This window comes from Paucihalobacter sp., assembly GCF_036825875.1.
In the GTDB taxonomy this organism is placed as follows: Bacteria; Bacteroidota; Bacteroidia; order Flavobacteriales; family Flavobacteriaceae; genus Paucihalobacter.
This window is the reverse complement of the sequence record NZ_DAISXK010000004.1, coordinates 1-57671: the sequence shown is the minus strand read 5'-3', so window position 1 is coordinate 57671 and position 57671 is coordinate 1. Positions and strand designations below refer to the sequence as shown.

45 protein-coding genes and 1 riboswitch (1 of these 46 running past the window's edge) are annotated in these 57671 nt (G+C 36.6%); of the genes, 31 read left to right on the top strand and 14 right to left on the bottom strand.

Translation table 11 applies throughout. The features are described from left to right. The 5 genes from V7Z48_RS02210 to V7Z48_RS02190 all read right to left on the bottom strand — a co-directional run. Positions 1 to 1250, bottom strand: the 5' end (the start) of a protein-coding gene (locus V7Z48_RS02210) for a S9 family peptidase (protein WP_334111757.1). The gene continues 1276 nt to the left of window position 1, outside the view; only the first 1250 of its 2526 coding nucleotides appear in the window; the start codon lies at positions 1248 to 1250; the stop codon falls past the left edge of the window. 205 nt (positions 1251 to 1455) lie between these two features. Further along, positions 1456 to 2070, bottom strand: a complete 615-nt coding sequence (locus tag V7Z48_RS02205) for a deoxynucleoside kinase (protein WP_334111756.1) — start codon at positions 2068 to 2070, stop codon at positions 1456 to 1458. Positions 2071 to 2074: 4 nt separating this feature from the next. Next, positions 2075 to 2857, bottom strand: coding sequence for a hypothetical protein (locus V7Z48_RS02200; RefSeq protein ID WP_334111755.1), 783 nt, complete (start codon positions 2855 to 2857; stop codon positions 2075 to 2077). A gap of 32 nt (positions 2858 to 2889) precedes the next feature. Beyond that, positions 2890 to 3573 (bottom strand): response regulator transcription factor, encoded by a 684-nt coding sequence (locus tag V7Z48_RS02195; RefSeq protein ID WP_334111754.1) that lies wholly within the window; start codon positions 3571 to 3573, stop codon positions 2890 to 2892. After that, positions 3563 to 5095 carry a sensor histidine kinase gene (locus tag V7Z48_RS02190; protein ID WP_334111753.1) on the bottom strand — a complete coding sequence of 511 codons (1533 nt, stop codon included), beginning with the start codon at positions 5093 to 5095 and terminating at the stop codon, positions 3563 to 3565. The genes V7Z48_RS02195 and V7Z48_RS02190 overlap by 11 nt, the downstream gene beginning before the upstream one ends. A gap of 120 nt (positions 5096 to 5215) precedes the next feature. Between V7Z48_RS02190 and V7Z48_RS02185 the strand changes: the two genes are divergently transcribed. The 4 genes from V7Z48_RS02185 to V7Z48_RS02170 all read left to right on the top strand — a co-directional run bounded on the left by V7Z48_RS02185 (position 5216) and on the right by V7Z48_RS02170 (position 10241). Beyond that, on the top strand, positions 5216 to 5584 hold the full coding sequence (locus V7Z48_RS02185) for a hypothetical protein (RefSeq protein WP_334111752.1): 369 nt from the start codon (positions 5216 to 5218) through the stop codon (positions 5582 to 5584). A gap of 3 nt (positions 5585 to 5587) precedes the next feature. Beyond that, positions 5588 to 6439, top strand: a complete 852-nt coding sequence (locus V7Z48_RS02180; RefSeq protein ID WP_334111751.1) for a GLPGLI family protein — start codon at positions 5588 to 5590, stop codon at positions 6437 to 6439. 102 nt (positions 6440 to 6541) lie between these two features. Then, on the top strand, positions 6542 to 7426 hold the full coding sequence (locus V7Z48_RS02175; RefSeq protein WP_334111750.1) for a GLPGLI family protein: 885 nt from the start codon (positions 6542 to 6544) through the stop codon (positions 7424 to 7426). Positions 7427 to 7535: 109 nt separating this feature from the next. Continuing rightward, positions 7536 to 10241, top strand: a complete 2706-nt coding sequence (locus tag V7Z48_RS02170) for a TonB-dependent receptor (protein ID WP_334111749.1) — start codon at positions 7536 to 7538, stop codon at positions 10239 to 10241. A gap of 50 nt (positions 10242 to 10291) precedes the next feature. On the opposite strand, the gene metK is transcribed toward V7Z48_RS02170, so the two are convergent. The 4 genes from metK to V7Z48_RS02150 form a co-directional block, all read right to left on the bottom strand. Continuing rightward, positions 10292 to 11545: a methionine adenosyltransferase gene (gene metK / locus V7Z48_RS02165; RefSeq protein ID WP_334111748.1), complete on the bottom strand. Its 1254-nt coding sequence runs from the start codon at positions 11543 to 11545 to the stop codon at positions 10292 to 10294. A 250-nt stretch (positions 11546 to 11795) separates the two neighbouring features. Then, positions 11796 to 13028: an ammonium transporter gene (locus V7Z48_RS02160; RefSeq protein ID WP_334111747.1), complete on the bottom strand. Its 1233-nt coding sequence runs from the start codon at positions 13026 to 13028 to the stop codon at positions 11796 to 11798. Positions 13029 to 13047: 19 nt separating this feature from the next. Then, on the bottom strand, positions 13048 to 13386 hold the full coding sequence (locus V7Z48_RS02155) for a P-II family nitrogen regulator (RefSeq protein ID WP_334111746.1): 339 nt from the start codon (positions 13384 to 13386) through the stop codon (positions 13048 to 13050). 228 nt (positions 13387 to 13614) lie between these two features. After that, positions 13615 to 14319, bottom strand: coding sequence for a DUF6733 family protein (locus V7Z48_RS02150; RefSeq protein WP_334111745.1), 705 nt, complete (start codon positions 14317 to 14319; stop codon positions 13615 to 13617). 439 nt (positions 14320 to 14758) lie between these two features. Here V7Z48_RS02150 and gltB point away from each other — a divergent pair, with 439 nt between their 5' ends. From gltB to argH, 17 genes are all read left to right on the top strand, one after another. Further along, positions 14759 to 19264, top strand: a complete 4506-nt coding sequence (gene gltB, locus V7Z48_RS02145) for a glutamate synthase large subunit (protein ID WP_334111744.1) — start codon at positions 14759 to 14761, stop codon at positions 19262 to 19264. Between the two features lie 4 nt (positions 19265 to 19268). Next, entirely contained in the window at positions 19269 to 20735 is a 1467-nt protein-coding gene (locus V7Z48_RS02140) for a glutamate synthase subunit beta (RefSeq protein WP_334111743.1), read from the top strand. Positions 20736 to 20985: 250 nt separating this feature from the next. After that, positions 20986 to 22662: a dihydroxy-acid dehydratase gene (gene ilvD / locus V7Z48_RS02135; protein ID WP_334111742.1), complete on the top strand. Its 1677-nt coding sequence runs from the start codon at positions 20986 to 20988 to the stop codon at positions 22660 to 22662. A 72-nt stretch (positions 22663 to 22734) separates the two neighbouring features. After that, positions 22735 to 24471, top strand: a complete 1737-nt coding sequence (gene ilvB / locus V7Z48_RS02130; RefSeq protein WP_334111741.1) for a biosynthetic-type acetolactate synthase large subunit — start codon at positions 22735 to 22737, stop codon at positions 24469 to 24471. A 1-nt stretch (position 24472) separates the two neighbouring features. Then, the gene (ilvN, locus tag V7Z48_RS02125; RefSeq protein ID WP_334111740.1) at positions 24473 to 25000 is read left to right on the top strand and encodes an acetolactate synthase small subunit; all 528 of its coding nucleotides are present in this window, start codon (positions 24473 to 24475) and stop codon (positions 24998 to 25000) included. 12 nt (positions 25001 to 25012) lie between these two features. Continuing rightward, positions 25013 to 26515: a ketol-acid reductoisomerase gene (ilvC, locus tag V7Z48_RS02120; RefSeq protein ID WP_334111739.1), complete on the top strand. Its 1503-nt coding sequence runs from the start codon at positions 25013 to 25015 to the stop codon at positions 26513 to 26515. After that, positions 26515 to 27780, top strand: a complete 1266-nt coding sequence (gene ilvA, locus V7Z48_RS02115) for a threonine ammonia-lyase (protein ID WP_334111738.1) — start codon at positions 26515 to 26517, stop codon at positions 27778 to 27780. Before ilvC ends, ilvA begins: the two co-directional genes overlap by 1 nt. 74 nt (positions 27781 to 27854) lie before the next feature. Then, entirely contained in the window at positions 27855 to 29447 is a 1593-nt protein-coding gene (locus tag V7Z48_RS02110; protein ID WP_334111737.1) for an NADP-dependent glyceraldehyde-3-phosphate dehydrogenase, read from the top strand. Positions 29448 to 29799: 352 nt separating this feature from the next. After that, positions 29800 to 30423 carry a GNAT family N-acetyltransferase gene (locus V7Z48_RS02105; protein ID WP_334111736.1) on the top strand — a complete coding sequence of 208 codons (624 nt, stop codon included), beginning with the start codon at positions 29800 to 29802 and terminating at the stop codon, positions 30421 to 30423. Next, positions 30420 to 31604 carry an argininosuccinate synthase gene (locus tag V7Z48_RS02100; RefSeq protein WP_334111735.1) on the top strand — a complete coding sequence of 395 codons (1185 nt, stop codon included), beginning with the start codon at positions 30420 to 30422 and terminating at the stop codon, positions 31602 to 31604. Before V7Z48_RS02105 ends, V7Z48_RS02100 begins: the two co-directional genes overlap by 4 nt. Continuing rightward, positions 31601 to 32578, top strand: a complete 978-nt coding sequence (argC, locus tag V7Z48_RS02095) for an N-acetyl-gamma-glutamyl-phosphate reductase (RefSeq protein WP_334111734.1) — start codon at positions 31601 to 31603, stop codon at positions 32576 to 32578. The genes V7Z48_RS02100 and argC overlap by 4 nt, the downstream gene beginning before the upstream one ends. A gap of 111 nt (positions 32579 to 32689) precedes the next feature. Beyond that, the gene (gene proC, locus V7Z48_RS02090) at positions 32690 to 33490 is read left to right on the top strand and encodes a pyrroline-5-carboxylate reductase (RefSeq protein WP_334111733.1); all 801 of its coding nucleotides are present in this window, start codon (positions 32690 to 32692) and stop codon (positions 33488 to 33490) included. After that, positions 33487 to 34623 (top strand): aspartate aminotransferase family protein, encoded by a 1137-nt coding sequence (locus V7Z48_RS02085; RefSeq protein ID WP_334111732.1) that lies wholly within the window; start codon positions 33487 to 33489, stop codon positions 34621 to 34623. Before proC ends, V7Z48_RS02085 begins: the two co-directional genes overlap by 4 nt. Before the next feature lie 27 nt (positions 34624 to 34650). Continuing rightward, a complete protein-coding gene (locus V7Z48_RS02080; protein WP_334111731.1) occupies positions 34651 to 35586 on the top strand; it encodes an acetylornithine carbamoyltransferase in 936 nt (311 codons plus the stop codon). Between the two features lies 1 nt (position 35587). Next, a complete protein-coding gene (argB, locus tag V7Z48_RS02075; protein ID WP_334111730.1) occupies positions 35588 to 36364 on the top strand; it encodes an acetylglutamate kinase in 777 nt (258 codons plus the stop codon). Then, complete coding sequence (locus V7Z48_RS02070; protein WP_334111729.1) at positions 36361 to 37422, top strand: M20 family metallo-hydrolase; 1062 nt, start codon at positions 36361 to 36363, stop codon at positions 37420 to 37422. The genes argB and V7Z48_RS02070 overlap by 4 nt, the downstream gene beginning before the upstream one ends. Before the next feature lie 139 nt (positions 37423 to 37561). Beyond that, positions 37562 to 38836 (top strand): argininosuccinate lyase, encoded by a 1275-nt coding sequence (gene argH / locus V7Z48_RS02065; RefSeq protein WP_334111728.1) that lies wholly within the window; start codon positions 37562 to 37564, stop codon positions 38834 to 38836. Positions 38837 to 39284: 448 nt separating this feature from the next. On the opposite strand, the gene leuB is transcribed toward argH, so the two are convergent. The 4 genes from leuB to V7Z48_RS02045 all read right to left on the bottom strand — a co-directional run bounded on the left by leuB (position 39285) and on the right by V7Z48_RS02045 (position 43800). Beyond that, complete coding sequence (leuB, locus tag V7Z48_RS02060) at positions 39285 to 40403, bottom strand: 3-isopropylmalate dehydrogenase (protein WP_334111727.1); 1119 nt, start codon at positions 40401 to 40403, stop codon at positions 39285 to 39287. A 238-nt stretch (positions 40404 to 40641) separates the two neighbouring features. Beyond that, entirely contained in the window at positions 40642 to 41232 is a 591-nt protein-coding gene (gene leuD, locus V7Z48_RS02055; RefSeq protein ID WP_334111726.1) for a 3-isopropylmalate dehydratase small subunit, read from the bottom strand. After that, the gene (gene leuC, locus V7Z48_RS02050; RefSeq protein WP_334111725.1) at positions 41233 to 42615 is read right to left on the bottom strand and encodes a 3-isopropylmalate dehydratase large subunit; all 1383 of its coding nucleotides are present in this window, start codon (positions 42613 to 42615) and stop codon (positions 41233 to 41235) included. Between the two features lie 9 nt (positions 42616 to 42624). After that, entirely contained in the window at positions 42625 to 43800 is a 1176-nt protein-coding gene (locus V7Z48_RS02045; protein WP_334111724.1) for a 2-isopropylmalate synthase, read from the bottom strand. Positions 43801 to 43947: 147 nt separating this feature from the next. On the opposite strand from V7Z48_RS02045, the gene V7Z48_RS02040 reads away from it, so the two are divergent. The 9 genes from V7Z48_RS02040 (at position 43948) to V7Z48_RS02000 (ending at position 56199) form a co-directional block, all read left to right on the top strand. After that, positions 43948 to 45516: a hypothetical protein gene (locus tag V7Z48_RS02040; protein ID WP_334111723.1), complete on the top strand. Its 1569-nt coding sequence runs from the start codon at positions 43948 to 43950 to the stop codon at positions 45514 to 45516. Positions 45517 to 45577: 61 nt separating this feature from the next. Next, positions 45578 to 45702, top strand: a riboswitch (SAM riboswitch). Positions 45703 to 45826: 124 nt separating this feature from the next. Next, positions 45827 to 47119, top strand: a complete 1293-nt coding sequence (locus tag V7Z48_RS02035; protein ID WP_334111722.1) for an O-acetylhomoserine aminocarboxypropyltransferase/cysteine synthase family protein — start codon at positions 45827 to 45829, stop codon at positions 47117 to 47119. Positions 47120 to 47156: 37 nt separating this feature from the next. After that, positions 47157 to 48173 (top strand): alpha/beta fold hydrolase, encoded by a 1017-nt coding sequence (locus V7Z48_RS02030; protein WP_334111721.1) that lies wholly within the window; start codon positions 47157 to 47159, stop codon positions 48171 to 48173. Between the two features lie 44 nt (positions 48174 to 48217). Next, positions 48218 to 49381: a trans-sulfuration enzyme family protein gene (locus V7Z48_RS02025; RefSeq protein WP_334111720.1), complete on the top strand. Its 1164-nt coding sequence runs from the start codon at positions 48218 to 48220 to the stop codon at positions 49379 to 49381. Positions 49382 to 49418: 37 nt separating this feature from the next. Beyond that, the gene (locus tag V7Z48_RS02020) at positions 49419 to 50435 is read left to right on the top strand and encodes a homocysteine S-methyltransferase family protein (RefSeq protein WP_334111719.1); all 1017 of its coding nucleotides are present in this window, start codon (positions 49419 to 49421) and stop codon (positions 50433 to 50435) included. A gap of 11 nt (positions 50436 to 50446) precedes the next feature. Further along, positions 50447 to 53140, top strand: a complete 2694-nt coding sequence (gene metH, locus V7Z48_RS02015; RefSeq protein ID WP_334111718.1) for a methionine synthase — start codon at positions 50447 to 50449, stop codon at positions 53138 to 53140. A gap of 224 nt (positions 53141 to 53364) precedes the next feature. Then, positions 53365 to 54321, top strand: coding sequence for a methylenetetrahydrofolate reductase [NAD(P)H] (metF, locus tag V7Z48_RS02010; RefSeq protein ID WP_334111717.1), 957 nt, complete (start codon positions 53365 to 53367; stop codon positions 54319 to 54321). 34 nt (positions 54322 to 54355) lie between these two features. Then, a complete protein-coding gene (locus tag V7Z48_RS02005) occupies positions 54356 to 55450 on the top strand; it encodes an acyloxyacyl hydrolase (RefSeq protein ID WP_334111716.1) in 1095 nt (364 codons plus the stop codon). A gap of 2 nt (positions 55451 to 55452) precedes the next feature. After that, the gene (locus V7Z48_RS02000; RefSeq protein ID WP_334111715.1) at positions 55453 to 56199 is read left to right on the top strand and encodes a head GIN domain-containing protein; all 747 of its coding nucleotides are present in this window, start codon (positions 55453 to 55455) and stop codon (positions 56197 to 56199) included. On the opposite strand, the gene gldA is transcribed toward V7Z48_RS02000, so the two are convergent. Beyond that, entirely contained in the window at positions 56192 to 57088 is an 897-nt protein-coding gene (gene gldA / locus V7Z48_RS01995) for a gliding motility-associated ABC transporter ATP-binding subunit GldA (RefSeq protein ID WP_334111714.1), read from the bottom strand. The genes V7Z48_RS02000 and gldA overlap by 8 nt on opposite strands. 251 nt (positions 57089 to 57339) lie before the next feature. Here gldA and V7Z48_RS01990 point away from each other — a divergent pair. Beyond that, a partial coding sequence (locus tag V7Z48_RS01990; protein WP_334111713.1) for a prephenate dehydratase domain-containing protein occupies positions 57340 to 57671 on the top strand: 332 nt, incomplete at its 3' end.

The following is a 57671-nucleotide window of genomic DNA, read 5'->3' as shown; positions in this document are numbered from 1 at the left end:
GGACGTGATTCTATATAAGTATTAAATCGTTCTTCTATTAATATTTTTACGTCGCCCGTGTTGATATCGGCCACACAAACGTCAAATTTTTTACGATCTCTACTTATGGTGTTGAAATAGATTTTTCCTTTTTTAGACAGTAGTAAGGACGGCGTAAAATCATCGCTATAAGTCGCTTTTTTTCTCGGTTCTCGATACACCTGAATGCTTTGTTGCTTTGTGGTATCTAGTTGCACCTTTTTCATATCTTTTGATGCAATATCAAACACAATCATTTCATATTTATAAAACTCATCCTCTCCAGGCATGTGATACTTGTAGGTTTCTAAGGTTGGTCGCTTCTCCTCAGTAGTGTTGATGACCCATAAATCTTTGATGTGTCTGGAATCGGTTTTTTGAAATACAAACTTTTTTGAATCGTGCGACCAAATACCGTAAATGCTTTTTCGCTTATCCTTATCTTTTATTTTGCTTTCGTTGGTTTCTCCGCGACCGCTGCCGCCACCGTAAGAAAAATATTCTTCACCATCGGTGGTCCATTGGTTTTCAACAATGGTAGTGTCTTTCTCATTTTTCACTGCTTTCAAGAAATTTTCCTTGTCCATCCAGTACATATTGTGATGCTTTGAAAACAGAACAATTGAGCTGTCGGGTGCAATATTGGCCCATTTTTTCCAATCTTCTTTTTCTTTCTTTTTATGATCTAAAAGGGTGAGTGAATTACTGCCTAATCGGTACTCAAAATGAAACACTTTATTTTCCATTTTTGGTTTTTTAGGCTTCTTTTTGGTCTTGGTTGAATCGTTTTCAACCTCAGTTTTTTCATCGTCCTCGTCTTCGGCTGCTTCTACCTTTTCGGTTGAAGTCATTCTAAATTGAATGGCGGTATCATTCTTTACAAATTTAAAATCGAATCGAGGTAAATGTTGCGCATCGTATGGATCTTTAGTGATTTCGGTGAGCCACTTTGCCATTTTTTCGTTGTCGAATAATTCAGTTTTGCTTCGTTTATCGGCATCAACTAAATAATACTTAGAACCTTCGGTAGTTTTGTATTGGTACCAGAACCGATTACCAGTTTTTAGCCAATTAGGATTAACCGAGGTAGAATGCACCAATTTCCCCAAGTTAGTTGGTGAAAATTTTGCCGCAGCTCTGTAATTTGGTACGGGTGTTTTTTTGGTCTCGTCCTGAGCATTACCAATGAAAAAAGATAGTCCTAAAAGGAGCGAAAGAAAGTGTTTGTTCATGCGAATTTAATTGGTGAATTGAATTGTTGAAGCTACTAAAATAAGAAAACTTAAAGTTGAAATGCCGAATAAGCTAGCAACCCCTATGTTTTTAAAGAAATATTAACGTTCGTGAAAATGCCATCGGACTCAGAACAGCACGGTTATTTAAAACAAAAAACCTCATTACGAGATGAGGTTTTGTATATAAAGGTGAATGTAGGCGTTAAAACAACCCATTAATCTCTGCATCTATTTTATTGATAACCAAACCTAAATCTTCAGGGTTGGCCACAAAATCTAAATGATCTACATCAATTACAAGCAAGTTACCTTTGTCGTAACCGTGAATCCAAGCTTCATAACGTTCGTTAAGTCGACTTAAATAATCAATGCTGATTGAATTTTCATAATCCCGACCGCGTTTGTGGATTTGAGATACTAAATTTGGTATGGAGCTTCTAAGGTAAATCAATAAATCTGGACCTTTCACCAATGATTCCATCAGATCAAATAACGAGCGATAATTTTCAAAATCACGATTGGTCATTAAACCCATAGCATGTAAGTTGGGCGCAAAAATATGCGCGTCTTCATAAATAGTCCTGTCTTGAATAATATCTTTGCCGCTTTCTCTTATTTGAAGTACCTGACGAAACCGACTATTCAAAAAATAAACTTGAAGATTAAAACTCCAACGCTCCATTTGGTTATAAAAATCGTCTAAATATGGATTGTCAACCACATCCTCAAGCTGCGCTTCCCATTTATAGTGTTTGGCTAAAAATTTTGTAAGTGTTGTTTTTCCGGCTCCAATGTTTCCTGCTACGGCAATATGCATAATGTTAGTCTAATTTTAGTTGGTAGTGGTGCAAGTTTTCACCATCGTAAATATACAAGGTTTCGGTGGTTGCAAAAAACTGTTTTATTAACAAATTTGGCAACTTGATGGGTTGGGAGTCGCTTAAATCTTTACCCATTCGGTAGAGTTTGTCTGATTTTAAAACAATTAGTTTTTCATTGGAAATGGCTATTTTCTCAAATCCATTATTTGGAATTTTCGAAATCATACTGCCTAAATAATTGTATTGGTACAAATGGTTTTGAGTGAGTAGCCAGCAAAAGTTGAAATTGCTTTTTAAGTCTAATATTTTACCATTAATCGGCACCGACCGAAATCGAGACCTATTTTGCTTATAGTCATACAATTCTAATTGCTGACTATCCATATTAAACAGCCAAACGGTATTGTCAAAACCAGTTGAAATATGGGTTACGTTGCGATAAGGTTGCAGCGTATTGAAGTCTATTTTAAAGACATCTGCAAGTCGATTGTCTAAAATGATAAAACTATTTAAATCCTTGTAAAATAAATTAATTTTTAATGGATTATAAACGTCCACCGATGCAATGTCGCCTAATTGTAAATTGCTAAAAGATGTGATGTTTTTGGCATCTTGTTTAAAAAAACTGTTGTTTTTAGTAGTGTAGTAGAAGTTGTCAAATTTGTCAAAACCACCGATGATCTCGGCTTTAATAGGTTGCGACTTTATAAATAAGGGATTTATCGTGTCTTGACCAAAAGCCACGGAAACCGCAAAAATAAAAATAAGAATGAATCGCATCATAGGAGCTACAAATTACAAAAATAAATGAATGTCTAGCACACTAATTTATAACCATAACCGCGCACATTTAGTATTTGAAGATTGGAATCTTTTTGGAGTTTCTTCCTGAGTTTAGAAATAAAAACATCCATGCTGCGTGCATTAAAAAAATCGTCGTTACCCCAAAGTTTGTTTAAAATTAAAGTCCTATCCAATACCTGATTTTTATTTTGTATCAAATGAAATAACAAATGTGCTTCTCTGTGTGTGAGTTGAATAGCTGTTTCATTTTTATAGGTGAGGAGCTGCTTGGGAAAATTAAAGCTATAGTCACCTAAAATGATAAGTGTTGTATTCTGTTGAGTTTTTTGGCGATGGAGTAAATTATGAACGCGCACAATGAGCTCTTCCATACTAAACGGCTTTTTTAAATAATCGTTGCCGCCAATTGAAAAGCCTTCAACCACATCAGCTGTTTGAGATTTTGCCGTAAGGAATATAATAGGAATGTTTTGGTCTGTGCTTCGTATTTCTTTGGCTAAAGTAAAACCATCTTTTTTAGGCATCATCACATCCAAAACAAGCACATCAGGTTGTTGGCTTTTATAAGTTTCAAAAGCTTTCTCTCCGTTATCGCAAAGCAATACTTCAAAATCACGCGTCTCTAAACTTTCTTTAATGATTTGTCCTAAAGCAGCTTCATCTTCAGCCAATAATAATTTTACTTTAGCGCTCATGAGGTAGCGTAATTTTAAAGGTTGTTTTGTTGTTATTTAAATTTAAGACAATATTGCCGTCGTGTTTTTCGATGATGGTTCTACTGTAAAATAAGCCAATCCCAAAACCTTTCACATCGTGTGTATTGCCCTTTGGTACGCGGTAAAATTTATCGAATATACGTTCTTTATCCGCTGGTTTTAAACTGTTGCCATCGTCTGAAATGTCAATTTCAATTTGTTTTTTTAAAGTTTTGAGCTCAATTTCAATTACATTTCCACCATATTTAACGGCATTGTCTAAAATGTTGTTAATGGCATTTTCAAAATGAAATGTATCAACAGCAGCTATAATATTATTGACCTTTTTATTGAAAATAAAATTCTTTTCAGGATGCTGATTTTTAAAACTATTAACAGAGGCTTCAATTAAATCACTAAGATTCACTTCTTCTTTATTAAATTCAAGTTCGTTACTGTCTAAAGTAGCTGTTTCTAGTAATTTTTCAACCATGGTATTCAACTTCGTCAACTGGTGAGCAGACATACTGATGTAGTGTTTGGCTTTATTCTTATCTTCAATGGCGTTAAAATTACTCATGCCTTCTAAAGCCGCGCTAATGGTGGCGATGGGTGTTTTAAATTCGTGGGTAATGTTGCTGATGAGGTCATTTTTAATTTCGGCCAATTGTTTTTGTTGGTTGATAATATGAAGCAAGTAAAACAAACATCCAATAACGCCAAATACCAGTATAGTCGACAACAGAATACCACCTAAAATTCGATTTAAAAGCAACGGAATTTCATTTGTAAAATATAAATTTAATTCACTTCCAGTAGGTAGAAAGCTTGAATTTGCTTTGGTGTTAATGCCATCTCCTAGCGTGTCGGTTTTATTAGTTGTTTCAAACTTATTTTGATACCACCAAAAGTATTGCTCCTTTTTATCGTTTTTATACTGCATCTGGTAAGCGACGTTTATCTTTTTTCTTTGGAATTCGTTTTTAAGCAGACTGTCAACTTGCTTCAAATCTAAACTGTCATTTTTGATGGACACCACAATTTTAGAAGTTAAAAAATTAATCGCTTTTTCTTGGAGTGAATCGGGATTGTTTTTTTCAAAAGAAGTTATGGCTTTATCATCTTCAAACCTGGCGTACTCGACAGGAATGGTATCCATCGATTTAACTTCGGCCCCTCTAAAAATAGTGACGCCTTCTATGCTTTTAGGATTGATATGGTTCAAATTTTTAAATTTATTTTTGGTACTATCAATACTTGAAAGAATTTTAATAAAAGTGCTGTCCTTTCCGAAGATATTTTTTTCAGAATCGCTATTAAATGTAAATCCAACAGTAGAATTTTGAGCCAAGGCGGCGTAATAATCATCAACAGCTTTATCCAGACTTATCTGAATTTCGTTAATGAGCTGCTGCTTATTAACTAGGTAGTTTTTATAATTCCAATAAGCTTGAATACAAATGGTTGCAACAATAACTGTGGAAATTAGGTATAGAATCCAAGTGTAAGTTTTACTATTCATAAACCAAAAGTAGTTTTTTTAGCTTTCACAAAAACAATTGGTTAACACACGTTAACACTGGTTAACCATATTGCTGGTTTCTTGTTATCATATTTGCACCGTAGAATTAAAACTCAAACTATGAAAACTCTTATTCTTTTTATCACCATGCTCCTCGGCTTTTCGGTAGCGGCACAAACAAAACCATTAAATGGTCAAATTTTAGAATCTAAGGTATTAACATCCAATATAGGTGTCACACTAAAAGCTGATTCTTTAGAAAAAATTGAAACTTTAAATGATGATGATGTTAGAGCCATATTTGAATCATCTAGCGCAAATCAAAGCATTTATTTTGAATTTATTTGTGAGAAAGACCAAGGAGATAATTACATAATAGAAAATTTCGCACTCAAAATTGAAGGTAATTCCAATGAACTTGACGTTTTTATGAGACGTTTTCAAAAAGCAAAAAAGACCATCATAAAATTTTATAATCAAAATCCATAAATCATGAAAAATATTCTAATTAATTTGAGTGTTCTTATTGCAATGCTCGTAATTTCAAACGTCTCTGCTCAAGACTTTCAAGGCATTGCCACCTACAAAACCCACCGAAAAGTCAGTATTAAAATGGATAGTACTAAAGTTACAAGTGCCATGGAAAAAGAAATGCAAGAAATGCTAAAAAAACAATTTCAAAAAACTTATAAACTGGCATTTAGTAAAGATATGTCCGTTTATAAAGAGGAAGAAACATTGGGTGCACCGCAAGCTGGCAGTGGTATGATGGTTAGTTCTTTTGATGGTGGAGGCAGTGACGCTTTATTTAAAGACACCAAAAGTTTAGTATTTACAAACCAAAAGGAAACCATGGGTAAAATATTTTTGATTCAAGACTCGCTGCCTAATTACAACTGGAAACTAGAAAATGAAACTAAAAATATAGGAGAATACACTTGCTTTAAAGCAACCTACACCCGTGAAATAGAAGTGCCTAAAAACAACAACTTAAGTTTTTCTGTAGTTGAAAGTGATGATGAACCAGAAATGACAACCAAAGAAATAGTAACAACAGCTTGGTACACACCACAAATTCCAGTTTCAAACGGACCTGGAAAATATCAGGGTCTACCTGGTCTAATTTTAGAAATCAACGATGGCTCTCAAACCATAATTTGCACGAGTATTGTTTTAAATCCAACAGACAAGCTGGAAATTAAAGCGCCAACAAAAGGTAAAAGGGTAAGCCAAACGGAATACAAAGTGTTAGTAGATAAACGACTTCAAGAAATGCAAGAACAAAATAGACCAGCAGGTAGAAGTGGCGGTGGGGAGCATATCGAGATTAGAATTGGTGGGTAACTTTAAGATATATTTAACTTGAGTAACTTTAACTTTAAGATTTTGTGCGCGTCTAAGTAAAGTTAATTAGTATACTTTTACTTTTAAATCAATATTTTATAAATGAAGACGCCAATCAAAATTACCCTAATCACTTTTTTAACACTGTTTTTATGTGCAACTCATGTTTCACTAGCTCAGGACTTTCAAGGAAGAGCAGTGTATCAAACCAAAACCACCATGGATATGGGAGATTGGGGTGGACGAGAAATGAGCGAACAACAACGCAAACAAATCATGGATCGCATGAAAAGTTTTCTTGAAAAAACATATGTGCTTACCTTCAACAAAACGGAATCCATTTATAAGGAAGACGAAAAGTTAGAAGCACCGGGTGCTGGTGGCGGCCGTGGTTGGGGTGGTGCTTTTGCCTCTAGTTTTACAGGTGGACCACAATATAAAAATGTGAAAGATCAACAATTGTTGCAGGAACAGGAATTTTTTGGCAAACAGTTTTTGGTGAAAGACGAGTTAAAAAAGCTCGACTGGAAAATGGGAACAGAAACCAAACAAATTGGTCAGTATTTGTGTTTTAAGGCAACAGCAACAAAAACAGTCGACGAATTTGATTGGAGAAGCATGAGAAGACGAAACAGTGATAACGATACTACCAAAGCAACGGATTCTACAAAAACCACCAATCCCTTAGAGGACATTGAAGTACCAAAAACCATTGAAGTCGTAGCTTGGTACACACCGCAAATACCAGTCAATCAAGGTCCTGGTGAATATTGGGGTTTGCCAGGTTTAATTTTGGAAGTGAATGCAGATAGAACAACCATTCTTTGTACAAAAATTGTTTTGAATCCAGCAGACAAAGAAGAAATTAAAATTCCTTCTAAAGGAAAAGAGATCACCCAAGAAGAATACAATAAAACCGTTAAGGAGAAAACTGAAGAAATGCGCGAAATGTACGGCGGAAGAAGTCGTGGCGGAAATCGTTTTTAGTCATTTTTGAACCTAGAAATCCATAATCATAAAATTATCAATTTAATAAAACCTTATGTGTTATTGATGATTTTTTTAAACCAACCAAATAAAAACCAAACCCAAAAAGATGAATAAATTTTTTGTACTACTAGTAATGTTAGTAGCTGGGCAATCTTTTGCTCAAATAAAAATGCAAGGCGTTGTAAAAGATAGTATCGGAAGCCCTTTAGAACTTGCAAATGTGATTGCCATCAATACCGAAACCAATACCTTAGATGCCTATGCCATTACTAACGACAAGGGTAGATATATAATGTCGCTCAATAAAAACGCCAAGTATAAAATTCAGGTAAGTTATTTAGGAATGAAAACGTCTGAGGAATCCGTTACAACGGTTGAAACCGATATCACTAAAGATTTCACCTTAAAAGACGATAATTTTTTAGATGCTATCGAGCTTACCTACGAAATGCCTGTTACCATAAGCGGCGATACCATCATCTACAATGCCGATTCTTTTAAAAGTGGTACCGAGCGAAAACTAGAGGATGTATTAAAAAAACTACCTGGAGTTGAAATTACAGCCGATGGCGAAATTGAAGTGGAAGGCGTTCGTGTTCAAAAATTAATGATCGATGGGAAAGACTTTTTTGATGGCGACACCAAATTAGGAGCGAAAAATATTCCTTCTAATGCGGTTGATAAAATTCAGGTTTTAAAGAATTATGCCGAAGTGGGTCAGTTGAGCGGCGTTCAAAATAACCAAGATAACATAGCTATCAATATCAAATTAAAAGAAGGCAAAAAGAACTTTTGGTTTGGTGATATTACAGCTGGTGGTGGCGTTTCTACCGAAAATGAATTGTATTTATTACAACCTAAATTGTTCTATTACAGCCCAAAATACAGCATCAATTTTATAGGCGATTTAAATAATATAGGCGAATTGGCACTTACCAATCGTGATATCCGAAACTTTTCAGGTGGATTTAGAAACCCAAGCCGTAGCAGTGGAACCAATATTAATTTAGGAAACAACAACCTTAATTTTAGTACCTTGCAAAATAATAGAGCCAAAGATTTACAAACCAAATTGGGCGCTGCTAACTTCACCTATGCGCCTAATGATAAATTAAATTTAAGCGGTTTCGCCATTTTTGCGAGTAGCCGTATCGATTTGCAAGAGAATAACGCTGTACTTTATACGGACGAAAGTTTAGGCATACCTGACGAAGTCACCGAAGCGAATACCCAACAAGCCAGCGATCAAGGGATTGTTAAATTAAGTGCTGTTTATAAACCAAATGCCAATAATCAATTAGATTATGATGTTTTAGGTAGAGTATCTAAAGAACAGGAAGAAAGAGGTTTATTTTCGTCGGTAATCGGTAATACCGATCAGTTTGAGGAGGCAACACCCTATAGTATCAATCAAAATTTGAATTACTATTATACTTTAAACGATAGAAATATTTTTGCTTTTGAAGCACAGCATTTAATACAAGACGAAGATCCGTTTTATAACGCCTTACTTGAAGATAAGAACGAATACGAAAACACCGCTAATGCTATTGGGTTAGACCCCAATCAAATTAATTATAACATCGGGCAAAACCGACGCGTAAAATCGAATCAGTTGGATGCCAAATTGGATTACTGGTATATTTTAAATGCCAAAAGCAATATCAATTTTACTTTAGGAACTATCTTGAGTCGTCAAGATTTTGATTCAGATATTTTTCAGTTTTTAGACAATGGTACCACCTTAACGCCAACTACAGTTATTAATGACGGTCTCAATACCAACGATACCCAGTACAATTTTAGCGATTTGTATTTAGGAGTCCATTATCAATTAAAAGCTGGAATTTTTACACTAACGCCAGGTTTTTCGGTACACGCCTATGGAAATAAAAACATTCAATTTGGCGAGCAATACAAAGATAATTTTTACCGACTTTTACCTGATTTTGATGCGCGAATTCAGCTCAAAAAGAGTGAACGTATCACCTTTAATTATAGCATGCAAAATCAGTTCACCGATGTTACCAATCTTGCGCGTGGTTTGGTGTTAAACAACTTCAACTCCTTATTTGCCGGTAATGCAGAGTTGGAAAATGCCCTCTCACACAATGTTCGATTAAATTATTTTAGCTTCAATTTATTTAACTATACCAATGTATTTGCTTTTTTAAATTACAGAAAAAGTATCGATCAAATTAGAAATCTTACCAATTTCGAAAGTGTGATCAGAACAAGTTCGCCGTTTAACTCAGCCTTTGCCGATGAATCATTTTCAGCGAGTGGTCGTTTTCAGCGTACTTTCGGTAAAATTAGAACAGGGGTCAATGGCTCATTTAATTACAGTAAGTTTAATCAATTTATCGGCAATCAGCGCTCGGTAAACGAAAGTTATATCCAAAATTATGGTGCTGAAATACGCAGCAATTTTAGAGAAGCACCAAATTTCACAGTGCGTTACAACTTTGTAATTGAACAAAACGACCAAGGTTCAAGACTAACAACTTTTTACACCAACGCACCCTCCGTAGAATTCGATGCTTTGATTTGGAAAGCCTTTACATTTAGAACCAATTACGCCTATAATAATGTACGTAATGCAAGTGGAGGTTCAAACTCATTCGAGTTCTGGGATGCTTCCTTAAACTATCGTAAGGACAAAGATTCAAAATTTGAATATGAAATCAAGGCAACCAACCTGCTAGATATTAAATCTCAAGTGAGAATTAATGCTAATGCATTTTCCGTAAGTGTGAATGAGTTTTTTATACAACCTAGGTTTGTAACCTTTAGATTTAGGTATAACCTTTAAACGAAAAAGCCTTTCAAATTTGAAAGGCTTTTTTATTTGATTTTAATTTTTTAAATTTTAAAAGCTGCTTTTATCTTATCAACAAAATCAAGCACTTCCCAAGTAAATAATTCAACTTCAAGAACAACGTCTTGTCCATTAGGTTGAGAAAACGTTTTGGTGACCTTCTCTGGCGTTCTACCCATGTGCCCGTATGCCGCGGTTTCGCTATACATCGGTTGACGCAGTTTTAAACGGTCTTCAATTGCAGCGGGTCGCATGTCAAACAATTGCGTTACTACCTCGGCTATTTCACTGTCGGTAATGTTGTACTCGCAGGTGCCGAAAGTGTTTACAAAGATATTCATGGGTTCAGCCACACCAATGGCATAACTTACTTGCACCAATACTTCACCGCATAATCCTGAAGCTACTAAGTTTTTGGCAATATGTCGTGTGGCATAAGCTGCACTGCGGTCTACTTTACTAGGATCTTTTCCTGAAAATGCGCCACCACCGTGTGCACCCTTTCCACCGTAAGTGTCCACAATAATTTTTCTACCTGTTAAGCCAGTATCGCCATGCGGACCGCCAATTACAAATTTACCTGTTGGATTGATATGATAGGTGATTGCATCATTAAATAAGGCTTGAATGTGTGTAGGTAATTTTGCAATAACTCTTGGAATAAGAATGGTTTTAATATCTTTTCTTATGGTTTCCAACATGGCACCTTCTTCATCAAAAGGGTCGTGTTGTGTTGAAATAACAATAGCATCTATACGCTGAGGTACATTATCATCGCTATATTCTATAGTTACTTGGCTTTTAGAATCAGGTCTTAGATAAGTGATGTCTTTATTATCACGTCGCAATGCGGCCAATTCTTTTAAAATTAAATGCGACAGCTCTAAGGCTAAAGGCATATAATTATCGGTTTCGTTGGTGGCATAGCCAAACATCATACCTTGATCGCCTGCACCTTGTTCTTCTTTAGTGGCTTTGTCTACACCGCGGTTAATATCCTCGGATTGCTCATGTATAGCAGATAAAACACCACACGAACTGCCGTCAAACATGTATTCGCTTTTAGTGTAGCCAATTTTATTGATGGTGTCTCTTGCAATTTTTTGAACGTCTAAATAGGTATTCGATTTTACCTCTCCAGCCAAGATAACTTGGCCAGTAGTTACGAGTGTTTCACAAGCAACTTTAGATTCTTTATCAAATGCTAAAAAATTATCGATAAGAGCGTCGCTAATTTGATCAGCAACTTTATCCGGATGACCTTCAGAAACACTTTCCGAAGTAAATAAATAAGACATACTTTCTTTTTTAATTTAGTTTAATCTTAGAAAAATTGTCGATAAAAAATTGCTAGAGAAGTGAATACTTACTGCTTTAGCATTTTTTTTTGAGGTTGCAATCAGACAAATTTTTCCTCCTTTTCTGAGGTCAAAAGTACATATAATATTATAATAATAAAATTTTTCGCCTAATACTTAAACATGTAAAAAAAAAGCCTTCAGAATTTTAACTCTGAAGGCCTAACAAAACAAGAATAATTAATAAAAATTAATTTTCATTTAATCTATAATCGGGATAAGCATTCATGCCATGTTCATGGGCATCTAATCCTTCTAATTCTTCTTTTTCAGAAACTCTTATTCCCATCGTTTTCTTTAAGACATATATTATGATCAAAGTTGAAATAATACAAATGGCAGCGTAAGACGCAACGCCAATTAACTGACTCACAAATTGATCAAATCCAGCTAAAGCGCCAAACAAACCAACCGCTAAAGTTCCCCAGATACCACAAATTAAATGAACAGCGATGGCTCCGACAGGATCATCTAATTTTAATTTATCTATAAAGGCAACACCCAGAACTATTAAAATTCCAGCAATACTTCCTATTAAAACAGCGTCGGTCGGACTCATTTGATCTGCACCAGCGGTTATACCTACCAATCCGCCAAGTATACCATTTAAGAACATGGTTAAATCAAGGTTTTTGTACAATGCCGTTGAAAATAATGCAGCTACCACACCACCAGCAGCAGCAGCAAGACAAGTAGTCACAAGTGTAAGCGACGTTAATCCAGGATCGGCTGATAATACAGAGCCACCGTTAAAACCAAACCAGCCTAACCAAAGTATTACAACTCCAGCAGTGGCAAGTGGAATGTTGTGTCCCGGAATAGCTTGAGCTTTTCCGTCTTTAAATTTTCCAATTCTAGAACCTAATAGGTAAACGGTAATTAAAGCGCCCCAGCCACCAACAGAATGTACTAAAGTAGACCCCGCAAAATCATAAAAGGGCGTAGTTAATTCACCTAAGAATCCGCCACCCCAATGCCATGAGCCTGCGATCGGATAGATAAAACCAACGTATATAATTACAAAAATCATAAAAGCGCCAATTTTCATGCGTTCAGCTACGGCTCCTGAAACTATGGTTGCGGCGGTAGCAGCAAACATACCTTGAAAGAGAAAGTCGGTCCAATAGGTATAGCCTTCGTTGTAGGCCAGGTCCAAGGCTCCTTCGGCTGTTAGAGGTGCATCTAAACCAACACCTGCAAAACCTAAAAACCCATTAAAATCGCCGGGATACATTAGATTGAAGCCTACTAAACAATAGAGTAGTAAGCCCATGGTGATAATAAACATATTTTTAAATAGTATGTTGATGGTGTTTTTCTGACGCGTAAGTCCAATTTCTAAAAATGCAAAACCTAAGTGCATAAAGAAGACGAGACCGGTACAGATCATCATCCATACATTATTGGTAGTTAATAATTCCATAGTGATAAATATTTTTTTGTTATTTTAAGGTGTTGCCGCCTTTTTCTCCAGTTCGTATTCTATAAACTTCTTCAACGGTCGAAACAAATATTTTTCCGTCGCCGACTTCACCAGTAGCGCCCGCTTTAAGGATCGCTTGAATAGTCGCCGTTTCAAAATCGTCGTTTACCACGATGGATAAATAGCGTCGTTGAATATCGCTGGTGCTGTAACTTATACCGCGATATACATGGCCTTCTTTTTCATTACCAAGTCCAGTCACGTCCCAATATGAAAAGAAGTTTACACCAATGTTGTGAAGTTCTTTTTTTACATCAGAAAATTTAGATTTTCGTATGATGGCTTCAATTTTTTTCATTTTATATGTTGTTTAGATAATTTGAATTAATGCGAGCATTTTAGGTTGCATGATTGCGTAATAATTTTTAGGTATTATAATTATGCAGATGATTTTGATTTGAAATGTAAATTGGTACCTGTAATATGATATTCTAATCAGCAAATAATAAACACCTTTCGCTAGTTTTGTGAAAGGTGTTTAAATTTATTAATGCAAATTTAATAATGGATATTCAAGCTTTTATTTTTATAAATTGATTCCAAAACTCAATTTGTAGAATGAATTATTAATACCTGGATTTTCATCAACAAAACCTACGCCACCGGCCAATCTCAAGAATCCTCTGCCTTTTAAATCTGTGAATTGAATATACGGTCCAAACCATTGGTAAACGTCTTCTTCACCCGATTCTGGGCCGCCATATAAATGTTCAAAATGCCCGCCTGCCGAGATAAAGTCGCTAAACTTGTACCCAATATTTAACCAATAGTGAATATAGCTTGCGGTGGTTGGACCTTCTGACCTTAATGGCAGGTAATAGCCAAAGTAAAGTTCACCTTCCATAGATTCTGAATCCAAGCCAACAACTAGGTTAGGAACAATACCATCGCCAAAAACACTGGCACCAGAAGTAAAACTTGACAATAAGTTACCCTTGGTAAATCCTAACTGTGGATTAATGTTAATGGCATCTGAAACATTAAAGTTTACACCTGCTCCAAATTCGGCCCAATTACCCCAGCCAGCACCTGTGCCTCCAGACCAAAAGATACCGTAAATTGTAAAATCAGTTTTCTCGTTTAAAGAATAGCTGCCTGTAACTAAAGGTGCGAAACCAAAGAAGGTGTCGGAAACTAAAGTTGCAGAAAATGATGTCTTGCTTTCCTCTTCTTGTGAAAACGACAAAGAAATGCTTAGCATAATAAAAGCTAATAATGTAATTTTTTTCATAATAAAAAATTTAGCGTTAGTTGAGGCCAAAACTATATATAAAATTTTTATACCCATAAAAAAATAGGGGTAGTTGAGTAATTATTATGATAATCTAATTTTATACCCATAAAAATTATGGGCGTGAAATTTTTATGGTTATTTTGTTTCAAATTTCACAATTTAATAAATGCCGAATTGGAAGTTATTTCGAAAAATTGATACACAAAGTGTACTTATTTTTTTGATTTGATGATGAAAATGAAGTCAATTGGATAATACACTGAAGATTTTCTATTATACATTTTTCAGTATATAGTACTTAAAATTGCAAATTTCATTTTTTACAAGCTTCATATTGGTAATTTGAGAAAAGTGTTCCTACGATGTAAGCTGATTTAAACCATCCTCCTATATTAGTATACCCTAAGGGTCTTTAATCCTTAAAAATTCAATGCATATGTTAAAAAAACAAGGACTTTATTTACCAGAATTTGAACACGAAAATTGTGGTGCTGGATTTATTTGTAGTTTGAAAGGCAATAAGTCGAATGCCATTATACACAAAGCACTTGAAATTCTTGAAAAACTTGAACATAGAGGCGCCGTAAGTAGCGATGGTAAAACGGGTGACGGTGCTGGAATTTTAATAGATATTCCACACGATTTTTTCATCAAAAACTGCAAATTCACCTTGCCTAAATTTGGGCAATATGCAGTGAGTAACCTGTTTTTACCTAAAAAAGAAAATCAGCGTATTTACTGCATTCATAAATTTGAGTCCTATGTTAAAAATCAAGGATTAATTGTTTTAGGATATAGAGATGTTCCAGTCGATACTTCAGTTATAGGTAAAATAGCTGCGGAAACGGAACCGTTTGTGAAGCAAGTATTTATTGGTAAAGGCGAAAAGAATCAATCAGATTTCGAATTCAATCTTAAATTATTCACCGCCAGAAAACAGGCTGAACACGATATTATCAATTCAAAATTATCAGAAAGCAGTCGATTTTATTTACCAAGCTTATCCACAAAAACCATTATCTATAAAGGTTTGTTGATTCCCGAAGACATCAAATTGTATTACACCGACTTGCAAGATCCTTCACTGGTAACAAGATTGGCTTTGGTGCATCAACGGTTTTCAACTAATACTTTCCCGACTTGGGATTTGGCACAACCATTTCGCTATATGTGCCACAACGGTGAAATCAATACGCTGCGTGGTAATGTGTCTCGAGTGCTTTCTAGACAAGAGCTTATGGAAAGCGATTGGTTTGGTGATGACATCAAAAGTATTTTCCCTATTATACTACCTGGGAAATCCGATTCTGCACAAATGGATATGATGGTTGAGTTACTTTTAATGACTGGTCGATCCTTACCCGAAGTTATGATGATGCTAGTGCCTGAAGCTTGGGAGAAAAACCCACACATGTCAGAAGCGAAGCGTGCATTTTACGAATATAATTCCTGTATTATGGAACCTTGGGACGGACCAGCATCAATTCCTTTTACAGATGGGAATTTTATTGGTGCTGTTTTGGATAGAAATGGTCTGCGACCGTCGCGCTATTCGGTAACAAAAGATGGTTACGTGATCATGTCGTCGGAAACTGGTGTGATAGATATCGATCCTAAAAATATTGAACAACACGGACGATTGGAACCTGGAAAAATGTTCTTGGTTGATATGAATCAAGGCAGAATTATAAACGATGAAGAAATTAAAACGGATATCGTTTCCAAACATCCCTACAAAAAATGGCTTGATAAAAATTTGGTGCATCTGGCAAATATACCCGCCAAAAAAGGTCCTATAAAGCATAAAGAAGACGCTCTAGCAAAACGCCAAATTGTTTTTGGTTACACCGAAGAAGATCTAAGTACGCTCATTCGTCCAATGGCACAACTCGGGAAAGAGCCCATCGGCTCTATGGGTAACGACACGCCTATTGCAGTACTTTCAGAAAAACCGCAATTAATTTACAATTACTTCAAACAATTGTTTGCGCAAGTAACCAATCCACCTTTAGATGGTATCCGAGAAAAATTAATAACCGATATCAGTCTTACCTTAGGTAGCGACACCAATATCTTTAAGATTAACGAAGATCAATGTAGAAAGCTAAAAATCCAGAACCCTGTGATCTCCAAGCATGATCTGGATAAAATAAAAAACTACACCGACAACCCTGATTTTGTGGTCACGACCATTCCTTTATTATATGAAGTTGACAAAGGTTTAAATGAATTGGAATTTGCACTCCAAAATATTGTAAAGCAAGCATCTAAAGCGATCGATGAGGGTGGAAACATCATCATTTTATCCGATAGAGGCGTGAATAAGAAATTGGCGCCTATTCCAGTGCTATTGGCTTGTTCTTATGTCAATCATGAATTATATAAAATTGGCAAACGCGCGAAGGTGAGTATTATTATTGAATCGGCCGAACCGCGTGAGGTGCATCATTTCGCCCTGCTTTTTGGCTACGGCGCCAGTGCGATTAATCCTTATATCGTAAACGAAATTGTTTACGAACAGGTAATCCATCAAGAAATTGAAGGTATTGATTATCTCACTGCCATAAAAAATTACAACAAGGCCATAGGAATGGGAATTCTTAAAGTGATGAACAAAATCGGTATTTCAACGCTTAATTCCTATCGTGGTGCACAACTATTCGAATGCGTTGGACTAAACAGTAAAGTTGTAAATGATTATTTCCCGAATACGGTTACAAGAATTCAAGGAATCGGTTTACGCGAGATAGAAAAAGAAATCTACAAACGTCATAAAAAAGCCTACAAGACTGGTGCTGTTGAAGCCGATTTAAATTTGGATTTTGGTGGACAATACAAATGGAGACGACATGGTGAAAAGCACAGCTTTAATCCTCTAACGGTTGCAAAATTACAAGAGGCTGTCCGCGGAAATAAACACAAAACCTTTCAGGAATATTCAAACTTGATAAACGAACAATCCAAACATTTAATGACCATTCGCGGCTTATTTGAGTTTACCAACTACGACCCCATTCCAATTGAAGAAGTGGAACCTTGGACAGAAATTGTTAAACGTTTCAAAACCGGCGCAATGTCCTACGGTTCGATAAGCAAAGAGGCACATGAAAATCTAGCAATTGCGATGAATCGTATTGGTGGTAAAAGTAACTCTGGGGAAGGCGGTGAAGACGAAGAACGCTATTACAAGGATTCAAGTGGTGATTGGAAAAATTCCGCCATCAAACAAGTCGCCTCAGGACGTTTTGGGGTCACTTCAAATTATTTAACCAATGCTTCCGAAATACAAATTAAAATGGCACAGGGTGCGAAGCCTGGTGAAGGTGGACAGTTGCCTGGTCCAAAAGTGAATCCAGATATTGCCAAAACACGAAATTCAACACCTTATGTAGGTCTTATTTCACCACCACCTCACCATGATATTTATTCAATTGAAGATTTATCGCAATTGATTTACGATTTAAAATCCGCCAATAGAACTGCAAGAATTAATGTAAAACTTGTTTCTGAAGTTGGTATTGGTACAGTTGCCGCAGGTGTAGCCAAAGCAAAAGGCGATGTTATTTTAATTTCAGGTCATGATGGCGGAACAGGTGCGTCGCCATTAACATCCTTAAAACATGCGGGCTTACCATGGGAACTTGGTTTGGCCGAAGCACAACAAACGCTAGTAATGAACAATCTGCGTTCGCGTGTGGTTTTGGAATGCGACGGTCAATTAAAAACGGGTCGCGACGTCGCTATTGCATGTTTGTTGGGCGCAGAGGAGTTTGGATTTGCTACAGCACCTTTAGTGGCTTCTGGTTGTATCATGATGCGTGTTTGTCATTTAAATACTTGCCCTGTTGGTATCGCTACTCAAAATCCTGAACTGCGTAAAAAATTCCAAGGGAAACCAGAACATGTGGTAAACTTTATGTATTTCGTAGCTCAGGAATTACGTGAAATCATGGCACAACTTGGTTTTAGAACCGTGAACGAGATGGTTGGTCAGGTAAAAAAATTGAATCGTAATAAAACCATTAAACATTACAAAGCTTTAGGTCTGGATTTATCGCCAATACTGCACCAAGTTGAGGTGCCAGAGCATACGGTATTCTACAATACAGAAAGTCAGGATCATCACTTAGAAAATGCCCTAGATTTTGATATTATACGAAAAGCACATCCAGCCTTATTCAGAAGAGAACGTACTGTTTTGGAATCTAAAATTACCAACAGAGACAGAGCATTCGGAGCGATTTTAAGTAATGAAATTTCTAAAATTTACGGCTCGCAAGGCCTGCCGGAAAATACCCTAAAAATCAATTTTACAGGTTCTGCAGGTCAAAGTTTTGGAGCTTTTGCTACCAAAGGGCTAACCTTGACCATTAATGGTAACTCCAACGACTATCTAGGAAAAGGCTTGTCAGGGGCAAAACTAATTGTAAAAGTACCTGAAGAAGCAACCATAATTCCAGAAGATAATGTCATTATTGGCAATGTAGCTTTTTATGGCGCTACTTCGGGTGAAGGTTATATTAATGGTAAAGCTGGTGAGCGTTTCTGTGTTAGAAATTCTGGTGCACTCACTGTCGTTGAAGGTATTGGCGACCATGGTTGTGAATATATGACTGGGGGTAGGGCTGTAATTCTTGGAGAAGTGGGTCGAAATTTTGGGGCTGGTATGAGCGGAGGAATTGCCTATGTGTATAATCCTAAAGGCACCTTCGAAACCCAATGTAATATTGAAGGCCTTAATCTTGAGCCAGTGGTGATTTCGGAAGATATTACAGAACTTAAAACCCTTGTCGAAAATCATTACAACGCTACTTTAAGTCCGCTAGCGCAAAGACTACTCGAAAACTGGCAAACAGAGTTACCGAAATTTATCAAGGTTTTACCAGAGGAATACAGACTGGCATTAACTAGATTGGAAGAAGAAAATAAAGTTAAGGTTTAACAATATGGGAAAGATAACAGGATTTTTAGAATACGAAAGAGCTGACGAACCTTATATAAAGGTCGAAAAACGCCTTAAAAATTATAAAGAATTCACGGTTCCTTTGGAAGAGAAAAAGATGAAGGAACAAGGTGCAAGATGTATGGACTGCGGCATTCCGTTTTGCCATAGTGGTTGTCCCTTAGGTAATCTCATTCCAGATTTTAATGATAAAGTTTACAAAGGAAGATGGAAGGAAGCCGCCGAAATTTTGCATGCTACCAACAATTTTCCGGAATTCACAGGCCGATTATGTCCTGCGCCATGCGAAGAAGCCTGTGTTTTGGGAATTAATGAAGATCCAGTTTCTATAGAAAATATTGAAAAAAATATTGTGGAAACTGCCTTTAAAGAAGGTTGGATCCAGCCAAATCCTCCAATTTCAAGAACCGATAAAAAAGTAGCAGTTATTGGATCGGGTCCAGCTGGATTAGCAGCAGCTCAACAATTGAACCGCGCTGGACATTCGGTAACGGTTTTTGAACGCGATGAAAAAGTTGGGGGTTTACTCCGCTATGGCATTCCCGATTTCAAAATGGAAAAGCAGGTTATAGACCGACGTTTAGATATCATGAAAGCCGAAGGAATTGAGTTTAAAACCAACGCACATGTGGGTCATAATTTAAGTGTTGAGACTATCAAAGCCGATTTTGATGCAGTCCTACTTTGCGGCGGCTCAACCGTACGACGCAATATCCCAATTAAGGGCAATCATTTAAAAGGCGTACATCAGGCAATGGATTTTTTAAAATTGAATAACCAATATGTAGATGGGTTAATTGATTTTGAAGCGGTGATTTCAGCAAAAGACAAAAATGTGATTGTAATTGGCGGTGGCGATACAGGTTCAGATTGTATTGGAACAAGTAACCGTCATGGCGCCAAATCAGTGGTTAATTTTGAAATTTTAAGCAAACCAACAACAGGTAGACCAGCAAACCAACCTTGGCCGTATTGGCCAATGAAGCTTAAAACAACTTCTTCACATCAAGAAGGTGTTGAGCGGTTTTTTAGTATTTCAACTAAAGAATTTATAGGCGATAAGAACGGCAATTTAATTGGGTTAAAAACGGTTGAGGTAGAATGGATTTTTGAAGAAGGTAAACGGCCAGAACTTAAGGAATTACCCAACACTGAAAAGCAATGGGATTGCGATCTGGTATTATTAGCATTAGGTTTTACCGGTGCCGAAAAAACCCTAGCGGAGCAATTCGGTATCGAAATGGATTTTAGAACAAACATAAAAGCGAGCACTGCAAACTACGCTACCAACGTTAAAGGTGTATTTGCAGCTGGCGACATGCGCCGCGGACAGTCACTTATTGTGTGGGCAATTTCCGAAGGCAGAGAAGCAGCCCATCATTTAGATGCCTACTTAATGGGACACTCAAATTTACCTGTAAAAGAAGAAGGCGATTTGCCAAGAATATAAAAGATAAGTTTTTTATTGGTTGTGAAATCCATTTTTCAATTCTTTAGTGAGAAGCGAAAAGTGGATTTTTTTTATAAAAATATCAGTCTTTTTACATCTCTTGAGTATACCATTAAAATCAATTTAAAGTACTGTAAAATAGATATATAGAAGCGTAATTCTTGAATTGAATTTAACAGAGTCACGCCGATTAGTAATTTAATGCGCAACATAAATTATAATTTCGAAGTTGAAAATCCAAAATCCAAGAATGGAATTAAATAAATACAGCAAAACAGTAACTCAAGACCCAACACAACCCGCAGCGCAAGCCATGCTGCACGCCATAGGATTATCCAAAGAAGATTTTTACAAACCTATTATAGGCATAGCCAGTACAGGTTACGAAGGAAATCCGTGCAATATGCATCTCAACGATTTGGCCAAACTGGTAAAAGAAGGCACAAAAAACGAAGATATAGTTGGTTTGATTTTCAACACTATAGGCGTAAGCGATGGCATTTCAATGGGAACTCCTGGCATGCGCTATTCCTTGCCATCTAGAGATATCATAGCAGATTCTATGGAAACTGTGGTTCAAGCCATGAGTTACGATGGTTTGATTACCGTGGTAGGTTGCGACAAAAATATGCCAGGTGCTTTAATGGCGATGATTCGCTTAAACAGACCAAGTATTTTGGTGTATGGTGGCACAATTGATTCTGGTTGCCACAACGGAAAAAAACTAGATGTTGTTTCCGCCTTTGAAGCTTGGGGAAGTAAAGTTGCTGGTACCATGTCCGAAACAGAATACCAAAGTATTGTTGAAAAAGCTTGTCCTGGCGCAGGTGCTTGTGGTGGCATGTACACTGCAAATACCATGGCTTCGGCAATAGAAGCTTTGGGTATGACCTTACCATTCAACTCCTCAAATCCAGCCTTAAGTGATGCAAAAAAGCAAGAATCCGTAAAAGCCGGTGAAGCTTTAAGAGTTTTACTAGAAAAGGATATTAAACCATCTGATATTATTACTAGAAAATCTCTTGAAAACGCTGTAAGATTGGTGACAATCCTAGGTGGTTCAACCAATGCGGTATTACACTTTTTGGCTATTGCCAGAGCGGCTCAAATAGAATTTACACTTAAAGATTTTCAAACCATTAGTGATAACACGCCATTCTTAGCCGATTTAAAACCGAGCGGAAAGTACTTGATGGAAGACGTACATGCAGTAGGTGGGATTCCAGCGGTATTAAAATATCTATTGAAAAAAGGTTTAATTCACGGTGATTGTTTAACAGTAACAGGAAAAACCATAGCTGAAAATCTACTAGATGTTCAAGATTTAACCGATGGTCAAGAGGTGATTAAACCAATTGAAAACCCAATCAAAATGAGTGGTCATCTACGAATGTTATTCGGAAACCTAGCCGAAGAGGGCAGCGTCGCCAAAATTACGGGTAAAGAGGGTTTGCAATTTAGAGGTAAGGCTAAAGTCTTTGAAAGCGAATACGAAGCCAATGATGGTATTCGAGACGGCAAAGTAGAAAAAGGCAATGTGGTGGTCATTCGATATGAAGGTCCAAAAGGTGGTCCGGGTATGCCAGAGATGCTTAAACCTACGGCAGCAATTATGGGTGCTGGTTTAGGTAACGAAGTTGCCTTGATTACTGATGGAAGATTTTCAGGTGGCACACACGGATTTGTAGTAGGTCATATAACACCTGAAGCCCAAGAAGGTGGCACAATAGCCTTAGTTAAGGATGGTGATTATATCACTATCAATGCAGAAACTAATACCATTCAACTAGAAGTTTCTGATGAAGAATTAAAACTTAGAAAGCAGCAATGGAAGGCACCAGAATTAAAATTCAAGCGCGGTGTTTTATATAAATATGCAAGAACTGTGTTATCGGCATCAAAAGGCTGTGTCACGGATGAATTTTAGAATCAAATAGTCAACAATTGGCAAAAAACAATTTGACAATCGAAATGGTTCATAATAAAAAGGTTGAAAAAGATGAAAGAAGTACAAACTTTAGAAAATAACATAGCTGTTTTAAATAAAACGGAACGCATCTCAGGTAGTGAGGCTATTATTAAATGCTTACTAGCTGAAGGTGTTGAGATTTTATATGGCTATCCGGGCGGAGCCATCATGCCTGTATATGATGAATTATACAAATATCAAGACAAGATTCAACATGTGCTCACACGTCACGAACAATGTGCTGCGCATGCTGCACAAGGTTATGCTAGAATTTCAGGAAAAGTTGGTGTTGCCATAGCGACTTCTGGTCCAGGTGCTACCAATCTTATTACAGGAATTGCAGATGCCCAAATAGATTCTACACCTTTGGTATGTATCACGGGGCAAGTCGGTTCGCACTTGTTGGGAAGCGATGCCTTTCAAGAAACAGATATTGTTGGTATTTCAACACCAGTTACCAAATGGAACCACCAAATCACCAAAGCTTCTGAAATTCCAGAAGTCCTAGCAAAGGCATTCTACATTGCTAAAAGTGGCAGACCAGGACCAGTATTGATAGATATAACTAAAGATGCACAGTTTGAACAATTCGATTTTCAATATAAAAAATGTACTTCAGTAAGAAGTTATAAACCTGTGCCTGATACGGATGAAAAGACTGTAAATGCTGCTGCAGATTTAATCAACAATGCTAAAAAACCTTTTATTATTTGGGGTCAAGGTATCATCTTAGGTCAAGCTGAAAATATTCTAAAATCGGTTATAGAAAAGACTGGAATTCCAGCTGCTTGGACAATTTTAGGGGCATCGGCCATTCCAACCGCACACCCTTTGAACGTTGGCATGGTTGGTATGCACGGTAATTACGCACCAAATGTGTTGACCAACGAATGTGATGTGCTCATTGCCATCGGAATGCGTTTTGACGATCGTGTCACAGGAAATCTTCAAACTTATGCCAAACAAGCTAAGATTATTCACTTTGAAATTGATCCGGCAGAAGTCGATAAAAATGTAAAAACCGATGTTGCTGTGTTAGGTGATGCCAAACAAAGCTTAACAAAATTGTTACCATTGCTTTCTGAGAATAGTCATCATGAATGGGTTCAAAAGTTTAAGGATTTATATAAAATAGAATACGAAGAAGTCATTAAAAACGATCTGCATCCAACCAAAGAAGGTTTGACTATGGGTGAAGTTTTAAAGGAAATCAATCAACAAACAAATGGAAATGCAGCCATCGTAAGCGATGTAGGTCAGCACCAAATGATTGCTTGTCGTTACGCGAATTTTAACATCACAAAAAGTAATATTACCTCTGGCGGCTTAGGAACTATGGGATTTGCGCTTCCTGCAGCCATAGGGGCAAAAATGGCAGCACCAGAACGCGATGTGGTTGCCATTATTGGCGATGGCGGTTACCAAATGACCATACAAGAATTAGGCACCATATTCCAGCAACGTGTACCGGTTAAAATTGTGGTTTTAAACAATGAATTTTTAGGAATGGTGCGCCAGTGGCAGCAGTTGTTTTTTGAAAGACGCTATGCTTCAACCGAAATGGTAAATCCAGATTTTGTAGCCATTGCAAAAGGCTATCAAATAGAAGCTCAAAAAGTAACAAAGCGCGAAGATTTAGCTACCGCAGTTAAGGAAATGATGCAATGTGATGGCCCTTACTTTTTAGAAGTTCTTGTTGAAAAGGAAGATAATGTATTCCCCATGATACCAACTGGAGCAAGTGTTTCAGATATACGATTAGGATAATATGAATGAACAAAAATTATATACAGTTACTATTTATTCCGAAAATAACATCGGTTTATTAAACCGAATTTCGGCCATTTTTCAACGCAGACATATCAACGTTGAAAGCATCAATATTTCAACCTCAGAGATAGAAAATGTGTCGAAGTGGACGATTATGGTATGGCTTACCGAAGAGCGCATGAAAAAAATAATCGGACAAATAGATAAGCAAGTAGAGGTCATCAAGGCGTTTTATCATCCCGAAGATGAAACTATTTATCAGGAATCTTGCTTGTTTAAAATTAAATCAGATTTGCTGTTTGAAGAGCGTCAAATTCAGAACATAATTAAAGAAAGTAGCGCAAGAATTGTAACAGTGAACCGTGATTTTTTTGTTATTGAAAAATCAGGAAGAAAGGATGAAATTGATTTACTGCATCGCGAATTAAGTGTATTTGGAATTATGCAATTTACACGTTCGGGTCGCATTGCAGTAACCAAAGACGAAATGAAAATATCAACAATGCTCAAAGCCTTGCAACATTAAAAACAAAACAAAATGGAAAATTATTTCAACACATTACCATTAAGAAAACAATTAGAACAATTAGGAAAATGCCGTTTTATGAAGGCCTCAGAATTTGAAGATGGCATCAATATATTAAAAGGAAAAAAAATAGTGATTATCGGTTGCGGTGCTCAAGGTTTAAATCAGGGCCTAAACATGAGAGATTCTGGTTTAGATATTTCTTATGCCTTAAGGCAAGTTGCGATTGATGAACAGCGAGATTCTTATAAAAACGCTTCGTCTAATGGATTTACCGTTGGAACGTATGAGGAATTGATTCCAACAGCTGATCTGGTGTTGAATTTAACACCCGATAAACAACATACAAATGTGGTGAAATCCGTAATGCCTTTGATGAAAAGAGGCGCAACCCTAAGCTATTCTCATGGCTTTAATATTGTGGAAGAAGGCACTAAAATTAGAGAAGATATCACTGTAATTATGGTAGCACCAAAATGTCCAGGAACCGAAGTACGTGAAGAGTACAAACGCGGTTTTGGAGTGCCAACTTTAATCGCAGTTCACCCAGAAAACGACCCAGAACAAAAAGGCTGGGCACAAGCAAAAGCCTATGCGGTTGCTACTGGTGGCCATAGAGCTGGTGTTCTGGAATCATCATTTATTGCTGAGGTTAAAAGCGATTTAATGGGCGAGCAAACCATATTATGCGGGCTTTTGCAAACTGGCGCTATTTTGTCGTTCGACAAGATGATTGAAGAAGGTATAGAACCCGGTTACGCTGCCAAATTAATTCAATTTGGTTGGGAAACCATCACCGAAGCATTAAAACATGGTGGCATTACAAACATGATGGACCGCTTATCGAATCCTGCAAAAATTAAGGCTTTTGAATTATCTGAAGAGCTAAAAACCATAATGCGTCCTTTATTTGAAAAACATATGGACGATATTATCTCAGGTCATTTCTCAAAAACCATGATGGAAGATTGGGCGAATGACGATAAAAATCTATTAAAATGGCGCGCCGAAACAGGTGAAACCGCTTTTGAAAAAACTGCCTTAACGAGTAATCATATTTCTGAACAGGAATATTTTGACCATGGGGTTTTATTGGTAGCCTTTGTTAAATCGGGCGTTGAACTCGCCTTCGAAACGATGGTAAGTGCTGGTATTATTGAAGATTCAGCATATTATGAGTCGCTGCACGAATTACCTTTAATTGCCAACACCATCGCGAGAAAAAAACTTTTTGAGATGAATAGAGTCATTTCAGACACAGCCGAATATGGTTGTTATTTATTCGACCATGCTTGTAAACCCTTGCTGGCTGATTTTATGAAAGAGGTGGATACCTCTGTAATTGGCAAGCCTTTTTCAACTTCAAATGCGGTAGACAATGTTGAAATTATTGCCGTAAATCAAGCCATCAGAAACCATCCTATTGAAACGGTAGGAAAGCGACTTCGAGCTGCCATGACTGCTATGAAAGTGATAAAGTCTGAAGCAAAAACCAAATCATCTGTACTCGCTTAATGGAAGTAAAAACTACATACTTTCCCACACTACTAGCGGTTGATGCTGCTGCTCGAAAATTAGACGGCATAGCTTCCGTTACACCGCTAATGAAAAACCTGAACTATTCAAATCTGTTTGAGAACAATATATTTTTTAAACGAGAAGATTTGCAGCAAGTGCGTTCTTATAAAATTAGAGGTGCTTATAATAAAATGTCGTCGCTTTCTAGTGCCGAAATTGATAACGGTATTGTTTGCGCCAGTGCTGGAAATCACGCACAAGGTGTGGCTTTGTCCTGTAAACTGCTGAAAATAAAAGGCACTATTTTTATGCCCGCGCCAACACCTAATCAAAAAATTGAACAGGTTAAAATGTTTGGTGAAGATTATATTGATGTTGTTTTAACGGGCGATAGCTTTGATGATGCTTATCACGCTTCAAAAATTCACGCTCAGAAGTTAAGCAAGACATTCATCCATCCGTTTAATGACGAAAAGGTAATAGAAGGTCAGGCAACAGTAGGATTAGAAATTATTGACCAAGCAAAACAACATCCCATTCATTATGTGTTTGTTCCAGTTGGTGGTGGTGGACTTTCAGCAGGACTTTCAACCGTTTTTAAGGAACTTTCTCCACTGACGAAAATTATAGGTGTAGAACCTAAAGGCGCACCTTCAATGCAAACATCCATTCAGAATAATAGAAATACTGAGTTGCGACATATAGACAACTTTGTAGATGGTGCAGCAGTAAAACGTGTAGGCGATTTGAATTTTGCTATTTGTAAACATAATCTACACGATATGCTTACAGTTGATGAAGGTAAAATTTGTCAAACCATTTTGGATCTTTACAATAAAGAAGCCATCGTTGCCGAACCAGCGGGTGTTTTGAGCATTGCTGCTTTAGAACAATACGCAGAAGAAATTAAAGGTAAAAATGTAGTGTGCGTAGTAAGCGGCAGTAATAACGATATTACTAGAACAGCTGAAATTAAAGAACGTGCCCTATTGTACGCCAATTTAAAACACTATTTTATTATAAAGTTTCCACAACGTGCTGGCGCTTTGCGAGAATTTGTGGTTGAAATTCTTGGTCCGAATGACGACATCACATATTTTCAATATACCAAGAAAACCAATCGTGAAAATGGTGCTGCCGTGGTAGGCTTGGAATTAAAGACTTCAGATGATTTACAACCGCTCATTACCAAAATGAAACTCCACAATTTTTACGGCGACTATCTTAACGATAAACCTGATTTGTTTCAGTTTCTTGTGTAAGTTAATTTATCATCCGAGCTATTTTATTTTAATTCTTTCTATCTTTAGTGAAAAGAAATTGCTAAAAAAATTCTATGAAAACTGTATTTAAAAACATTCCCGAAAAATTTCAAATTAAGTCATTAACCCATCAAAACAGCTATTTAGTCGCTGGTAAATTGGTGCCTTGGAAAGGAGAGCAAGTTGAGGTGTTCTCGTCTATTTCTTCCACAGAAAAATACCAACCTACATTATTAGGAAGTATTCCGTCGCTTACTGAAAAAGAAGCCATTGAGGCCTTAGAAGCAGCTTGCACGGCTTACGATAAAGGTCAAGGTGAGTGGCCAACAATGAAGGTTGTGGATAGAATTGCCTGCATGGAAAAGTTTGTAACACAAATGAAAACCAAAAGAGACGAAGTCGTTAAACTTTTGATGTGGGAAATTGGTAAAAATTTACCTGACTCTGAAAAGGAGTTCGACAGAACTGTAGAATACATTTATGACACCATTGAAGATTACAAACAATTAGATCGTGATTCGGCCAATTTCAAGAAACACGATGGTGTTTATGCGCACATCCGACGCGGACCATTGGGTGTTGTTTTGTGTTTAGGACCTTATAATTATCCTTTAAATGAAACTTTTGCTTTGTTAATTCCAGCAATCATCATGGGGAATACCGCTATCTTTAAACCAGCCAAACATGGTGTTTTACTGCTGTCGCCATTGTTAGAGGCTTTTAGAAGTAGCTTCCCAGCTGGCGTGGTTAATATTATTTACGGTCGCGGTCGGGTGGTGGCAACGCCCATCATGCAATCTGGTAGGATAGATGTGTTGGCACTAATAGGTAACAGTACATCGGCCAATGCCTTGCAAAACGAGCACCCAAGACAAAATAGACTGCGATTGGTTTTGGGATTAGAAGCGAAAAATCCGGCGATTGTATTAAAAGATGCCGATTTAGATTTGGCCATCGACGAGTGCATCGCAGGCACCACTTCTTTTAACGGACAACGCTGTACGGCTTTAAAAGTATTATACGTTCATGAAGATATTATTGAAGAATTCAACAAACGCTTTTCAGCCAAGGTAGATGCTCTTAAGTTCGGGAATCCTTGGGATGATGGTGCTAAATTAACACCGCTTCCTGAGCCAGGAAAACCAGCGTATATTCAAGAATTAATTGATGATGCCTTATCAAAAGGAGCCAAAATTATCAATGAAAAAGGTGGTGAAACCACCGAGAATTATATTTTTCCAGCGGTATTATATCCAGTTACTAAAGACATGCGCGTTTTTCAAGAAGAACAATTTGGACCTGTGATTCCAGTGCTTTCATTCTCAGATATTGATGAGCCTTTAGACGATATGGCAGCCTCTAATTATGGACAGCAAGTAAGTTTGTTCGGTAAGGATGTAAAAACCTTATCTCCTTTAATTGATACTTTGGTAAACTTAGTTTGTAGAGTAAATCTTAATAGCTCTTGCCAAAGAGGTCCAGATGTGTATCCATTTACTGGTAGAAAAGATTCAGCAGTTGGAACATTAAGTGTACATGATGCTTTGCGTTCCTTTTCAATTAGAACATTTGTGGCTTCAAAAGATAATAGCTATAACAATGAAATTTTGAAGGAGTTATTAGCGTCTAAAGGGTCTAATTTTGTCAGCACAGATTATATTCTTTAATTCATAATTGGTATATTGTAAGAGAAATTTTAGAAAAAATAAATTAACTTGAATAATTCTTAATAAAAAGGTTCAAAAATTATAATATGATAAAATTTACAACTTACTACCGTTGTTAAGTTGTAAATTTCAAATTAATTTTTAGTTTTACTCAGATTTTACGAGCAATTGAAAGCAATTTCCAATATATACAGTTTCACTACAATTGTTACTTTAAGTAGCAGTAGGAATTCATTGCGTCCTGTCTTAAGTCGTCGCCCTTAAGGGTGTACTTCTATTTTAGAACTAAGGTGCGTCCGGTTCTGCTTCAAGAAAAACTAAACCTTTTATTTAATAATTTAAACCAATTACAATGAAAATTGTTATTGCTGATAAATCGCATAGTATCTATGCCGACATTATTTGTCAAACTATAGCCGAAGCTGCAAAAGTTAGAGGCACAGGAATAGCCAAGCGCGAACCTGAATACATCATTACCAAAATGGAAAATGGCAATGCGGTTATTGCCTTAGACGGCGAAAAGTTTGCAGGCTTTTGTTATATTGAAAAATGGGGTCATGGCAAATTCGTAGCCAATTCTGGTTTAATTGTACACCCCGATTATAGAAATTTGGGTCTTGCAAAACAAATCAAGCAACTGGTTTTTGATCATTCCAGACAAAAATTTCCCGATGCCAAAATATTTAGTATCACAACAGGATTAGCGGTGATGAAAATGAATAGCGACTTGGGCTACAAACCCGTAACTTTTTCGGAGTTAACGACTGACCAATCTTTTTGGAATGGCTGCCAAACCTGTAAAAATTACGATGTATTACAACGTACTGAACAAAAAATGTGTCTGTGTACAGGTATGCTTTACAATCCGAGCGCTAAACAGGAATTAAAGTCTGAAAAACGTGAGTTTGATTCTAAAGTTTGGACCCGATTAAAAAATATCAAGCAATCTATTTTTTTAAAAAAAGATAAAAAATGAACAAACTAGTATTAGCTTATAGTGGTGGATTAGACACTTCGTACTGTGCGGTAAGTCTTTCAAAAGTTGGCTATGAAGTTCATGCAGTGAGCGTGAACACGGGAGGATTTTCTTCAGAAGAAATAAAAAACATTGAAAGCAAGGCTTATAAAATGGGTGTCAGTACCTATCAAAATATCAATGCCATTAATTCATATTATCAAAAAGTTATTAAGTATCTCATTTTTGGTAATGTTTTAAAAAATAATACCTATCCATTATCGGTCAGTGCTGAGCGCATCATTCAAGCCATTGAAATTGTTGAATACGCCAAAAGTATCAATGCTCAATACATCGCTCACGGCAGTACTGGTGCAGGAAACGACCAAGTGCGTTTCGATATGATTTTTCAAACCTTAGCGCCAAATATTGAAATTATCACACCAATCAGAGACCAAAAGCTCACAAGACAAGAAGAAATTGAGTATTTAAAAGCCAATAATGTGGATATGGCTTGGGATAAGGCAAAATACTCCATCAACAAGGGGCTTTGGGGTACCAGCGTTGGTGGCTCTGAAACCTTAACGTCCCAGAATCCGTTGCCTGATGCTGCTTATCCATCCCAGCTCCAAAAAGAAGGTGAGGAGAAAGTAATTTTAAGTTTTGAAAAAGGTGAATTAGTGGGCATAAACCATAATCAAAATGCACCAGAAAAAAACATTGAGCTGCTTAATGAAATGGCCTCAGCCTACGCAATTGGTAGAGATATTCACGTAGGCGATACGATTGTTGGTATTAAAGGTCGTGTTGGTTTTGAAGCTCCAGCGGCTTTGATAACAATAAAGGCGCACCATTTATTAGAAAAACACACCCTTACCAAATGGCAACTTCAGCATAAGGAGTATTTAGCCAGTTTCTACGGAATGCACCTTCATGAAGGTCAGTATTTAGACCCAGTAATGCGAAATATCGAGGCTTTTTTACAAAGTAGTCAGGAAACGGTTTCAGGTGATGTAACCATTACTTTAAAACCGTATCATTTTTCTTTAGATGGCATTGATTCTAAACACGATTTAATGAATGCCAAGTTTGGCAGCTATGGCGAAGAAAACAAAGGTTGGACTGCCGAGGAAGCCAAAGGTTTTATAAAAATAGTGGGTAATCAGAATAAAATTTACCAACAAGTAAACTCTAAATCATGATACAAGCAGGAATCATTGGTGGTGCAGGTTACACAGCAGGTGAATTGATTCGACTGTTGCTCAATCACCCTGAGGTAAATCTTAATTTTATTTATAGCACATCCAACGCAGGTAATAAAATAAGTGACATTCATCAAGATTTGGTAGGGGATTCAGCACTCAAATTTTCAAGTGTCGTTAACCCTGAGGTTGATGTCTTGTTTTTATGTTTAGGTCACGGAAATTCAAAAGCTTTTTTAGAAGCACACCAATTTTCAAGTCAGACAAAAATTATCGATTTAAGTAATGATTTCAGGTTGGAAAAGGACCAAAATTTTAAAAGAAAAAGATTTGTTTATGGTTTGCCAGAATTGCAAAAATCAGTAATAAAAAATGCCGATTACATTGCCAATCCAGGATGCTTTGCGACAGCAATTCAATTGGCATTGTTGCCTATAGCGGTAGCTCAATTATTAAAAGATGAGATTCATATAAATGCCGTGACAGGTGCAACAGGAGCCGGAACTGCGCTGTCTGAAACTACACATTTTACATGGAGAGATAATAATTATTCTTCGTATAAAGTATTTAACCATCAGCATCTGGATGAAATTCAGCAAACAGTCAATCAATTAAACAGTAATTTTTTTCCCGAAATCAGTTTTATTCCGAATAGAGGCAATTTTTCCAGAGGCATTTTTGCGTCGCTTTATACCAAGTATGAAGGTCCTGCCGAAAGTGCAACCACGCTATTTAAGGATTTCTATAAAGATGCCATATTTACCATTGTTTCCGACGAAGAAATTCATTTAAAACAGGTAGTGAATACCAACAAATGCTTACTGCATGTACAAAAATATAAAGATAAAATACTGATAACGAGCATTATTGATAATTTGCTTAAAGGTGCTTCTGGGCAAGCTATTCAAAATATGAACTTAATGTTTGGCTTTGAAGAAAGTACAGGATTAAAACTCAAGGCCAATTATTTTTAATTTGATGAATAAACTAACAAAATGAAACGCCCATGAAAAATATTGACACACAGGAGTATGATTATATTAGGGCGTTCCATCTGACCACTTAAAAACAGTAAATATTAACAGATGAAAATAGCCATTATAGGAACTGGAAATCTTGGGAAATCCATTGCTAAAGGTTTGATAACCAATAATGCGATTACCGCTTTGCATTTAACCAAACGGAATTTAAACGCCATACAAGAATTTGAAGGTTATAAAAATGTCACCCTTACTTCAAATAATATTGAAGCTGTAAAACATTCGGATATCTTGATTCTTGCCGTTCAACCTGCCCATTTAGAGACTATTTTAAAAGAAATTTCACCCTTTTTAAACGAAAATCATGTAATAATTTCTACGGTTACTGGTTTTGTGATTCAAAAAATTGAATCCATAATTGGGGTTGATCAGTTTATCATTCGTGCAATGCCCAATACGGCAATTGCGGTTGGGAAATCTATGACTTGTTTGTGTAGCAATACCAAAGGTGAAAAACGCATAAAAATTGCCCAAGCTATTTTTAACAGGTTGGGTCATTCCATGATAATTCCAGAAACACAAATGCAGGCAGCTACTGTTGTTTGTGCTAGTGGTATTGCGTTTTGGATGCGACTCATCCGAGCAACTACGCAAGCGGCTATTCAGTTGGGTTTTGATGCTAATGATGCCCAAGAATTGGCCATGCACACGTGTCAAGGGGCCGCGAGTTTACTGATTACCAATGGTAAACATCCGGAAGAAGAAATAGACGCCGTTACCACGCCAAAAGGTTGTACCATTGAAGGTCTAAACGAAATGGAGCACAAAGGTCTAAGTTCATCGCTTATTCAAGGCATGGTGGCGTCGTTTAATAAAATTAGCAATATAAAAAAGGAACAAATATGAGCTTATTTGATGTGTATCCGTTGTTTGATATTAAGCCTGTTCATGCAAAGGATGTATATGTTTACGATGAAAATGAAACAGCATATTTAGATTTGTACGGCGGACATGCGGTGATTTCCGTTGGGCATTCGCATCCAAAATATGTGGCGGCCATTAGCAATCAAGTTGCGAAACTCGGCTTTTATAGCAATGCCATTCAAAATCCTTTACAATCAGAATTGGCTGATCAACTCAGCAAGCTTTCAGCTTCCAAAAACTACCAGTTATTTTTATGTAGCTCTGGCGCTGAAGCAAATGAAAATGCTTTAAAACTTGCTTCATTTCACAACCAAAAACATAGAATTTTAGCCTTTCATAATTCGTTTCACGGTCGTACTTCTGCGGCAGTAGCTGCTACACACGACCCGAAAATTGTAGCGCCATTAAACGCACAACAGGCAGTCGATTTTGTAGAATTAGGCAACTTAGAGGCTGTTGAAATCATTCTTAAAAAGAATGAAACCTGTGCTGTGATTATCGAATGTATCCAAGGCGTTGGAGGTTTGGATCAGAGTAGTTCGGCTTTTTACAAAGGACTTGAAATGTTGTGTAAAGCACACAATACCATTTTTATTGCTGATGAGGTGCAGTCTGGTTTTGGAAGGACAGGCGATTTTTTCGCGTTTGAAAAACATGATTTAAAACCCGACATTATTTCAATTGCGAAAGGTATGGGCAATGGATTTCCTGTTGGTGGAATTTTAATTCATCCGAACATAAAAGCAAGTTATGGTTTGTTAGGAACAACCTTTGGTGGCAATCATTTGGCATGTGCAGCGGCACTTACAGTGTTAGAAGTTTTAAAAGAAGAAAACCTAATGCAAAATGCCATTGAAATGTCAAGTTACTTTATTGAAAAGGCACAAAAGGTTTCAAAATTGAAAGCCATCAAAGGTCGCGGATTGATGCTAGGTTTGGAGTTTGATTTTCCGGTGGCAATCTTAAGAAAAAACCTATTATACAATCAACACATATTTACCGGAAGCGCAAAAAATCCTAATTTAATTAGAATTTTACCACCCTTAACCATTCAAAAAAAACACATCGATATCTTTTTTGAAGGTTTAACTATAGAACTGAATAAGTTACAATAAACAACATAGCCGTATATCATTAAAAGTATGAATCACTATACCAAGATAAAAGACATTTCAAACCTAGCAGAAACCATTAAGGAAGCTATTTTATTAAAAATGAATCCTTTTGAATATTCAACTTTAGGAAAACACAAAACGCTGGTCATGTTATTTTTCAATGCCAGTTTACGCACACGATTAAGTACCGAAAAGGCTGCGAAAAATCTAGGTATGGAAGTCATGGTGTTAAATGTGAATGATGCTTGGCAATTAGAATTTGAAGATGGCGTGATCATGAATGCAAACACTTCCGAACATATTAAAGAGGCAGCACGTGTCATTTCGCAATATGCCGATATCATTGCGGTACGTGCGTTTCCGAGTTTAACAGATAAGCAAAAAGACGAATCAGAATTTGTCTTGAACAGTTTTCTGAAATACGCCACAGTGCCCATTATTAACATGGAAAGCGCCACGGCACATCCATTACAAGCTTTGGCCGATGCAATCACCATCACAGAATTAAGTAACAAGCCAAAACCGAAAGTTGTGTTGTCCTGGGCACCACATCCCAAAGCTTTGCCTCAGGCGGTAGCCAATTCTTTTGTAGAAATGATGCAATTTATGGAAGTTGATTTCTGTATCACACATCCAAAAGGCTATGAATTAAATCCAGAAATCACTAAAAACACCCCAATAAATTATAACCAAACCGATGCTTTAAAAGATGCCGATTTTGTTTATGTGAAAAACTGGAGCAATTATAATGACTACGGCAAAATTTTAAATCAAGATCCGAAATGGATGATGACGCAAACCAAATTAGGCGCATCAAAATTCATGCATTGTTTACCGGTAAGGCGTAATGTAGTGGTTGAAGATGCCGTTTTAGATGGTGATAATTCGGTGGTAATGTCACAAGCCAACAATAGAACCTATGCAGCACAAATTGTATTAAAGAAAATCTTAGAGCGTCAGTAATATGCAAGTATTGAAAATCGTAAAAATAGGTGGAAACATCATTGATGACGATCAAGCATTGTATAGTTTTTTAAAGCAATTTTCAAAACTTCAAGGTCCAAAACTATTGGTGCATGGTGGTGGAAAACTGGCAACCAACCTAGCTCAAAAAATGGGTGTTAAAGTGCAAATGATAGATGGAAGACGTGTTACAGACAGCGATACTTTAGATATAGCAGTTATGGTGTATGCCGGTAAAATCAATAAAACAATAGTAGCGCAACTTCAGGCAAATCAATGCAATGCTATCGGATTTTCAGGTGCGGATGGCAATACCATTATTTCTGAAAAAAGACCAATAGAACCTACAAATTTCGGTTTTGTGGGCGATATAGTAAAGGTGAATACGGCAGTTTTAGAATTGCTAATAAGTAACACTATAACGCCAGTGTTTTGTGCCATTACCCATAATGAAAAAGGACAATTATTAAACACGAATGCCGACACCATTGCTTCGGAACTGGCCATAGCTTTCGCTAAAATCTACCAAACCGAATTGTACTACTGTTTTGAGAAAAATGGAGTGTTAAAAGATATAAATGACAAACTTTCAGTTATAAAAAACATCAACGCTACGAACGTTCAGCAATTAATTCAGGATAAAGTTATCGCTGATGGCATGTTGCCAAAAATTAAAAATTGTATGCACGCCATTCAACAAAATGTAAACAAAGTCTGCATTGGTAAACCTGAAATGTTATTTCGCCCCGACGCAAATTTTACAAGTATTACAAAATGATAGAACGACTCACAACGCAAGCAATTGACTTGCTAAAGCAATTGATAGAAACACCGTCATTTTCATCGGAAGAGGAGCAAACCGCAATTCATATCGAAGCGTGGTTTCGGCTTCAGGATATTCCGTTTAAACGTCAGAAAAACAATGTTTGGGCCACTAATAAATTTTTCGATGAAGCCAAGCCAAGCTTGCTGTTAAACTCGCATCACGACACCGTAAAACCAAATAATGGCTATACCAAAGATCCATTTAAGGCCATTATTGAGGATGGTAAATTATTCGGATTAGGAAGTAATGACGCTGGTGGTTGCTTGGTATCGTTAATGGCCACCTTTGCGTATTTTTACTCTAGAAAAAACTTGAAATATAATCTGGTTTTAGTGGCTTCTGCTGAGGAAGAAAGTAGCGGACACAATGGTCTAAACAGTATGCTTGATATTGTACCAAAAATTGATGTGGCCATAATAGGTGAACCCACTTTAATGCAGTTAGCTGTGGCGGAAAAAGGCTTAGTGGTTTTTGATGCCAAGGTAAAAGGTACTCCAAGCCATGCGGCGCATCCAAATAACGATAATGCGATTTATAATACCGTAGCTGTATTACAATGGTTTCAAAATTATAAATTTGAACGAAAGTCACAAGTTTTGGGCGAAGTAAAAATGACAGTAACTCAAATAAATGCCGGTAAACAGCATAACGCCATACCAGCCGAAGTAGATTTGGTGATTGATGTGAGAGTAAATGACAAATACACGAATTCTGAAATTGAAGCTATTTTGAAAAAGAATGCGCCTTGCACAAGCATTCATGCGCGAAGTCTGAGATTAAATTCATCGTCAATACCGCTAAATCACGAATTGGTAAAAGCGGGCATCGCCATAGGCAGAACCACTTACGGTTCACCAACCTTATCCGATCAAGCAGTGCTCACTTGTCCGTCTTTAAAACTCGGTCCTGGTGATAGCACGCGGTCGCATACCGCAGATGAATTTATATATATTAATGAAATTGAAGAAGGCATTCAAATTTATATTGAATTGTTAGAAAAGGTGTTGTAAATAATTAACTAAAAAATGGGGGCTGAGATTTCTGCTTTCGTAGAAATGAATATGAAATGCCACTTAATAAAGTTTGATAATAGTGCAAGAGGAGCGTGGCATTGCATCTGATCAATTATAAACAAATAAAAACTTAAAGATGAAACTCTGGGATAAAGGCATTTCAATAGACAAAAAAATAGAACAATTTACTGTTGGAAACGATCGTGAGATTGATTTACACATTGCCAAGTATGATGTGCAAGCGTCTTTAGCACATGCAAAAATGCTCGCACATATAGGTTTGTTAACCAAGGAAGAATTGTTTCAACTTGAGCAAGAATTAACCAACATTTCTCAACAGATTGAAGATGATTCGTTTGTTATCGAACCCCAATTTGAAGATGTACATTCAAAAATTGAATTTGAACTGATTAAAACATTAGGCGACACTGGAAAAAAGATTCACACGGCACGATCTAGAAACGACCAAGTTTTGGTGGCTTTGCACTTGTTTTACAAAGACCATTTAAAGGATATCAGAATCAAAGCAAAAACCTTTTTTGATACCTTGTTATCGCTAGCCGATACCCATCAAAATACCTTGCTTCCTGGCTACACCCATTTGCAGGTCGCCATGCCATCCTCGTTCGGGTTGTGGTTTTCGGCTTATGCAGAAGTTTTAATTGACGATGTTTATTTGTTAGATGCCGCCATCAAGACGGTAGATCAAAATCCGTTAGGATCCGCAGCTGGTTATGGTAGTTCATTTTCGATAGATAGAGAATTCACTACCAAGGAGCTAAACTTTTCAACCTTAAAATTCAATGTAGTGGCAGCCCAAATGAGTCGCGGGAAAAGTGAGCGAACTTTAGCGATGGCACTTGGAAGTTTGTGCAATACCATGGCGCGATTTGCAATGGATATTTGCCTTTACAACAGTCAGAATTTCGGATTTATCTCATTTCCAGATCAACTTACCACCGGAAGCAGCATCATGCCACACAAAAAAAATCCAGATGTCTTTGAATTAATAAGAGGAAAATGCAACAAAATTCAGGCTTTATACAGCGAAATGGTTTTAATTACTAACAATTTGCCAAGTGGTTATCACCGAGATTTTCAGTTGCTAAAAGAAAACAGTATCGCCGCAGTAGAAGAGGTGAAGGACCTACTCGATATTTTTAATTACGCCATTCAGCAGATTATTGTAAAAGAAATTGACCTGAACGATGACAAATACAAGCATCTTTTCACGGTAGATAGTATCAATAATTTTGTATTAGAAGGATTATCCTTTAGAGAAGCTTACCAAAAAATAGGTAAGCAAGTACAAGATGGCACTTATAAACCCAATGCATCAAAACAACACACTCATATTGGCAGTTTAGGAAATTTGTGTTTGGATGACATTCGGGAGAAGTTTCCGCGCTAAATGCTACCGCACAAAAACAAAGATTCGACGAAGTCAAATTAAAGACTCAGCAAATCCTTTCCCACACTATCGGAAACTAGTACTTAAAGCATCCAAATCTTATGGCTCCCCTATGGATGCTCCCACCTTACTCCATAGCAAAGCCATAGATAAGCCCTACCTTGGCTTTTTTAGAACTATTCCAGATAAGGAATTACCTCAGTTTTTCCGCACTGCTTTCGCGCGATAACGCAGTTTCGACACTGTCAAATCGAAGATTCAGCGTAGCTAATCCTTTCTCATGGGGTTGGATTAATTACAAAAACTTGAAGCCGTAGGTTTCGCTTAATGGCTAAGTTAAAACAACTTAGTTATAAATCCAATTACCTCAAAATAAATACACTAAAAAAGCACCTGAGACAGATGCTTTTTTGTGGCCACTATAACTAATAGACTTACCCAAATAAGATTAAATTATAGTGGATTGTCCTAAATGAATATTCGTGAAATTCAGATTAGAATCTTTAGGATTACTAATAAAATCTGCAATAAAATCCCCAACCTTTGTAGTAGTAATAGTATCAAACTTCGAGTTTAAATCGGGTGTGGTGATGTGTAATTTTAAGGACTTTTCAACACCTTCTTTTACCAATTCGGCTTCTTCAAACAATTTAAAATGTTCCAATAACATGGCAGCCGATAAAATAGCCGCAATAGGGTTGGCAATACCTTTTCCTGTTGCCTGAGGGTAAGAGCCGTGTATGGGTTCAAACATGGCATATGTATCGCCAATAGATGCCGATGCCAACAAACCAATAGAACCACCAATCACACTGGCTTCATCGCTAATAACATCACCAAACAAGTTTTCGGTTAAAATCACATCAAATTGCTTAGGATTTAAAATCATTTGCATTGCAGCATTGTCCACAAATAAAAAGTCCAAACTAACATCCTTATAATTTTCAGCTACCTCAGTCACCACTTTACGCCATAAACGCGAAGTTTCTAGCACATTTGCTTTATCTACTAAGGTTACTTTTTTCTTTCTGGTTTGCGCTGCTTTAAATGCCAAATGGGCAATGCGCTCAATTTCAAATCTAGAATATTCACATAAGTCAGAGGCTGTATTCCCATCCTCACTTAATTTTTTCTCACCAAAATAAATGCCACCAGTAAGTTCTCGATAAATACTAATATCGGTACCTTGAATGATTTGTTTCTTCAATGGTGACTTACTCAACAAAGTCTCGTATGCTTTTACAGGTCTAATATTGGCATACAAACCCAATTCTTTCCGCAATTTTAACAAACCTTGTTCTGGTCTAACTTTGGCACTCGGGTCGTTATCGTATTTTGGATCGCCAATAGCACCAAATAAAATAGCATCGCTTGCTTTGCAAAGTTTTAGAGTTTCGTCTGGTAATGGATTGTTAAACAAATCAATAGCTGTAGCGCCAACAGAAGCCTCATTAAATAAAAACGTGTGGTCAAACTCAAGTGCCACAGCTTTTAAAACTTTAATTGCTTGATTGGTAACCTCAGGCCCAATACCATCTCCAGCTAAAACAGCAATACTTAATTTCATGTGTTTATATTTATTTATTTTCAATGGTCACATGAAACACCCTAGGATAATCAAGCCTCTGTGTGCAAAGTTTTTACATGGGTGTTTCATATTTTGATGATGTTTCTTTTATTATAATTTATGTTTGGGCGTTACCCCCAAGTTTGCTTGGGGGTCGCGCTTTCACTACTCGCTTCTACCCAACTATGGTTAGGTAGAGAGCTCAAACAGGCCGTTCAATCGCTAAAGTGGGTTTCGGCTAGTTCACCACGTTTTTTTCAAAACGTTCTATGTCGGATTTTTTACTCAATAAAAAATCGATATCGTCATAACCATTAATCATACAGGTTTTTTTGTAAGCATCAATTTCAAATTGTTCTTTAAAATTTGTGCCTTCAATGGAGATGGATTGTTCTACCAAATCTACTTTTAATACGGTATCGGGATTATCTGTGATTTCGCTTAATAGCACCTTTAAAAATGCCGCTGATACTTGTACTGGTAACAAACCGTTGTTAAGGGCATTCCCTTTAAAAATATCAGCAAAAAAACTAGATACAATAACTTTAAACCCATAATCGGCAAGTGCCCAGGCGGCATGCTCCCGACTAGATCCACAGCCAAAATTATCGCCAGCAACCAATATTTTGCCAGCGTATTTATTATTGTTTAATACAAAGCTTTCATTTTTAGAACCGTCTTTATTGTAGCGCCAATCTCTAAAAACATTGTTGCCAAAACCTTCTCTATTGGTTGCTTTTAAAAAACGCGCGGGAATAATCTGGTCAGTATCTATATTTTCAATGGTCAACGGAACAGCGGTTGATTGTAATGTTATAAACTTTTCCATTTAATTAAGCTGTTTGGTTATATCAATTATTTTACCTTCAATTGCGGTGGCAGCAGCTACTAACGGACTTGCCAAGATGGTTCTAGACCCTTGACCTTGTCGGCCTTCAAAGTTTCTATTGGATGTAGAAACGCAGTATTCGCCTTGCGGTATTTTATCGTCGTTCATGGCTAAACAGGCGCTACATCCGGGTTGACGTAATTCAAAACCGGCATCGTCAAAAATAGATTTCAAGCCTTCTTCAATAATTAATGCTTCAACTTGTTTGCTTCCTGGTACCAACCATGCGGTTACATTTTTGGCTTTTTGTTTGCCTTTTACGTAATCGGCAACCACTCTAAAATCTTCAATTCTAGAATTTGTACAACTACCTATAAAAACGTAATTAATGGATTTGTTGATGAGCGATTCTCCCTTTTTAAAATTCATATATGCTAAAGACTTTTCAAAAGAGGCATCGTCGGTTGTGGGAATATTTTCGGTAATTTTAATACCCATTCCAGGATTGGTTCCGTAAGTAATCATCGGCTCAATATCAGCAGCATCAAACACGTATTCTTTATCAAATGTAGCACCGTCGTCGGTTGGAAGTGTTTTCCAATAAGCAATCTTTTTATCTAATGCCTCGCCTTGTGGCGCAAATTTTCTGCCTTTAATATATTCAAAAGTAATGGCGTCTGGTGCAATCATCCCACCGCGAGCACCCATTTCTATACTCATATTGCAGACGGTCATTCGGCCTTCCATCGACATGTTTTCAAACACCTCTCCCGCATATTCACAGAAATAACCTGTGCCTGCGTTGGTCCCCAATTTCGAAATTATATAAAGAATGACGTCCTTTGGTAGAACGCCACTCTTTAACTTGCCATTAATCACTACTCTTAAGCTTTTTGGTTTGGACAACAGTAAACACTGACTTGCAAATACTTGTGCTACTTGGCTGGTGCCAATGCCAAATGCAATACTGCCAAAAGCACCGTGGGTTGAGGTGTGCGAATCGCCGCAAACAATGGTCATTCCGGGTTGTGTGATACCTAATTCTGGAGCCATAACATGAACTATACCGTTGTACTTATGTCCTAATTCGTATAGGGTTATATTGTGGTTTCTACAATTTTCTGACAGTTGTTTTAGTTGATTTTTAGACAGTACATCTTTAATTGGTAAATGTTGATTTATGGTAGGCGTATTGTGATCGGCAGTCGCTACCACTTGGTTTGGCCTAAATACAGGAATATTTCTGTTTTCTAATTCTTTAAAAGCCTGCGGACTGGTAACTTCATGTATTAAATGTTGGTCTATATACAACACCTGTGGGCCATTTTCTATACCGGTAACCACGTGTGCATCCCAAACCTTATCGAACAATGTTTTTTTCATTTAAAAAATTTAAGCTGAGATTATTTCATTATAAACTTTACTGGTTTCAATTATTTGGTGAATATCATCATCATTAATTTCTTTTTTATGATCTGCAAAATTCAGAAAATTAATATACACATCGTCTAATTGTAACTTGGTTAATTCGTAGCCAATATTTTTAGCTCTGTAGGCTAAAGCTGCTCTACCGCTTCTGGCAGTGAGCACGATTGCCGATTCGGTAACACCCACATCTTTTGGGTCTATGATCTCGTAGGTTGCACGATTTTTAATCACACCATCTTGATGAATTCCAGAGCTATGCGCAAAGGCATTCGCTCCTACAATCGCTTTGTTAGGCTGCGTGTAAATACCCATACTATCCGACACTAATTGGCTAATCCCATAAAGATATTGGGTATTGATATTGGTGTCTAAATTGAGATAAGGATGTTGTTTTAAAATCATAACCACTTCTTCTAAAGCGGTGTTTCCAGCGCGTTCACCAATCCCATTTATGGTACATTCTATTTGTCTGGCACCATTAATAACGCCTTCAATAGAGTTGGCAGTGGCCAAGCCTAAGTCGTTGTGGCAATGACAAGATAAAATCGCCTTTTCAATACCTTTTACATTTTCTTTTAGGTATTTCATTTTGGCACCATATTCACTTGGTAAACAATAACCAGTTGTGTCTGGAATATTCAAAACAGTAGCGCCAGCTTTTATTGCGGCTTCGCAAACACGTGCCAAATATTCATTGTCTGTTCGGCCAGCATCTTCGGCATAAAACTCTACGTCTTCAACAAATGTTTTGGCGAATTTCACCGCATCAAATGCGCGCTGTATAATGGCTTCTTTATTGGAATTAAATTTGTATTTGATATGCGAATCTGATGTGCCAATCCCAGTGTGAATTCTTGGTTTTCTTGCATATTTCAATGCTTCTGCTGCTACCTTTATATCGTTTTCAACGGCACGTGTGAGCCCGCAAACGGTAGCATTTTGAATTATTTTAGCAATGGCTTCCACCGATTTAAAATCACCTGGACTAGAAACTGGAAAACCCGCTTCAATAACATCAACACCCAAAATATCAAGTTGCTTGGCAATAATTACTTTTTGATTGGCATTTAACTTACAACCAGGCACTTGTTCTCCGTCTCTTAGGGTTGTGTCGAAAATTTGAATTTTATTATCAGACATTTATCTAAAGATATTTTTCTATTAATTTGCTAAGTTATATTTTCGATTTGTCTAAGGCTTGCTACATTCAGTCAACTTTACGATGTTCAACTCATAATATCTTTTGAAAGCATATAGTAATCAGATCTATATAAAAAATTTTAGTCGATGACAAAGGAAGAAAAGGATAATTTATTTTTACTTATTAAGTCGCTTACCAAATCCGAAAAGCGTCAATTTAAGTTATATGTTGGTAGATTAGGAGGCAATGCTGACTCCAAGTTTTTAAATTTATTCAATCTGTTAGACAAGGCCACGACATATAACGAAAAGGAAATTTTAAAAACTGGGCTCGTAAAAAAACAACAACTAGCCAATGTAAAAGCACATTTATACAAACAAATTTTAATTAGTTTAAAGTTAAATCCTTTTCATCAAAATATTCGCTCACAAATTCGTGAGCAGTTGGATTTTGCATCTATCTTGTATCACAAAGGTTTGTACAAGCAAAGTCTCAAGGTTTTAGATAAATCGAAGGAAATTGCCTTCAATCATGAAGAAAAAAATCTTGCTTATGAGATTGTAGAATTAGAAAAAATAATTGAATCGCAATATATTACTAGAAGTATTTCAAATAGAGCGGACACTTTAATCGCCGAGGCAGAGCGTTTGAGTAAGTTGAATGTTTTGGCTAGTAAGCTTTCAAACTTATCACTTCAGCTATACAGTATTATTCTAAAATCTGGATACGTTAAAAACGACAATGAAAAGAAAGAAATCTCAACCTATTTTTATAATCAGTTACCAAAATTAGACATTCAATCTATTGGTTTTAGAGAAAAATTATGGCTTTACAATGCCAATTTGTGGTATAATTTTTTAATTCAAGATTTCACTGCGTGTTTCAAATATTCGAAAAAATGGGTAGATTTATTTAATGAGTATCCACAAATGATTGGCCTGAATCCTGTTTCTTTTTTAAAAGGAAACCAATACCTATTAGAAGCACTTTTTTTCGTGCGAGATCACAAACGATACGAAGCTGCCTTACTAAATTTTGAACTCAAAACCAGCGATAAAGCATTTCCTAAAGATGATAATATTGAAGGGCTTAGTTTTATGTATCTTAAAACCAACCGCTTAAATTTGTATTTTATGCAAGGTAGGTTTTCCGAAGGATTGCATGAAGTTGATGGTATTTTAAAAGGACTCGACCGTTTCAAAAACAGGATTGATGAGCATCACGTTATGGTATTTTACTATAAAATCGCCAGTCTTTATTTTGGAGTTGGAAATTACAAGCTTTGCATTTTTTATTTGGATAAAATTATTTCAAACAAATCCTTATCAATGCGCGAAGATTTAATGTGCTTTTCGCGCGTTCTCAATTTATTTGCACATTACGAAGCTGGACTCGATTATAATTTTGATGTTTTATTGAGAGAAACTTACAAGTTTTTAATTAAAATGGATGAACTCAATGAAGTACAAAATGAAATGATAAATTTTATCAAAAGCTTACAAGACTTATACCCTCAAAACATTAAAAAAGCGTTTATTGATTTACACAAAAAATTAAAGCAATTTGAAAACGATCCGTATGAGCGTCGTGCATTTTTGTATTTAGATATCATTTCATGGTTAGAAAGCAGAATTCATAATATACCCGTAGATCAGGTGATAAGAAACAAATATTTAGCTGAAATTGAAATTTCTAATAAAAAAATAGCCAATTAATTTTGTTTTTAACTTTTTATGATTGAATATTTGCATTCACAAAGTTCAAACACTTACTGAAATGTTATCAAGAAAGGCGGAGGGAATAGACCCGTTGAAGCCTTAGCAACCCTTTAGCAATAAAGAAGGTGCTAAATTCTACCCGACAACACAATTCATTTATTGTGATAGTTGGATAGATAACTCAAGCGATATGCTTTCTGCATATCGATATTTTTCTTAATAACATTTTTCTAACAAGTAGGTCAAACAATTGACTTATTTGGCTTGTTTGATTTAATTATTTATTAACTCAAAAAAAATTAGAAAAATGAGTACACAAAAATTCGCAACCAAAGCGTTGCATGCTGGACACGATGTTCAAAAAAATGGTGGCACAAGAGCGGTGCCAATTTACCAATCTACTGCTTACGTATTTAACAATACAGATCACGCAGCCAATTTATTCTCGCTAGCCGAAACTGGTAACATTTATACCAGAATTAACAATCCAACAAACGATGTTCTCGAACAAAGATTAGCAGCCTTAGAAGGTGGTATTGCAGCCGTGGTAACTGCGTCGGGAACAGCTGCGACCGCAACTACTTTTTTAACCTTGTTAAAAGCTGGCGACCACATTGTAGCGTCAAACAGTTTGTATGGAGGCACTTATAATTTGTTGAGTGTTACCTTGCCCAGACATGGTATCACAACCACTTTTGTAGATCCTTCAAATCCTGAAAATTTTGCAAAAGCAGCCCAAGAAAATACGAGAGCTTTTTACATTGAATCGGTTGGAAATCCAAAATTAGATGTTTTAGATATCGAGGCCATAGCAAAACAAGCCAAGTCGTTTAAAGTGCCTTTTATTGTTGATAACACGGTGGCTACACCTTATTTGTTAAATCCTATTGAACACGGAGCAAACATTGTAATCCATTCACTCACAAAGTACATCAACGGCAATGGCACCGCACTTGGTGGCGTTATAATAGATGCAGGTACTTTTGACTGGACGAACGGAAAGTTTCCAGAATTCACTGAGCCTTCAGCTGGCTACCACGGTTTAGTTTACAGCGAAGCTTTAGAAGAAGCAGCTTTTATTGCTAAAGTAAGAATTGAAGGTTTAAGAGATTACGGAGGTGCGTTAAGTCCGTTTAATGCATGGCAAATTATTCAAGGATTGGAAACTTTAGAACTTCGCATTAAAAAACACAGCGAAAACGCCTTGCAACTGGCAGAATGGTTAGAAAAACAAGAAGAAGTGGAATGGGTTAATTATCCAGGATTAAAATCAAGTAAATATAAAACCTTAGCCGAAAAGTATTTACCAGAAGGCCAAAGTGGTATTGTGACTTTTGGAGCAAAAGGTGGTTTCGAGGCAGCGAAAAAAATAGTTGACAGTACTAAATTGTTTTCATTATTAGCCAATATTGGCGATACCAAATCCTTAATTATTCATCCAGCGAGTACCACGCACCAGCAATTGAGTGACGAAGCGCAATTGTTAACCGGTGTTAGCAAAGATTTAATCAGATTATCGGTTGGTATTGAAAATATTGAAGATTTAAAATCCGATTTAAAAGAAGCATTCGCGACGGTAAAAACCAAGCAATTAATTTAAATAAGGAATTGTCTATTTAAGGCTAATAAAAACGGTTATGAATCAACTTCTTTATTCCCATTTGCCAGAGGTAACTTTGGCAAATGGCAATACCATAAAAATTAATATTTCATATCAGCTATTCGGAAATCAGAATTCTGATGCGCCTGTAGTATTGGTGATTCATGCTTTAACAGGTAATTCAAATATCACCGGACCAGATGGTTGGTGGCAAGATTTGGTTGGTGAACACAAAGTAATTGACACCAATACCTACCGAGTTTTGGCCTTTAATATTCCTGGTAATGGTTACGATGGCGATGAAAATCAGTTAATCAATAATTACAAAGATTACGTTACGTCGGATGTCGCTACCATATTCAATTCAGCACTTGAGCAATTACAAATACATCAATTATTTGCTATTATTGGTGGCTCAGTCGGTGGTGGTATTGCTTGGGAAATGGCAGCTCAAAAGCCAGAATTGTGTCAGCATTTAATTCCTATTGCTTGTCATTGGAAATCTTCGGATTGGTTAATCGCAAATTGTCACATTCAAGATGCTATTCTTAATCATTCAAAAACAGCTTTAGCGGATGCACGCATGCATGCCATGACTTTGTACAGAACGCCAGAATCCTTTCGTGAAAAATTCAACAGAAACCAACACGAATCCGGTCTGTTTTATATTGAAAGTTGGCTGAATCATCATGGTAATAAACTTACAGACCGATTTAAATTATCGGCTTATAAACTCATGAATCAATTTTTAAAAACTATTGATATCACGAGAAATGGTGATAATTTTACTGAGATAGCATCAAAAATTACGGCACATATTCATTTGGTGACAATTAATTCGGACTTGCTATTTAAATCTGATGAGTGCTGGGAAACCTATGTGGAACTGAAATCGGTTAAGGAAGATGTGAGCATTTTCGAAATAAAATCAATTCATGGCCATGATGCGTTTTTAATGGCTTTTGATCAATTGTCTAAGTTTTTAATTCCAATTTTTCAGCCTCAAAAAAAAACACTAACTAAAGACGGCAAAAGAAGTTTTGCAAGTTTATAATATTTGTATCGAAACAGTAAAAACGAAATAACGAGAAAACCAGTTTGAAAAAATTTGAAACCAATGCTATAAGAACCCAAATTGAACGTTCTAAATTTCTAGAACATTCAAATCCATTATACCTAACTTCTAGTTATGTGTTTGAGGATGCTGAAGATATGCGCGCTTCTTTTGCTGATGAAAAAGACCGCAATGTTTACAGCCGTTATTCCAATCCAAACACTTCAGAATTTATCGAGAAAATTTGTGCTATGGAAGGTGCCGAAAGTGGTTTTGCGTTTGCATCGGGAATGGCAGCAGTGTTTTCAACCTTTGCAGCACTTTTAAATTCGGGCGATCATATTCTGTCTTCGAGCAGTGTTTTTGGTTCTACACAAAGCATGTACAAAACTATTTTTCCAAAGTGGAATATCAACACAAGCTATTTTAAAGTTAACGAACCTGAATCGATAGAAACATTAATTCAGCCTAACACCAAGGTTATTTATGCTGAAAGTCCAACCAATCCAGCCGTAGATATACTTGATTTAGAGTATTTAGGAAAGATTGCTAAAAAGCACAAACTCATTCTAATTATTGATAATTGTTTTGCAACACCTTATTTACAGCAGCCTATAAAGTTTGGTGCCGATTTGGTAATTCACTCAGCTACCAAATTAATTGATGGTCAAGGTCGTGTGCTTGGCGGCATCACCGTTGGTAAAGCTGAATTAATTCAGAAAATATATTTGTTTGCAAGAAATACTGGTCCGGCACTCTCGCCGTTTAATGCATGGATTTTATCCAAGAGTCTAGAAACCTTGGCGGTTAGAGTAGATAGGCATTGCGAAAATGCACTGAAAGTGGCGCAGTTTTTAGAAACGCATAAAAAAGTTAAATTTGTAAAATATCCATTTTTAAAATCTCATGCGCAACACGAATTGGCAAAAAAACAAATGAAACTTGGCGGGAATGTGGTTGCTTTCGAGATTATTGGTGGAGTAGAAGCGGGACGTGAATTTTTAAATTCAATAAAATTATTATCCCTTTCAGCAAATCTGGGTGATACCAGAACCATAGTAACGCATCCAGCATCCACAACGCATGCAAAATTAACGGAAGAGGAACGCCAAGAAGCTGGTATTTCTCCAGGAATGGTGCGTATTTCGGTGGGTTTAGAACATCCCGATGATATTATAAGTGATTTAGAACAGGCATTACAATTTTAAGCAAGTTGAAACAAATCAACTTTCAAACACATTCTATATGAATAACATAATTGAAGCTATAAATCAGAAAATTCTAATTTTAGACGGTGCCATGGGAACCATGTTACAGCGCTATAATTTTTCGGAAGAAGATTTTAGAGGCGAACGTTTTAAGGATTATCCAAGTTCGCTAAAAGGCAATAACGATTTGCTGTCACTAACCCAGCCAAAAGCGATTGCCGACATTCATCGCCAATATTTTGAAGCTGGTGCCGATATTGTAGAAACCAACACATTTTCGGGAACAACCATCGCAATGGCCGATTACAATATGGAGTTCTTAGTGGATGAGCTCAATTATGAATCGGCAAGAATAGCCAAAGAAGTAGCCCAAGAATTCACAGCTAAAAATCCAAATAAGCCAAGATTTGTGGCAGGCAGTATTGGTCCGACTAATAGAACGGCAAGTCTTTCGCCAGATGTTAACAAGCCGGAATATCGAGCCGTAACTTTTGAAGACTTACGGATTGCCTACAAACAGCAAGCCAAAGCTTTAATTAAAGGTGGCGTTGATGTGCTTTTAGTTGAAACGGTTTTTGACACCTTGAATGCCAAGGCGGCATTATTTGCCATTGAAGAAATAAAAGAGGAAGATAATATTAATATTCCTATCATGGTATCGGGTACAATTACCGATGCGTCAGGGAGAACACTTTCTGGTCAAACAGTTGAAGCTTTTTTAACCTCCATTTCGCATATTCCTTTATTGAGTGTTGGTTTTAACTGTGCTTTAGGTGCCGAGCAACTCTTTCCGTATTTAAAAAGATTGGCCTATGAAACCGAATTTTATACCTCTGCACATCCCAATGCTGGTTTGCCAAACGCCTTTGGAGAATACGACGAAAGTGCTGCCGAAATGCAGTCTTACATTGAAGAATATTTAAAAGAAGGTCTAATCAATATCATAGGCGGCTGTTGCGGGACCAATCCGGAACATATTAAGGCAATTGCCGAAGTTGCAAAAAACTATCAACCCCGAAAAGCTGGAAACCAAATTTTACAACCCAACATCTAAATCTCATTTTTGTGTCTGAAAAAATTAAATATTTAAGCTTATCTGGATTAGAACCTCTATTAATTGGACCGAACAGCAATTTTATTAATGTGGGCGAGCGGACCAACGTGACTGGTTCAAGACAATTTTTAAGACTGATAAAAGAACGCAATTTTACTGAAGCTTTAGAAGTCGCCAGAAATCAAGTGGATGGCGGCGCACAAATTTTAGATGTCAATATGGATGAAGGCATGTTGGATGGCGTAGAAGCCATGACAACATTCCTAAACTTAATTGCTTCCGAACCCGATATTTCCCGAATTCCCTTAATGATAGACAGTTCAAAATGGGAAATTATTGAAGCTGGCTTGCGTGTGGTTCAAGGTAAAAGTGTGGTGAACTCCATTAGCTTAAAAGAAGGCGAAGCACAGTTTAAGCACCATGCCAAATTGGTAAAACGTTATGGCGCTGCCGTGATTGTGATGGCTTTTGACGAAGCTGGTCAGGCCGATACTTATCAACGTCGCATCGATATTTGCAAGCGATCTTACGACATATTAGTTCATGAAGTTGGTTTTCCACCGCAGGATATTATTTTCGACCCCAATATTTTTCCGGTAGCCACTGGAATGGATGAACATCGAAAAAATGCGCTGGATTTCTTTGAAGCCACCAAATGGATTCGTAAAAACTTACCTCATGCCAGTGTTTCTGGTGGTGTAAGTAATGTTTCATTTTCATTTAGAGGAAATAATATTGTACGCGAAGCAATGCACTCGGCATTTTTATACCATGCTATTAAAAACGGTATGAATATGGGAATCGTAAACCCAGCAATGCTCGAGGTTTATGATGAAATAAATAAGGATTTATTAGAGCGCGTTGAGGATGTTTTGTTCGACAGAAGAGACGACGCTACCGAGCGGTTGTTGGATTATGCCGATTCGGTTAAGGATCAGAAAAAAGATGCCACAGAAACGGTTTTAGAATGGAGAAGTCTCGATTTGCAAGCGCGAATCACACATGCTTTGGTTAAAGGCTTGGATGCTTTTATTGTTGAAGATGTTGAAGAAGCACGATTGTCGGTTCAAAAACCGATTAGTGTAATTGAAGGTCATTTGATGATTGGGATGAACGTGGTGGGCGATTTATTTGGCAGCGGGAAAATGTTCTTGCCGCAAGTGGTAAAATCTGCTCGGGTTATGAAAAAGGCAGTGGCGTATTTACAACCCTTTATCGAAGCCGAAAAAGATGGAAAACAAGAATTTGCAGGTAGAATTTTGATGGCAACAGTAAAAGGTGACGTACACGATATCGGTAAGAATATTGTAAGTGTCGTTTTGGGTTGTAATAACTACGAAATTATTGATTTAGGAGTGATGGTTCCGCCAGAAAAAATTATCGAAACTGCAGTACGTGAAAAAGTTGACATTATTGGTTTAAGCGGTTTAATCACGCCATCTTTAATGGTTTACATTTCGAAAGAATTAGAGCGTCAAAATATTCAAATTCCACTAATTATTGGTGGTGCAACCACTTCTAAAGCCCATACTGCCGTAAAAATTGCGCCGCATTATCAACATACGGTCGTTCATATTAATGATGCTTCTAGAGCGGTTACGGTGGTAGGTGATTTACTTCAGAATAATAATGCCGTTTACAAAAGTCAAATTCGTGAGGAATACGATAAATTTCGTGAGCAATTTCTCAATCGTACCAGAGATAAAGAATACCGAACTCTGGAAGAAGCAAGAGCACGAAAGTTCAAAATAAATTGGAATGAAACAACCATTTCAAAACCAAAACAATTAGGTATTCAGGTGTTGCAAGATTTAGACCTTTCAAAACTCATCGATTTTATAGATTGGACACCATTTTTTAGAAGCTGGGACTTGCATGGAAAATATCCAGAGATTTTAAATGATGAGGTTGTTGGAAAACAAGCTACCGAATTATTTGCAGATGCACAAAAACTATTAAAACAAATTTTAGACGAAAAGTTGTTGAAGGCCAAAGCTATTTTTGGTTTATTCCCGGCAAATACAGTTGACGACGACGATATAGAAGTTAAGCAGGTTTTAAACGAAACCGATGAAATTAAGAATGCGAAAACTTTTAAATTTCTAACCTTACGCCAGCAACTTCAAAAGCGGGACGAGTTACCAAATTTTGCTTTATCCGATTTTATTGCACCAAAAGATAGCGGTAAACAAGATTATTTGGGTGCTTTTTGCGTTTCTACAGGATTTGGCACACAAGAATTGGCGACTGAATTTGAAAAAAACCATGACGATTATAATTCTATTATGATCAAAGCTTTGGCAGACAGACTAGCTGAAGCCTTTGCCGAATATTTGCACAAAGAAGTACGTACTAAGTATTGGGCCTACGCCGAAAATGAAAATCTAACTAATACCGATTTAATCAAAGAAGCCTACAAAGGTATCAGACCAGCACCTGGATATCCAGCGTGTCCAGATCACCTAGAGAAATTAACCATCTGGAAACTTTTAAATGTTGAAGAAGAAATTGGTGTTAAACTCACCGAAAGTCTTGCCATGTGGCCAGCTGCAAGTGTAAGTGGCTATTATTTTGGTAATAAAGAGGCCAAGTATTTTGGACTTGGAAAGATAACAGAAGATCAATTGAAAGATTATGCCAAACGCCGGAATATTAGTGAAAATGAAGCGAGAAAATGGTTAAATCCAAATTTGGCAGAAACTTAACAATTTAGTTTAACTGACTTAAAGGTTTAAACGCTGTAAGATGTTAATTTTGCACGGAATTTTTAAACCTACAGAAATGAAAAAATATAAAATTGAATTAAAATTTGCCTTGCAAGTATTACTATTAACAACAGTCTCTTTGTTAATAACATATTTCAATGCTATATAACAGAAATAGAGAAAGATAGAACTTATAAATTCTTCTCACTTTTGCGAAAAACACTATGAAAGTAACCAAACACATTGAAAATTCAAACGGAAAGACCCAATTCACTTTTGAAATATTACCACCATTGAAAGGACAAAATATCAATTCTATTTTTGATAATATCGATCCCTTAATGGAATTTAATCCACCATTTATTGATGTAACCTATCATAGAGAAGAATACACGTATAAAAATTTAGGAAACGATTTGTTAAAAAAACAAGTCGTCCGGAAAAGACCTGGAACAGTTGGTATTTGCGCCGCTATTCAAAACAAGTATAAGGTAGACGCCATTCCGCATATTTTGTGTGGTGGTTTTACCAAAGAAGACACCGAGAATTTTTTAATCGACATTGATTTTTTAGGGATTCACAACGTGATGGCCCTACGTGGCGATGCGATTAAATCGGAAACCTATTTTGAGCCTGAAAAAGATGGACATTCTTATGCATCAGAATTGGTTACTCAAATCACCGATTTAAATAAAGGTCTTTACCTAGATGAGGACTTACAAAATTGTGCACCTACCAATTTTTGTATTGGAGTTGGTGCTTATCCGGAAAAGCATATGGAAGCACCAAGTTTAGATAGTGATATTCATTACTTAAAAAAGAAAATTAACAATGGTGCCGAATACGTAGTCACACAAATGTTTTTTGACAATCAAAAATATTTCAGTTTTGTTGAAAAATGCCGTTCCGAAGGCATTACAGTGCCAATAATTCCAGGATTAAAGCCAATTGCCATCAAAAAACACTTGAATTTAATTCCACACCGCTTTCATGTTGATTTGCCTGAAGCACTTATTTTGGAAATCATTAAATGCAAAACTAATGAGGATATCAGGCAAGTAGGCATAGAATGGTGTGTGGCACAATCAAAAGAATTAATGGAAGCAGGAATTCCAATTCTGCATTACTACTCCATGGGGAAAAGCGACAATATAAAAGCCATTGCAAGCCAGGTATTTTAAATATTCTCTTAATTTTGTCGCGAATTGTTTATGAATGAAAAACCAGCTTGGTGTTTTGGTATTCTTTATTGGTGGCTTTCTTTTTTCACAAGAAGAACCAACCAACACTTCCTATTTTGATCTAAATTATTTTAAAGGCAATATCGCTTTACATAACGACGATATTTTACATTTGATTAGTGGCCGACCCGAAGGACTTATTGTTAGTTGGAATAAAAAGACTTTCGGTCATCAAGAATGGGAGCAACGCTTTAATTATCCCGATTACGGCGTGTCTTTTACCTATCAGAATTTAAAGAATGAAGCACTTGGCGAAAATTATGCAATTTACGGACATTACAATTTCTATTTTTTCAATCGAAATGTAATGCTGCGTATAGGTCAAGGTTTGGCGCTTACTACCAATCCTTACGACAAAGAAAATAATTTTAAGAATATCGCCTTTGGTTCGCGTGTTATGAGTAGCACATATGTTATGCTGAATTATAAAAAGGAACGCCTTTTTGATCGATTTGGTTTTCAAACGGGATTGGCGTTGATTCACTATTCAAATGCCAATGTGAAAGCCCCAAATACGAGCATCAATTCAGTAACCTTAAATTTTGGCTTGACCTATAGTTTGGAAGATCAAGACCCGGAATTTATTTCAAACAATACGAAGGAAAAATTCACACAACCCATAAAATACAACCTTGTTTTCAGGTCTGGAATCAACCAAAGCGACGTAATTGGAAGTAGTCAATATCCATTTTATATTTTTTCGGCCTACGCTGATAAGAGATTGAGTAAAAGTAGTGCAGTTCAATTTGGTGCCGATATGTTTTTTTCAAATTTTTTAAAAGAATTAATTAATTATCAAAGTGTAGCATTTCCTGAAAATGAGGTAAATGGTGATGAAGATTTTAAACGTGTAGGCTTGTTTGTAGGTCACGAATTGTTTGTTAATAAGATGTCCTTAGAAACACAATTGGGATATTACGTTTATTATCCTTTCGATTTTGAAGGACGTACCTATTTTAGAGTGGGTTTAAAACGTTATTTTGGCGATAAGTTATTCGGTGCAGTCACCTTGAAGTCACACGGCGCCAAAGCTGAAGCTGTGGAATTTGGAATTGGCGTGAGGCTATAATTATGAAAAAACTAACTTACATACTGTTAATTTTCACTCTTATTGCCTGCGATAGCGAAAATGCCAATGATTGTTTTCAAACGGCTGGAACTACTATTCAAGAATTTCGGGAGGTTCCCGAATTCAGCCGAATTTTAGTTAATAGAGATATTACCTTAATAGTAGAAGAAGCTGACGAATATGCAGTGTTAATTGAAACAGGAAGCAACCTTTTAAACGATGTAATGGCGTTGGTTGTAAACGACCAACTCATCTTAACTGATGATAATACCTGCAATTTTGTACGAGATTTTGGCATTACCAAAATAACGGTTTTTACACCAACCTTAACAGAAATACGAACTTCAACCCAATACGAAACAACCTCGAATGGCATTTTAAATTTTGAAAACCTCACCTTAATTTCAGAAAGTTTCAACATGCCAGGTACATTTACAATGGGTGATTTTAGACTTTCGGTGGCATCAAATAATATAGATATTGTAGCCAACGGTTTGTCGTCTTTCTATTTAGATGGCAGCGTTAACAATTTAAGAGTACGCTTTTTTGCTGGTGCAGGTCGATTTGAAGGTAGAAATCTTATAGCTCAGAATGTAAATATTTTTCACCGTGGCGGTAACGATATGATTGTGAATCCACAACAATCAATAATTGGGCAAATTGTCTCTACAGGTGATGTTATTGCCATCAACCAGCCGCCAAACGTTGAAGTAGAAGTTTTATTTACCGGTCAGTTAATTTTCAACTAGCAGTCAATTCTCTAAACAAACTTTCCAAATTGGTATTTTTTTGATTTAATTGCAGAATTTTCAAGTTATTATCATGCGCAAAATCAAACACATACGAACGCATATCTTTTTGCGTGTTAAAAGTAATTTCGTAAGTAAAATCGTGAGGGTTCAAAACTTTGGTAACATAAGGCAATCGCTTTAAAAATTCGTCTTCAACGCGGTAATCAAATTCAACCACTACAATTTGTTTATCATTATCTCTTAAAGATTTAAGCAGTTTATCTGCTACAATTTCACCTTTGTTAATAATAATAACTCGATCGCACATGGCTTCAACTTCTTGCATGATATGGGTTGAAAGGAAGATGGTTTTATCTTTTGCCAAGGATTTGATGAGTTGTCGCACTTCAACCAACTGATTCGGATCTAAACCGGTGGTTGGTTCATCAAGAATCAAAACATCGGGATTATGCAGCAAGGCAACAGCCAAACCAACACGCTGCCGATAACCTTTAGAAAGTTGTCCGATTTTTTTATGAGCTTCGGATGTCAAACCCGTCTGGTTAATGACTTCTTCAATACGTGTTTTGCCTATTTTGAATATGTCAGCGTTAAATTGTAAGTATTCTTTTACATATAATTCTAAATACAACGGATTGTGCTCAGGCAAATAACCAATTCGCTTTTGAACTTCTTTAGCTTGAAGGCTCACATTGAAATCATTTACCATTGCCATGCCTTCGGAAGCGGGAATATAAGTAGTTAGAATTTTCATCATGGTTGATTTACCAGCGCCATTCGGACCTAAAAAACCAACAATTTCACCCTTTTTTATTTCAAAAGAAATAGATTTTAAAGCAGCTTGGTTTCCGTAAAATTTTGAAAGATTTTCAACTTTTATAGACATAAAAAAACAAAATTTTGGTAAAAATAAGTATTTTGATAACGTTGAAAGCTAAAATTTTGTTTAATAGATTTTGTTTTTTCAATTTATTAATTACTTTAGCCAACTCAATTCACAATATGATTAATACTAACACATATTATAACTGGTTTTATTTCTTTTTTAGCAAAGAAACGAGACCTGCTATGTGTGTTTAAAAACAGATATAACAATTTACAAAGGTCTCGATATAATATCGGGACTTTTTTTTTGACATGATAAAAAAAGTCGCCATACAAGGAATTAAAGGGTCGTTTCACCATATTGTAAGTCAGCAGTATTTTGGAAATGAAGTTACCGTAAACGAATTTTTGTCGTTCGACCAAGCAGTTGATAGCGTGATATCTGGTGCAAGTGATGCTGTAATTATGGCTTTAGAGAATTCAATAGCTGGTTCTATACTTCCTAATTATGCTTTAATTGACGTCAATAACCTTCATATAACCGGAGAACATTATTTAGATATTCAGCATCACTTAATGGCTTTACCCAATCAAAAAATTTCTGATATTCAAGAAGTTTATTCGCATCCAATGGCGTTATTGCA

Bases quoted from the DNA above. Each gene is read 5' to 3' on its own strand.
- leuB (WP_334111727.1), bottom strand. From the start codon at position 40,403: ATGAAATTAAGTATTGCTGTTTTAGCTGGAGATGGTATTGGGCCTGAG.
- V7Z48_RS02000 (WP_334111715.1), top strand. From the start codon at position 55,453: ATGAAAAAACTAACTTACATACTGTTAATTTTCACTCTTATTGCCTGC.
- argH (WP_334111728.1), top strand. From the start codon at position 37,562: ATGAAACTCTGGGATAAAGGCATTTCAATAGACAAAAAAATAGAACAA.
- ilvN (WP_334111740.1), top strand. From the start codon at position 24,473: ATGAATGAACAAAAATTATATACAGTTACTATTTATTCCGAAAATAAC.
- V7Z48_RS02180 (WP_334111751.1), top strand. From the start codon at position 5,588: ATGAAAAATATTCTAATTAATTTGAGTGTTCTTATTGCAATGCTCGTA.
- V7Z48_RS02170 (WP_334111749.1), top strand. From the start codon at position 7,536: ATGAATAAATTTTTTGTACTACTAGTAATGTTAGTAGCTGGGCAATCT.
- metF (WP_334111717.1), top strand. From the start codon at position 53,365: ATGAAAGTAACCAAACACATTGAAAATTCAAACGGAAAGACCCAATTC.
- gltB (WP_334111744.1), top strand. From the start codon at position 14,759: ATGTTAAAAAAACAAGGACTTTATTTACCAGAATTTGAACACGAAAAT.
- V7Z48_RS02160 (WP_334111747.1), bottom strand. From the start codon at position 13,028: ATGGAATTATTAACTACCAATAATGTATGGATGATGATCTGTACCGGT.
- metK (WP_334111748.1), bottom strand. From the start codon at position 11,545: ATGTCTTATTTATTTACTTCGGAAAGTGTTTCTGAAGGTCATCCGGAT.
- V7Z48_RS02105 (WP_334111736.1), top strand. From the start codon at position 29,800: ATGAAAATTGTTATTGCTGATAAATCGCATAGTATCTATGCCGACATT.
- V7Z48_RS02150 (WP_334111745.1), bottom strand. From the start codon at position 14,319: ATGAAAAAAATTACATTATTAGCTTTTATTATGCTAAGCATTTCTTTG.
- V7Z48_RS02190 (WP_334111753.1), bottom strand. From the start codon at position 5,095: ATGAATAGTAAAACTTACACTTGGATTCTATACCTAATTTCCACAGTT.
- gldA (WP_334111714.1), bottom strand. From the start codon at position 57,088: ATGTCTATAAAAGTTGAAAATCTTTCAAAATTTTACGGAAACCAAGCT.
- V7Z48_RS02045 (WP_334111724.1), bottom strand. From the start codon at position 43,800: ATGTCTGATAATAAAATTCAAATTTTCGACACAACCCTAAGAGACGGA.
- V7Z48_RS02205 (WP_334111756.1), bottom strand. From the start codon at position 2,070: ATGCATATTGCCGTAGCAGGAAACATTGGAGCCGGAAAAACAACACTT.
- V7Z48_RS02195 (WP_334111754.1), bottom strand. From the start codon at position 3,573: ATGAGCGCTAAAGTAAAATTATTATTGGCTGAAGATGAAGCTGCTTTA.
- V7Z48_RS02140 (WP_334111743.1), top strand. From the start codon at position 19,269: ATGGGAAAGATAACAGGATTTTTAGAATACGAAAGAGCTGACGAACCT.
- V7Z48_RS02085 (WP_334111732.1), top strand. From the start codon at position 33,487: ATGAGCTTATTTGATGTGTATCCGTTGTTTGATATTAAGCCTGTTCAT.
- V7Z48_RS02100 (WP_334111735.1), top strand. From the start codon at position 30,420: ATGAACAAACTAGTATTAGCTTATAGTGGTGGATTAGACACTTCGTAC.
- leuC (WP_334111725.1), bottom strand. From the start codon at position 42,615: ATGAAAAAAACATTGTTCGATAAGGTTTGGGATGCACACGTGGTTACC.
- argB (WP_334111730.1), top strand. From the start codon at position 35,588: ATGCAAGTATTGAAAATCGTAAAAATAGGTGGAAACATCATTGATGAC.
- V7Z48_RS02040 (WP_334111723.1), top strand. From the start codon at position 43,948: ATGACAAAGGAAGAAAAGGATAATTTATTTTTACTTATTAAGTCGCTT.
- V7Z48_RS02080 (WP_334111731.1), top strand. From the start codon at position 34,651: ATGAATCACTATACCAAGATAAAAGACATTTCAAACCTAGCAGAAACC.
- V7Z48_RS02185 (WP_334111752.1), top strand. From the start codon at position 5,216: ATGAAAACTCTTATTCTTTTTATCACCATGCTCCTCGGCTTTTCGGTA.
- V7Z48_RS02020 (WP_334111719.1), top strand. From the start codon at position 49,419: ATGAATAACATAATTGAAGCTATAAATCAGAAAATTCTAATTTTAGAC.
- V7Z48_RS02035 (WP_334111722.1), top strand. From the start codon at position 45,827: ATGAGTACACAAAAATTCGCAACCAAAGCGTTGCATGCTGGACACGAT.
- ilvD (WP_334111742.1), top strand. From the start codon at position 20,986: ATGGAATTAAATAAATACAGCAAAACAGTAACTCAAGACCCAACACAA.
- V7Z48_RS02155 (WP_334111746.1), bottom strand. From the start codon at position 13,386: ATGAAAAAAATTGAAGCCATCATACGAAAATCTAAATTTTCTGATGTA.
- argC (WP_334111734.1), top strand. From the start codon at position 31,601: ATGATACAAGCAGGAATCATTGGTGGTGCAGGTTACACAGCAGGTGAA.
- V7Z48_RS02005 (WP_334111716.1), top strand. From the start codon at position 54,356: ATGAAAAACCAGCTTGGTGTTTTGGTATTCTTTATTGGTGGCTTTCTT.
- ilvC (WP_334111739.1), top strand. From the start codon at position 25,013: ATGGAAAATTATTTCAACACATTACCATTAAGAAAACAATTAGAACAA.
- ilvA (WP_334111738.1), top strand. From the start codon at position 26,515: ATGGAAGTAAAAACTACATACTTTCCCACACTACTAGCGGTTGATGCT.
- proC (WP_334111733.1), top strand. From the start codon at position 32,690: ATGAAAATAGCCATTATAGGAACTGGAAATCTTGGGAAATCCATTGCT.
- V7Z48_RS02200 (WP_334111755.1), bottom strand. From the start codon at position 2,857: ATGATGCGATTCATTCTTATTTTTATTTTTGCGGTTTCCGTGGCTTTT.
- V7Z48_RS02175 (WP_334111750.1), top strand. From the start codon at position 6,542: ATGAAGACGCCAATCAAAATTACCCTAATCACTTTTTTAACACTGTTT.
- V7Z48_RS02110 (WP_334111737.1), top strand. From the start codon at position 27,855: ATGAAAACTGTATTTAAAAACATTCCCGAAAAATTTCAAATTAAGTCA.
- leuD (WP_334111726.1), bottom strand. From the start codon at position 41,232: ATGGAAAAGTTTATAACATTACAATCAACCGCTGTTCCGTTGACCATT.
- V7Z48_RS02070 (WP_334111729.1), top strand. From the start codon at position 36,361: ATGATAGAACGACTCACAACGCAAGCAATTGACTTGCTAAAGCAATTG.
- ilvB (WP_334111741.1), top strand. From the start codon at position 22,735: ATGAAAGAAGTACAAACTTTAGAAAATAACATAGCTGTTTTAAATAAA.
- V7Z48_RS02030 (WP_334111721.1), top strand. From the start codon at position 47,157: ATGAATCAACTTCTTTATTCCCATTTGCCAGAGGTAACTTTGGCAAAT.